Source organism: Salibacterium aidingense DSM 18341 (assembly GCF_000429685.1).
GTDB classification, from domain to species: Bacteria; Bacillota; Bacilli; order Bacillales; family Marinococcaceae; genus Salibacterium; species Salibacterium aidingense.
The window spans coordinates 171796-229169 of record NZ_AUCI01000003.1 but is presented as its reverse complement, the minus strand read 5'-3'; the positions used below and the strand labels follow the sequence as shown (position 1 = coordinate 229169).

The window sequence follows — 57374 nt, the reverse complement described above, 5'->3', positions numbered from 1 at the left end:
ATAGAATGAAAAATCAAAATGGCCGTTTGATTTATATTGGAGCAGGCACAAGCGGAAGAATTGGGGTGCTGGATGCTTCTGAGTGCCCCCCTACATTCCGGGTTTCTCACGAACAGGTTACTGGTGTAATGGCCGGCGGAGAAGAAGCTATGTTTAATGCCGTTGAAATTTCAGAAGATGAAGAAGAACTGGGGAAAACAGACTTGGAAAAAATAACGCTGACAAAAGCAGATGCTGTGATAGGGATTACGGCAAGCGGCAGAACTCCATATCCGATAGGAGGCTTAAATTATGCAAACACGATTGGTGCTTATACCATATCCCTTTCCAGCAATCCTGATTCACAGATTGGACGCGTTGCCGGCCTGGCTCTGGAGGTTATTACCGGGGAAGAAGTATTAACCGGATCGACCCGGTTAAAAGCGGGCACAGCGCATAAAATGGTTTTAAATATGATCTCTACCATGGTCATGGTACGAATGGGAAAAGTTTACGAGAATTTGATGGTCGATGTGCAGGCGTCTAATCATAAATTGAAGGACAGAGCAAAACGTATTGTTATAGAGGCGACTGGAGCAAAAAACGAGGAGGTGGAAACTGCTCTGAACGCATGTAATTTTGAAGTGAAGCCTGCTATCGTGATGCTCCTCAGCCAGTGTTCAACCAGGACAGCAGTAGAGAAGTTAAACAATAGTGGAGGTGATATAAGAAAAGCAATGCAGAATCGAAAATAGCTGGTCAAGGGGATTATGTCAATCAAAAAATAAGGGGGAAGTTTTCATGCAACGTACGTTTCGCTTATGGTGGAAAACTGCTGTGATTTTATCGGCTTTTACTGTTATTGCTGCTTGTTCATCGGGGGAAGAAGAAAATGGAGACTCCAATACGTCCGATGAAACAGAAGACTCCAGTGATAACGAAGGTTCGGAAGGTGAAGGAGCAGAGGGGTTATCCGGAGATTTTGAGATTCAGTATTTTGTCGGAGGCTACGGGGATGAATGGTGGAAAGAAGTAATTGGAGATTTTCAGGAAGAGCATCCCGATCTTAATATTATTGAACACGCCGGCCCGAATATTAATGAAGAAATGAGGACCCGCTGGGTATCGGATGACCCGCCTGATGTTGTTTATATTGACGGGGCCGGGTCAAGTGAAACACAGATGGTGGAAGATAATCAATTAATGAATTTAACGGACTGGGCAGAGGATATTGAACTCGAAGACGGATCAGCATTGATGGATAGTTTTATAGTGGAACCTAATACGTATGACGGTGAATTGTACAGTCTTCCGCTCGTGTTTGATACATGGGGAACCTGGTATGACAAAGCCTGGTTTGAAGAAAATGACTGGGAGGTTCCCACAGATTTTGATCATTTTATGGAAGTAATGGGAACGATCCAGGAGGAAGAGGGAATTGAACCGTTCGTTACAACCGGACAGTATCCGTATTACTTCCTTCGCGGCGTATTGAATCCTGCTTTTGGTTCAGCCGGAGGGGATGAGCTGCTTGCTGATTTGGTCGCCGGAGAAGAAGGGGCATGGACCAGTGATGAGACGTTAAACGTTATGAAAAAGGTAGAGGAAATGGCAAGTGCCGGCTTAATTGATTCAGGTTATGCTGCTTTGAATCATACGCAGTCACAGATGAACTTTCTTCTGCATGAAAACGCGTTTATCCCGGTTGGATTCTGGCTCCCGAATGAAATGGAAAACGACACGCCGGAAGATTTTCAATATGGCTTCACCCCCTCTCCATTTCAGGATGAAGGAGAACCGTATGTGGTCGTTCCGGATTTGAGACCCCTGGCTATCGCAGAAAATGCGGAAAATCCAGAAGCTGCCAAAGCTTTCGTGGAATTTGTTTTTAACCGCGAATATGCGCAGTTATTCTCTGAATATACCGGAGCGATTATGAATATTTCTGATGTGGATCTCACAGAAAATCCGAATGTGCCAGAGTACCTGCAGACCGCCAATGAAATGATTAATGATCCAGATCAGGTTGAGATTCACAGCCTTCCGTATCCAATGAGTGCGGACCTGGAAGAACCGATTAGTGATGCGCTGGTTGCTTTAATGTCAGGGGATATCACAGCGGAAGAATTTACAGAACGAGCCGAAGAAGCGGCTGCGGATTATAGAGAATAGCTGGAGAAGGTGGAAGAAGCGAAGAGGTTTCTCTTCGCTTCTCCCGATTTATTGCATTGTAAGGAAAGAAGGGAGCGGAGAAGATGGTTCAGTCTAAGAAAGAGAGATATGGCTTTCTGGCGTTCTGCCTGCTGCCTACATTTATCTTGTTTTTAATTTTTACGATATATCCGCTTTTCAGCGGCATGTATTATTCTTTTTTTGAGATGTCGGGGTCGTCTTCTAATAAGGAATTTGTCGGTTTGGCCAATTACGTAAAACTTCTTAATGATGAAATATTCCCTCACACGATCTGGCATGATTATTTTTTGGTAATTACGAAAGTAATCGGTATTATGATTCTGGCTACATTTTTTGCCGTTGCGTTAACACAGCTTCGTATTAAGGAAGCACCCTTTTACCGGATTGTTTTTTTCTTTCCAAATATTATGAGTATCGTAGTCATTGGAATTCTCTGGATGTTTATTTTCAACCCGGATCTTGGGCTTATCAATTCGGGACTGGAGGCTTTAGGTCTTGAGGATTGGACCAAAGCCTGGCTTGGCGACCCTGACACCGCGTTATCTGCTTTAGTCCTGCCCTCTGTCTGGGCGGGCATCGGACTGTTTATGCTGATGCTGATGGGAGGTATTTTAACGATACCGAAAAGTTTTTATGAAGCGGCTACCGTGGATGGAGCCAATGGCTGGCAGCAGTTTTGGAAAGTAACGGTACCGCTCGTATGGCCGCAGATTAAGAATTCGATTCTTTATATTGTGATCACCACCTTAAACGGATCATTTATTATCGTGCAGGTGATGACAGAAGGAGGACCGGATAATTCTACGCAGGTGATGGGATCGTATTTATATCAGCAGGCGTTTCAACGCAATAATTTTGGATATGGCGCAACAATTGGTGTGGCTATTTTAATATTGTCGCTGATTACAGTGCTTCTTCTGCAAAAATTTATGAAACGGGAAAAAATACAATATTAGAAGGGGGATAAGCATGGAAACAAGAAGGGTGAAAGATGCAGCAAAACAAGCTGGAATACGCATACCGCTGATCCTGTGGTCCATTGCCGTTTTATTCCCCATTGTCTGGATGTTTTTAGGTTCCTTTAAGTCCAACGCGGAAATATATGCGTCCCCGTGGGGGCTGCCGGAAACATGGAACTTTTCGAACTATGCTGTGGCCTGGTTTGATTACGGCCTGGGGACAAGTGCTTTTAACAGTATTGTTGTAACTGTCGGCGGAACACTGCTCACGGTCGTGCTTGCTGTTCCTACTTCTTACGCTTTGGAGAGGATACGTTTTAAAGGCAGTACGATCATGTATAATTTGTATTTGTCCGCCATGATGATTCCGCTCGTCCTTGGCTGGATTCCATTATTTTTCCTGCTGTTAAATATCAATTTACTGGACAATTTATTCGGATTAATATTAGTCTATGCGATGAGTCAGATTCCTTTCAGCGTATTTATTCTAACTGGATTTATGAGTACAATACCGGCGGATCTGGAAGAAGCAGCAGCGATTGACGGAATGTCCCAGTACCGAATGCTCTTTACTGTCATTACTCCGCTTTCGATGACAGGTATTATCACGATTTCCATCATGAATGCGATCAATTTTTGGAACGAATATTTTATGGCGTTAATTTTCCTGCAGTCCTCTGAGAAATACACTCTCGCCCTGGCTGTGGATTTCATGAAGAATGAAGCCCAGTATACCAATGCCTGGGGTACTTTGTTTGCAGGATTGGTGATTGCGATTGTGCCGGTTATTATCGCTTATGCCATTTTCCAGCGCCGGATTACAAAAGGCATGACAGAGGGGGCCGTCAAAGGATAACAGCATAAGCAAAGGATGTTGATAATGGAAAAACAAGACTATTCTGCTTCGTTAAAAGGCGGATTGACCTTATTAAAGGAAATGATGAACCGCCTTCCGAAATCGGAAAAAAAGATAGCCGCTTTTATTGTGGATTATCCCCGGGATTCTGTGCAGTGTACGGCCCAGGAACTTGGTGAACGAAGCGGTACAAGCAGTGCTGCTGTGATGCGGTTGTGCAAATCGCTCGGCCTGCAGGGGCTTCCGGATTTAAAACTGCGTATTAACGGTGATCTGCAAATGGAACGGACGAAAGGATACCGGGAAATAGAGCCGGGCGAATCATATGAACAGGTGGTTCAAAAAATGCTGGCCAACAGCCAGCAGGCGATGATGGAAACGACAGATACAATGAACTACCAGCAGTTGAAAAGAGCGATACATTTCATTAGAACAAGCAGCCGTCTCTATTTTTTTGGGGTAGGCGCTTCCAATTTAATTGCTCAGGATGCAGAACAGAAATTCATCCGGATCAACCGTAATGTGACCGCATTTACAGATGCTCATATGGCTGCTACTCAGCTTGCCGGTGCGGGAGGAGATGATCTATTTTTTGCCATCTCTTTCTCCGGGGAAACAAAGGAAGTTACCAGAGTGATGGAACTGGCAAAGCAGCAGGGGGTCAGGACGGTATCCCTGACAAGGCTCGGTCAGTCTACCTTATCTGCTTCTGCGGACTGCACCCTGTTCACTTCTGCTTCCATGGAGCCGACAGTAAGAAGCGGGGCAACCTCTTCCAGGCTTGCTCAATTGTATATGATTGACATTCTTTTTATGTGTGTCGTAACAGAATCGTATGAAGACTCGATTCATTATATTGAGCAGACGAGAAAAGCAATAAATTTTCTTCAGCAGGAATAAAAAAAATTAGCGTTTTTTCTTTCATAAAGGAATGACTGTTGTCTCATCCTAAGAAGGAAAGGGTGGGATCGCAGATGGAGTCAAAAAAAGAATGGCGGTGGATAAAGCGGCTTGTGTTTACGGCCGTCTTTTTCATCATATTATACCTGCTTTATCTGCTGAGCCCAGTATGGTCTCCCGTGCTGCAGGTATCCGGTAAGGTGCTGCTTCCTTTTCTTCTGGCCGGAATCATCGCCTATTTGCTGCATCCTATTATCGATTTTTTTCAGAAACTTCACGTTCCCCGTTCGTTATCCATTCTGTTTGTCTATATCGTCTTTTTTGGGGGCGGAAGCTGGCTGGTATGGTACTACAGTCCGGTTCTCTATGAACAATTGAATAATTTCATCAACAGTTTACCCCAATATTTTGACCAGATGTATAAGTGGTTTACTAATCTGCACCACCACGTCGATCGTCTTCCTCCAGTTGTTCATGATAATATTGAGCTGGCGTTCCATAATGCCGAAAAAAGAGTGAGCCAAACGCTGCATCAATTGTTAGGTAAGTGGAGAGACGTATTTGATTTTGCTGTTATTTTAATTTTACTTCCATTCTTAGTGTTTTATTTATTAAAAGACTATAAAGCCCTGGAAAAAATGGTGAAGCGCCTTACTCCCGAAAAGTGGAGGGAAGAAGGACACCTGCTTGCCGTCTCCATCGACGAATCCTTGGGCAGTTACATCCGAGGGCAGTTTATTGTTGCCGGGGCAGTTGGAATTCTTTCCACCCTTGTCCTGGTTTGGCTTGATATTCCGAACGCTGTAATGCTTGGTTTGTTTATAGGTATTACCGATATTATCCCGTATTTCGGCCCTATTCTTGGAGCAGTTCCCGCTCTCATCGCTGCAGGTTCCGTCTCTACGAAAATGACTGTGCTGACCGCTGTGGCATTATTTGTAATTCAGCAGGTGGAAGGGAATTTTTTATCCCCTTACATTGTAGGAAGAAACGTCCATCTGCATCCGCTTGTTATTGTTTTTGCGCTGCTGCTTGGGTTTGAAGCAGCGGGGGTCATTGGGCTGCTTATCGCTGTGCCGATATTTGTTGTCATTAATAATATCACACATACTTTTCAAACTTATAAAGAGGGCAGTAATGGTGATTGACATATGTTGTGATATCTTATATAAATAAAGAAGACAACTGAAACGAAAAACATGAAGATGGGAAAAGTAAACTGAACCCCCTGAACCAGAGACCGTTTTACCCGGCTGGAATAAAACGGCAGGAAAGCTCAGTTGAAAGCTGGCCCGGAATGCAGACAAACTCTGCCGTGAAGCTGCGTTAAGGCATGAAAGTTGACAGGCTGAAAAGGGTGCCTGTAAACAGGGTGGTAACGCGAGTCATCTCGTCCCTGCGCAGAGGGGGCGGGATTTTTTTCGTGCAGGAATAATAGTGCTACAGGAGGAATGATTGAATGAAAACTCATACTTCTGCGGAAGTCAGACAACAATTTTTGGATTATTTTAAAGAAAAAGGCCATGCCATTGAGCCAAGTGCCTCGCTTGTTCCTCATGAAGATCCCACGCTTCTCTGGATCAACAGCGGTGTGGCTACATTAAAAAAGTATTTTGACGGACGGGTTATTCCGGAGAATCCGCGGATTGTTAATGTTCAGAAGTCCATTCGAACGAATGATATTGAAAATGTAGGAAAGACGGCAAGGCATCATACGTTCTTTGAAATGCTTGGGAACTTTTCGATTGGTGACTATTTTAAAAAAGAAGCAATTGAGTTCGCCTGGGAATTTTTAACGAGCTCCAGTTGGATTGGGTTTGAGCAGGAACGTCTTTCTGTCACAGTGCACCCGGAAGATGAAGAGGCCTATAATTATTGGAAAAATGATATTGGGATTCCGAAAGAAAGGATTATCCGCCTCGAAGAAAATTTCTGGGATATCGGGGAAGGACCAAGCGGGCCCAATACGGAAATTTTTTATGACCGGGGCCCCTCTTATGGCGATGATCCTGCCGATCCGGAACTGTATCCGGGCGGAGAAAATGAAAGGTATCTGGAAATCTGGAATCTTGTATTTTCTCAATTTAATCATAACCCTGATGGTACGTATACCCCGCTTCCGAAGAAAAATATTGATACAGGGATGGGGCTGGAGCGGATTGTCTCCGTCATTCAGGAAGCGGCAACTAACTATGATACAGATCTATTTCTCCCCATCATACGGGAGACAGAAAAAATAGCTGGTGTCACTTACGGAGTCTCGGAGGAAACGGACATTTCTTTGAAAGTCATTGCCGATCATATCCGTACGGTCAGCTTCGCGATCGGGGACGGCGCTCTCCCATCGAACGAAGGCCGGGGATATGTACTACGGCGTTTATTACGGAGGGCTGTGCGTTACGCCAAGCTTATCGGGATAGAACGCGCGTTTATGTATGAACTGGTACCTGTTGTTGGTGGGATTATGGAAGACCACTATCCAGAAGTGAAGGATAAGGAGGCGTTCGTACAAAAAGTTATAAAAAATGAAGAAGAACGTTTTCATGAAAGACTGAGCGAAGGACTTTCCATCTTAGCAGATATTATGAAAAAAGAACGCGGCAAAGGAAACAGTGTGATATCCGGCAAAGAAGTGTTCCGATTATATGATACGTATGGCTTCCCGGCTGACCTAACAGAGGAATACGTGACAGAACAGGGCTTTTCGATAAATGAAGAAGAATTTGAGCAGGAAATGCAAGCACAAAGAGAGCGGGCAAGGGCCGCCAGAAAAGAAAGTGGATCCATGCAGACTCAGGATACCATATTGTCTGATGTTACAGCGGAAAGCACATTTGTGGGATATGACACCCTTCGGACAGATGCTGTCGTACAGGTGATGCTTTATAATAATGAAATCACAGACACGGTTTCGGAAGGAATGACAGCAAGGATTATACTGGATCAAACGCCTTTCTATGCGGAAAGCGGCGGACAGGTGGCTGATAAAGGGGTCCTCTATCACGAGCAGGCGGAAGCGAACGTGATCGACGTGCAGAAGGCACCGAACGGTCAGAATCTGCATACGATCGAAGTGACCAAGGGATCCTTTCGAACCGGTTCAAACGTACAGGCTCTCGTAGAGGAACGCGGCCGAGGAGATATTGTCAAAAACCATACCGCCACCCACCTTTTACACCAAGCGTTAAAAGATGTACTCGGGGATCATGTAAACCAGGCAGGTTCTTTGGTTCATGAGGATTACCTGCGTTTTGATTTCTCACACTTCGGGCAGGTGAGTCAAGAAGAACTGGAGCAAATTGAAGGAAAAGTAAATGAAAAGGCCGCCGCGGCCATCCCGGTGGTTATCGAAGAGATGAAGCTGGAAGAAGCTAAGTCGATGGGAGCAATGGCCCTGTTTGGAGAAAAATACGGGGCAGACGTCCGTGTAGTCCAGATCGGCGATTATAGTGTCGAGCTGTGTGGCGGCTGCCATGTTAATAATACTGCTGAAATCGGTATCTTCAAAATTGTTTCTGAAGCTGGAATTGGAGCCGGAGTGCGCCGGATCGAAGCAGTAACCGGTAAAAAAGCGTATGACTACATTGCGGACCAATTAACCTTGCTGAGGAAGACAGGCGAGCAGTTAAAGGCGAAAACACTAAACGATACCCCACAACGGGCAGAAGCCCTTCAGCAGCAGATTCGTGAACTGCAGCGGGAAAACGATTCCCTGAGCTCCAAACTCGGCAATATGGAGGCAGGCAGCCTATTAGATGAAGGAACAGACGTCAACGGGATACAGGTGATTGCCAAAGAGGTTACAGCTCCTGATATGGACGGTCTCCGCAATACTGTCGACGAGTTAAAACAAAAACTGGATTCCGGCATTATCGTGCTGGGTTCGGTAAACAACGATAAAGTAAATATTGTTGCAGGAGTCACAAAGGATTTAACAGAAAAAGGCTATAAAGCAGGAGATATTGTGAAGCAGACAGCTTCTATCTGCGGCGGGGGCGGCGGAGGCCGTCCGGATATGGCTCAGGCTGGAGGCAAGAATCCTGAAAAACTCCAAGAAGCTTTGTCAGCAGTAGAAGATATCGTTAAATCCATTTCCTAAATAAGAATATTTGGTGTACAATAAGGGCAAGATGTGAACAGTTTGCGTAAGGAATCCATTTATATACATGTGGAAGTATGTAGGAAAAAGGAGGTGTACGGGGTGGATTATAACGACAGCACAATGAAGTTCAACGTACAAGACGATACCACCGATAAAGAAGCGGGAGAAGTATTATTTACCGTTTATCAAGCTCTGGAAGAGAAGGGATATAATCCAATTAACCAAATTGTAGGCTATTTGTTGTCTGGTGATCCTGCATACATTCCAAGATTTAAAGATGCCCGGACGCTGATTCGGAAAATTGAAAGAGACGAGATTATCGAAGAACTGGTCCGTTCTTATTTAACAGAGCACGGGAAGGAGAATGAATGAAGGTACTAGGGTTGGATGTCGGAAACAAAAGAATAGGTGTGGCGGTGTCGGATGAACTGCGTTGGACGGCACAAGGACTGGAAACGATCCACATCAAAGGGGAGGATCCTCTTGAATCGTTTGCCCGTATTTCTGAATTAATGAAAGAACACGGGGCGTATCAGGTCGTCGTCGGTCTTCCTAAAAATATGAACGGGACGATTGGTCCACGCGGGGAACAATGCCGGGATTTCGCAGATAAGCTGAGAGACGAATTTGATATTCCGGTGGACATGTATGACGAACGCTTAACGACCCAGGCAGCTGAGAGAACGTTGATTGAAGCCGATATGAGCCGGAAGAAACGGAAAAAAGTGGTCGATAAAATGGCCGCCGTTATGATTTTACAAGGATATTTAGATCAGGAACAATCGGGTTCCTTATAATGGAGGTTTTAGAATGGCCGAAGAAGAAAACGAAAGAATTGTCATCCCGGATGAAGACGGGAATGAACATTTATTTGATCTGCTTTTCACATTTGATGTAGATGAAACCGGGTATTCCTACATGGTATTAACCGCAGCGGGTGAGCAGGAAAGCGAAGACGAAGAAGTTGAGGTTTTTGCTTTTCGGTACGAGGAAGGAGAAGGGGAAGATGCTGAATTATCCCTGTATCCGATTGAATCAGACGAAGAGTGGGATATCGTTGAAGAAATGGTAGAAACATTCAGCGCAGGAGAAGAAGAACAATAAATAACCGGCCCGGCTGTAAATGGCACCATCCTTTATAAAAAGGTCCCGAATCGCAGGAAAGATTCGGGATCTTTTTTCTGTTGTACAAAACATAGCAGCACTGTCCATTATTAATTCTTCCCTTATAAAAAAGCACAGGTGTCTGTCATCAGGGCGCGGCGGTTGAGCAGGCAGCATAACCGCTTTGTTCGCGTAAAAGGGCATAATGGGGGACATAGGTCTGAATCCGCCTAGGAATATTGACGAATGCTGTATAATAGAATCGTTGGGAGGGGAAAAATGACTATGTTCGGCAGAACAAAACAGGGACCTATGACTGAAAAAGAAAAACAGGCGAAAATTGTTAGGAGAATTGTCCTCATTACCTTGGCAGTAATTGTTACGGCGGTTGCCATTATTGGTATTGGCGGTTATTTATACATATCATCTGCTTTAGAACCGGTAGATGAAGATAGTGATGAAACAGTCACGGTGGAAATACCAATTGGTTCTAATGCCGAGGACATTGGAAGGGTATTAGAAGAAAATGGTATTATAAAAAACGGCACGGTCTTTCATTACTATGTCCGTTATAACAATGAAAGAGGGTTTCAGGCGGGAGAATATGATTTGTCTCCTTCCATGAATATAGAAGAGATCATTCAGGAATTAAAAGAAGGAATGGTTGTAGAAGAACCGGAGTTTTCCTTTACGATACCTGAAGGGACATGGTATGAAGATATTGTGCATACTATTGCAGAAGAAACTCCTCATGAATTGGAAGAAATCGAAGCAAAGCTGGAAGACGAATCATATCTGAATCAATTAATAGAGGATTATGATGTTATCACTGAGGACATCTTAAATGAAGAGATCCGCTATCCACTGGAAGGGTATTTGTTTGCTTCCACTTATGAATTCCATGAGGAGGATGTGACAATAGAAGAGATTATTGAGCGGATGATTGAACGGACACAGGAACATATGGTAGAATTTTCGGAACAAGTGCAGGAAAGCCAGTACACTTTCCATCAGCTCCTTACCCTTGCTTCCATTGTTGAAAGAGAAGCCCGTGCCCAGGAAGACCGTCCAAAAATTGCAGGTGTGCTGTTTAACCGGCTCGAGGAAGATATGCGTCTGGAAGTTGATCCGACCGTTTCCTACGCCGTAGGAGAGCACAAATATATGACATCAATGGAGGATCTTGATTATGATTCTCCGTACAATACCTATCGGTACGGCGGGTTTCCTCCGGGTCCCATCGCAAGTCCCGGCACGCCCTCTATAGAAGCTGTTATGGAGCCGGCATCAAGCGGTCATCTGTTTTTCTATGCGAGGCGTAATGGGGAAGTTATATACAACGAAACGTATGAACAACATCGGGAAATTCAAGAGAAGTACCGGAGTGAGTGGATCGAAGCCGAAGAAGAATAGGAAAAGAAACTACGGTACCGCAATAAAATAAGAAGCAAGGCGGCTTCCCGTTGCTGCATAGGGGAGGCCGCATTTTGTAACCGCACGATACAAAAGATAGAGGGACAAATAAATGCAAGACAAAAAATTATTGCTCGAATACATGGAATCGTTTCAACCAAAAAATCATACACTTTTCCGGGACATGGAATCATTTGCAGAACAGGACAAAGTGCCAATTATGGAAAAAGATGCGTTGGAAGTGATGCTTCAACTACTGCAGCTTCATAACAGCCGCCGTATTCTTGAAATCGGTACCGCTATCGGTTATTCCGCCCTGCGGATGGCACAGGCTCTTCCGCAGGCTCATATTGTGTCCCTGGAGAAAGACGAAATCAGGCATAAACAGGCACTTAACTACAGGGAGCTGAGCGGTCTTCAAACACATACCACATTTTATTTGACGGATGCCCTGGAGGAGTCATTTTCCCTTGAAAGTCCAGAAGCATTTGATGTATTATTTATTGATGCAGCAAAGGGCAAGTATCTGGAGTTTTTTGAGAAATACACCCCGTATGTAAAAAGAAACGGGCTGGTGATAACAGATAATGTTTTTTTCAAAGGATTAACAGCTACCCCGGAAAAAGCATCTAAAAGGCTTCTTCCAATGGTACAGAAAATCCGTACCTTTAATCAAATGCTGGCGGAAACTCCTTCGTATCAGACACGTTTCCTCCCGGTGGGGGACGGTCTCGCAGTCAGTATGAAAGTAGAAAATGACACCAGATAAAGGAAAAATTATTGTATTTTGATTGATCCATGCGTATGATAATGGCAGAATATAAACATTACATGAACAACCCCCTTATTTTGAAGTCAGGAGTTAAAAAAGATCATTGATTGGAAAGAGGAGTGACATTCACAATGGCAGAAGAAAAACAGCATTATATGACGGAAGAAGGAAAACAAAAATTAGAGGAAGAATATGAGCATTTAAAAACAGAACGGCGTCAGGAAGTCGTCGAACGTATAAAAATAGCTCGCAGTTTTGGAGATCTTTCCGAGAACTCGGAATATGATGCGGCAAAAGATGAACAGGCTTTTGTAGAAGGCCGGATCAGCCAAATTGAAAAAATGCTTAAAAACGCAGTGATAATTGAGGAAGATACTTCCAATAATTCCGAAGTAGCGTTAGGGAAGTCGGTTACATTTAAAGAAATTCCCGACGGGGAAGAAGAAGTATATACCATTGTGGGAAGTGCAGAAGCTGACCCGATCGAAGGCAAAATATCAAATGATTCCCCTATGGCTCAAAGTCTGCTTGGGCGGAAAGTCGGTGATTCTGTCACAGTAAATACGCCGGGCGGCGAGTTTGATGTGGAAATACTGGAAGTGAACTAAGGACCATTGGTTTACTTTTCAGCCGCAGTGTTCTAATGGAACGCTGCTTTTCTTTTTCTCCCACCTTTATCACAGGCCAAATCTATATCTTTGTGTAAAAAACAGAAAATTTTCCGTTACCCTCTCGCTTCTGCCGGAAAAATTTTATATCATATGAGTATCCATGCTTGTACTATATCTTGAAGTAATTTGGCAGGTGAAAAAAATGAATGGAAACCACCAAGGATTTAACGATGAGAATCGATATGAGATGAGAAAGCGTAAACGGATGAACCGGATCCTCAATGCTTCCATTCTTGTCGTAGGAGCACTAATTGTTTTTTTCGCTGTTCAGTTATTCCTCCCGGGCAGTGAAGAAGCGTCAGAGGAAGAGAATCAGGATAATATAGAAAATGAAGAATCAGAACAAACCGAGGAGGAAACAGCTCCGGAAGATAATCCGCAGACAGATAACCAACAGGAAACGGAGCAGGAGGATTCCCCTGAGACAAATACTGAAAATGAACAAAATCAGGACAATGATGCAAACGAGCAAAATAATCAAGAGAACGATAATTCAGTCTCCACCCCGGATCCGGAAGAGGGGGAAGGAAATTGGGAGCCCATCGGCACAGAACAGTCCGGCTCCTTCACTCATGACTTTAACCGGGACAGTCAGAACTGGGCGGAAATGGAGGCCGCTCTTCGGTATGCGACCGGCTTAAGTGAAGAGGAAATGGAAACATGGCAGATTGAAAACGGCGGGGGTCCTAATAAAGTAACCGGGACAGTAAGCACCTCTGAAAACGCCGATACTCCCTTTCAGGTAACAATGGAGTTTATTGAGAACGAAGGATGGAAACCACTGAAGGTAGAGCGGCTGGATTCCAATCCATATAGCAGTTGAGAAATATTTAACCAGCAGGGAAAGGAACGAGACGATGCGGATAGCAGTCATTGGAGCAATGGATGAAGAAGTTGAATTGTTAAAATCAAAACTGGAAAATCTGCAGGAGGAAAAAAAGGGCGGCACCTTTTTTTTCTCCGGGCAGTTGTTTGGTACAGATGTTGTGCTGATTAAATCGGGAATTGGAAAAGTCAATGCAGCCATCGCGACAACGATCGTGCTCAAAACATATCAACCGGATATGGTTATTAACACTGGTTCTGCCGGGGGGTTTAATCCAGAGCTTGAAGTAGGAGATTTAGTCGTTTCTACAGAGGTCCGGTATAACGATGTCGATGCGACGGTGTTTGGTTATGAATACGGCCAGGTGCCGCAAATGCCGGCCGCTTATGCAGCAGACGGCGGTTTGATCACCGCATCGCTCGAAGCCGCAGAACAGGAGGATATCCCGCTTCAGAAAGGGCTTATTTTATCCGGGGATTCGTTTATGAGCTCGGATGAACAAATTGCTTTTCTAAAACAAACCTTTGATCTCCCTCAGTGTGCAGAAATGGAAGCCGGAGCGATCGCCCAAGTCTGTTATCGATTTAATACCCCCTTTGTCGTTATCCGTGCTCTAAGTGATATAGCAGGCAGGGAGGCCAAACAATCCTATGATCAGTTTTTGAAGAAAGCGTCAGAAAACTCGGCTGCTCTGGTGCTGGCGATGATCAACAGAGGATACAAATAGGAAATACTCCCTGGTTCTCCAACACTTTCCTCCCTCTCCTTCTATATTTCTATGATACGATGAAAAAAGGATAAGAGAGGAGGAAAAGCCGGGATGTCTATAATGACCACAAATCATCAAAATAAAGCCAAAGATCTTCATACGTTCAGCAGAATCCTGATAACACTGGCTTGTTTTCTGCTTATCGGGGCTTTTCTCCCTGACAATATACCGGCAGAGAAGGAGCCGGCCGCGTTTGCCATGATTGGCGGGCTTTCTTTTATTTCCCTTTGGTTCCACTTCTGGGCTCAGCGGGAAAAACGACAGGCGGAACAGGAAGAGTACTAACACAGCTATTGGACTAATTCTTCCAAAAAATGTTTTGTTATTTTCGCCGTCAGGCCCCAAATAACATGATCGTCATAGTAATAAAAATATTCCGGATGTGTTCCGGCATTCCACGTATATCGTTTTCCGTTTGGAATGTCCTCAAATGGAAACGAGGCGGGAGGTTCGATTTTCAGCTGCACATCATAGCAGAAGGGCTCCTGCTTAAGAAAATGAGATAAAGGAACTGTGAAAATCCCTCCCACCTCTTCTTCATTGGGAGAATAAGAAGCGTCTTGATCGATAAATCCCACATAAGGATAAATAATTTGGTTAAAAGGAGAGATCACTTTATCCAGACTTCCAGCCAACACGGCCTGCTCTTCCTGAATGCCGATTTCCTCACAGAGTTCACGAACTGCGGCTGCAGCTGGTGTTTTATCTGTGTTATCCACCATTCCCCCTGGAAAACACACTTCCCCAGGCTGGCGTTTCATATGCTTGGCTCTCACTTCGTACAATAAATGAATGTCATTATCTTTTTCGAGCAGCGGCAGAAAAATGGCATATCGGCGCATCCGTTGTTCATGAATAATCCCCTGTTTTCTGCCTGACATTCGTCGGAATACGGTGTCTTTATTTATATCCACGATGATTCATTCTCCTTTTTCTATTCATCTGTTTTCATCATAGCAAAGAATATGTTAGAACTCCTCCGTTTTGATCTTATGTTTTTTTCTGGAGATATTGTGGTATAAACATGGATAAATGGGAAAAGGAGGTTTTTTGATGTCTGAAAAAGAACCCCGCCGGAAAAATAAATCCATTCGTACAGATTTAGACCCGCCGCCTACCATGCATGAAGATCTCGTACCCTTAGAGGATTTAAAAATAGAAGAAAAAGAAATGAAGAAAAAAAGTAAATCCAAAAATTCATCCTCGTCCAAGAAAAGAGAATCAAAATAACAAAAAGGGATGCTTGTAACAGGGTGTAGAGGCTGGGACAAAATCATACAGGTCAGATAAAAATCCGAACGATTATCTTACATTCTCCATTAGAATTTGGTGTCGTTCGGATTTTTTCATGCTATCTGCCCTCTTAACACGGAGTATACCGCTGTACGATCAATGCAGCCGGCCCCTGTGCATTCCTTGGGGACGACTTCATAAAGAATCGCTATACTAAGTCGATCTTCAGCTCATCTTCGTCTGGTCTCCGCTATGATAAGGAACTGCAGCGTTCAGGAGACATAGCCGTTTGCATGTCTTGCGTTACTATCAATAATTCGTCTTTCAGGAGAAGTTATTTCGTTTTGTCCTAGACTCTTTGTTATCTCCTCGGACGGAAAAGGCATTGAGAAAGTCTTATAGATATTTCTGAAACCAATTGATCATATAATGCAGGCGTTCTATACGTAAGGAAGGCGCACCGCTTCGGCTTAATTCATGGTTGGCCCCGGGGAACCGTAAAAATGTCACCGGTTTCTCCAGATGTTTAAGGGCAGTGAAAAGCTGTTCACTTTGTTCAATAGGACAGCGGTAATCGTTTTCCCCATGCATAATGAGCAGTGGGGTGTGTATATCATTCACATATTTCAGAGGAGAATGATGCCAGAGTTTTTCCGGATCATCAAAGAGCCGGGCTCCAAGCTCCCAATCGGTAAAGAAGAAACCAATATCACTGACTCCGTAAAAACTTGTCCAGTTGGAGATGGACCGCTGGGTTACTGCTGCTTTAAAACGGTCGGTATGACCAATGATCCAGTTGGTCATAAAGCCGCCGTAACTCCCGCCGGTGACACCCAGCCGTGTTTCATCGATGAAATCATAGGTATGCAGGACATGATCAACGGCCCTCATTAAGTCGCTGAAATCTTTCCCGCCGTAATCTTCCCGGCAGGCATCCACAAAGGTCTGTCCGTATCCGTGACTTCCGCGGGGATTGGTATAAAGAACGGCGTATCCCTCTGCGGCCAGTACTTGTAATTCATGAAAAAAGGTGTTGGCATACATAGCATGAGGACCGCCGTGTATTTCCAAAATCAACGGATAACGCTGTCCTTCTTCATAATCTGCAGGTCTCATCAGCCATCCTTGGAGTTCCCAGCCGTCTTCTCCTTTTGCTGTAATGGGTTCCGGAAGAGAAAGATGCACGTCTTTGATGAAATCAGCGTTTACATCGGTTAAACGGACCTTCCCTTTTTCGTTGATATCGATTTTATAAAAATCACCTGGGTTGGAAGGATCACTAATTCCCGCTACAAACAAATTCAGCTGTGGATGATAGGAAAAACCAAATACATGGTTTTCTTCTTCATGAACGGGGGTGATTTCCCCGGCCATATCCATTTGATAAATCCCCGTATTGCCATGATCACTTGCCAAAAAGTAAAGATGCTTTTGATCAGCGGACCAGACTGGACCCGGGTTCGGGTGTCCGGAGCGGATATCACCAATGGCTGCATCGCCGATTTGCACATCCCACTTTAGAGTCATACATGTTCGTTCTTTAGATAAGGGGTCCATAATCCAAACCTGATTAAGAGTAGCCCCCTTGTATTCCAGTTCGTGGCCGATGCAGGCAATTTTTCTTCCGTCATCAGACCAATTGGCATGGGAGAATACGCCGGTTGAATTGGTTAATTTAATAATATCTTTTGTTTCAATATCGATAATGAACAGGTCCAATGTATTGGATACATCTTCATCGACATCTCGATTGGCACTAAACACAATCTGACGGCTGTCGGGGGACCATTCCGCTGTGTGATGGTCAAATTCACCATCTGTCAGGATTTCTATGTTATTGGTTTTTAATTCAAGGAGCCCAAGGTGTACTCTTTTTCCTTTTCGAAATCCTTTGGCATCAGATTTGTAGCGCAGTTTTTCGATCACAACTGGTTCCGGTCCTGCCGGAGTGTCTCCATTTTCTTCTTCCTCGGCAGTAACAGCTTCCCCTTTTTTCAGAGAAGTCGTAAACAATATATACTTTCCATTCGGGGCCCACGCTGGGGCAGCCGCCCCATTTTTAAGATTGGTTAACTGACGCGGCTCTCCTCCGGTGGAAGACATAACCCAGATCTGGTCCGTCCCGGAGCGGTTGGATACAAAAGCTAATTCTGTTCCATCCGGAGACCAGCGCGGAGTATGGTCCTGTACGCTTCCAAATGTCCATTGAACGGGAATATCGTCTGTCAGATGATGAATAAATAAGTGCGAATCATATTCCTGATTGTTTCTTGCCATTTGCTGAACGAACGCGTATTTTTCCCCATCTCTGGAAAGCTGAGGTTCCTTGACCACACGAATCTTACTTAAGTCCTCAGACGTAATGGCTCGTTTATTTACACCCACAACAAAGCCCCCTTTAAAAATTAACATCTCTAATGTAACGTTTTTCCTGACACTTATGTGGAATCAGTATAGTAAAAAAATGAAGAAAACTCAAATGAGTTTCGCGGCCTCCGGACGTTAATACAAAAAGAAAGGTATATTTTCTCACAAGGTTAATGAAAGGTTGACCACGTTCGCTTACACTAACAATTAAGGAAACTCCTTTTCCTTTGCCGACTTTAACTTTCCTTGTTGGCATCTCTCTCTCCACTTGAAGCTGTCTGGTATTATACGACCAGGCAGCCTTTTTTATGTTTTTTCCGAATAATACTCGTATTCAATCACATCGTGTGTTCTGCTGTATTTCACGTGCAAATCATACCCTTCAAAGTACCACTTGTCTTTCTCTTCTATATAAAAAATAATGCCGTCCTGTTTGTTGGAAGTAAACGTTTCAAATGGTTCACTTTTGGAAACTCCGAGGGAAAATCCAGGATGAATCGGAGAGTGACCTCCGTACCGGGCATAAAAGCGGATATAGTCCCCGGCCTCTGCGTTCATTTCTTCTTCAAACCATTTCACAGCGGGTTCACTTAATGTAATTTGCATAAGGCGGTACCTCCATTGTCCATGATTTATCTTTCCCTACTATTCCCGGAAGACAGAAGAAAAAAACAAGAATCAGACTGGGACAAACAACCAAAGCCCGGTGGGTGCATACAATAAAAAAGAGATGAAGAGAGGAGGACGATAACGTTGTCCAGTATTTTTGCTGCCGCTGTTTATTTGTTTAAAGAGCTGGCTTTGTTCGTCTCTTACGTGAAAAATAACGCCTTTCCCCAGCCTCTTCCCAAAGAAGAAGAAAAACAGCATTTAAAACGCATGCAGCAGGGAGATCAGTATTCCAGAAATCTCTTAATAGAACATAATCTCCGCCTGGTGGCACACATTGTAAAAAAATTTGAAAACACCAGGGAAGACACTGAAGATTTAATTTCTATCGGAACAATCGGGCTGATCAAGGGAATTGAAAGCTACTCTCCGGATAAAGGAACCAAACTGGCTACGTACGCCGCAAGATGTGTCGAAAATGAAATACTTATGCATCTGAGAGCCCTTAAAAAAGTAAAGAAAGATATTTCCCTGCATGACCCCATCGGAAGCGATAAAGAAGGCAATGAAATCTCTCTGATTGATGTTCTGGAAGAAGACGGTCCGGAAGTAGCCGATTTGATTCAATTAAACATGGAGAAAAAACAGGTACGTGCTTTTATGGATATTCTGGATGAGCGGGAAAAAGAAGTGATTGTCTATCGGTTTGGTCTTGAAAAAGAGAAAGAAAAGACCCAGCGTGAAATCGCGAAAGAACTCGGTATTTCCAGAAGTTATGTTTCCAGAATAGAAAAAAGGGCATTGTTAAAGCTGTTTCAGGAATTCTACAAACAGCAGAAGCGCCTGTCGGGGTCGTCAGGCGGAGGAAGCCCTCTAAACCCAATGAAATAACAGTCTGCAGGCAAAAGAAGCCTGCAGGAGGGGACAAGCCCATGCTTACGGACAATACCTACAATATTTTCTTATAAAATAATAAGAAATTCTAGGTAACTTTCTTGGATTAGGTGAATATCATGGGGGATGAAAGGAGAGGAGAAAGATGAATACAGGGAGTAATGATCAGTACAGCCCTTATGGAGAAACAACAGAAATGCAGGATAAGTGCAGAAAATATATGTATCATGATGTCATTTTAACAATGAAAGATGGTACTGCAGTGGATGGCATTATCGAAGAAGTGGGGTCGGATCGGGTAAGAGTACTCGTAGGAGAAAATATTATGGAAGGCGAAGGGGAAAATGATGGAGACGGCCGCCAGTATTATGGTGGATATGGATATGGAGGAGGACGGCCGAGAAGAAGATTCCGCCGTTTCAGACGCCGGGAATTTCCATTAGGAGCGTTGGCAGCTCTTGCTCTTCTGCCCTATATTGCCCCCCAGCCTTACCCGTATTATCCGTATCCTTATTATTAAAGGAGCCCACGAAGAAACCTTTAACGGGAAAACATGAAAGAAGCTTTTCCCTCGAAGGAAGGAAAAGCTTCTTTCAAACGCTTAAAAGGACAGGCTCTCTTGTGTATTTTCGGCTCTTTGAATATGTCCTATTCGATAAAGAGAGCCAAAGATCGTCCCACTAGTTAACAGCGTCTTTAAGCTGCTTTCCTGGACGGAAGGCAGGATTCTTCGTTGCAGGAATCTTGATTTCTTCTCCTGTCTGAGGATTGCGTCCTTTGCGGGCCGCGCGTTCACGAACCTCAAAGCTTCCAAATCCAACCAGTTGAATTTTGTCGCCTTTTTTCAAGGTTTCTGTAATGCTGTCGAAAACAGCGTCTACTGCTTTAGAAGCATCTTTCTTGGAGATGTCTGCCTGCTCGGCAACAGCGTTGATTAAATCTGTCTTGTTCATAGAATAACTCCCTTTCTTTCCAAAAATATAGAGCCTTTACACTACAAATTTACTCATCAATCCTTGATATGTCAAGTATTGACGGGGAATTTACTTAAAAATGCGGTAGATTTATGCCTAGTATTGCCAAAATTAGCGTTTCTATAACCCCTGATGCATCAATAATTTACATTTTCATCCATTATTCGATTCGCGCGCGGAAGAGGAAGGCTGCTTTTGTTTCTTCCCATTTAATTCATCCTGAACACTTGCGTCCCATAACGAAACCCCGGAATGATAGGCCGCTCTTGAAATAAGATGTCCCCCCACAGGAGCAGTAATAAATACAAAGACAATCCCAAGCAGAATACGGGCGCTGTAGAGGCCTTCGACGATGGAAAAGAACAGAAAAGCGCCGGTTAAAATGCACATAACGCTTAACGTAGATGCTTTTGTTGCAGCATGGCTCCGCGTATAAATATCAGGCAGCCGAATAATGCCAAACGCACTGATTAAACTTAACACCGCGCCCAGCAGGACAATAATTCCGATAATCCAGCTGCTAATCTCGTTTGCGCTCAATGACAACACCCTTTTCAATAAATTTGGAAAATGCCACTGTTCCAATGAAGGCCAAAATACCAAGCAGGAGGATGACTTCAAGAAATGCTGTGGTTTCCTGAATAAGCGAAATAACAGCAACAAGGCTGATAAGATTAATTCCGATCATATCCAGGGCAATAACACGATCCGGCATCGATGGCCCTTTTGCCACTCGGAACAGAGAGATCAAAATAGCCAGAGAAAGAAGCACAGCTGAGAGGATCAAAATGATCTGTATCATGTCCGGCTCACCTCCTGGATCGCTTTTTCAAATGATTCCCGGATATCCTTTTTCGCTTTTTCAATATCGGGAAGATGCATGGCGTGAATAAAGAGTGTTTTGTTATCCGGAGAAACATCTACTACCAGAGTGCCAGGCGTAAGAGTGATTAAACAGGACAAAACGGTTACTTCCCATTTTTTCTCCAGATCAATATCCATTGCAAAAATTCCCGGAGTGATCTTAAGGGTAGGCTGAAGAATCTGCCCGACGACTTCTATGGCCGAAAGAATCAGTTCTTTCAGGAAAATCAATATTAACTTTAGAATGGCATAAACCCCGATAAAATAAAATCGGTCGGGGAAAAAGCCGCGTAACAAATAGACAATACCCAATCCAATGACGTAACCGCTGATAAAGGATGAGAATGTCCATGCGTCATTCATAAACATCCAGATTATTGCCATGATGAGATTTATTAATAATTGAAAAGACATGTTCATTACTCCTTTAACACGGCATCAATATAAATTTGCGGTTCGTATAATGTTTCTGCGGCGGTGGCAGCTAATGGATAAACAGCTTCGGCTCCCACACCGATCAAAACCGAAACAGTCAGGAGAAAAGCGCATGGAAGCAATAATCCCTTTGTTGTCCCATATTGATCCGCTTTTTCCAGCTTGATTTTGCCATAAAAGCCTTTTAAGAAGATACGGATCATCGAATAAAGCACCAGAAGGCTGGAGGCCATCATGACAGCAATAATCCAGTATTGTCCGGCTTCTGCTCCCCCCTGGACGAGCATGAGTTTGCCGATAAATCCACTAAGCGGGGGAACCCCGACGAGAGCCATCACAGCTGTGAAAAACATCCAGCCGAGCCGCGGGTGATATTTAATCAGGCCGCCCATTTCCTTTAAATGAGTAGAGCCGGCCACCGTGATCATTGCGCCAATCATCAAAAATAAGGCACCTTTTATGATAATATCATGGAATAGATAAAAAATGGCTCCCATATATCCGGTTTCTGTCATCGTGGATACGCCGAACAGTACGAATCCTACAGCTACAATGACATTATAAACAAGTATTTTTTTTACATCCTGATGAGCGACGGCACCAATGACACCGATGATCATCGTGAGAGCCGCAAGAATGCCGAGCAGCTGGTGGGTAAAGGCCGTATCATGAGTAAAAATCATGGAGTAGGTACGGAAAATAGAATAGATGCCCACCTTTGTAAGCAGCGCCCCGAATATTGCCGCTATCGGAGAAGGAGGAGCTGCATAAGAAGCCGGCAGCCAGAAATATAAAGGAAACAGGGCTCCTTTTAATCCAAAAACAATTAAAAACAGGACTGCGATAACCGAAAGAATAGGAGCTCCGGTGTCGAGACTGCCGATTCTTTCGGATAGTTGAGCCATATTCAACGTGCCGGTCACGGCATATAAATAAGCCACACCGACAACAAAAAACGCAGAAGATATAACATTCACCAGCACATACTTAAAAGACTCCCGAAGCTGTTTTTTTGTGCCGCCGTGAACAATAAGTATGTAGGAAGAAATAAGCATTACTTCAAAAAACACGAAAAGGTTAAAAATGTCCCCTGTTATGAATGCTCCCATGACACCGGCAATTAAAAATTGATAAAACGCATAAAAGTAAAAACGTTCTCGTTCTTTCCCTATCGAATAAATCGAAAATACAAGGATGGGAAGACTGACCACAGCGGCGGCCGTTATCAAAAGGGCAGCAAGCATATCTGTGACAAGCACAATGCCAAAAGGCGGCTGCCATCCTCCCAGCTGCAGGGTTTGAATGCCCTGCTGCTGCACTGTAAATACGATAAATATATTCACCACAAGTAAAACAGCTGCAGAGACTGTACTAAGCCCCCGTTGAAATACCACACGTTTAGGGGCGAACAGCAGCAGGATACCGGTGAGAAGCGGTATTAAAACAGGCCATATTATTAAGTTAGTCATATGAATCAGTTCCTCTCATTTTCTCGGTATTATCCGTTCCGGTTTCCTTATAGGTGCGGTAACCAAGAACAAGAAAAAAGGATGTGACCCCAAAACTGATCACGATGGCAGTGAGAATTAAAGCCTGAGGAAGCGGATCCGTGTATGTGGAGGCTTTAAGCCCCAATAAAGGAGGAGCCCCGCTTTTTAAACCAGCCATTGTTAATAACAGAACATGAGCACCATGACTTATGATGGCTGTTCCGATAATGATCCGTATCATATTTTTTGATAAAACCAAATATGTACCGCCCATGAATAAAACACCGGCTATTATGGACATCACAATTTCCATTACCTATCCTCTCCTATTGTCTGAATAATAGTGAGGGTTATGCCTATCACTACCAAGTAAACACCAATATCAAAAAGCAGAGCTGTTGCAAGTTCAAGTTCTCCGAGCACAGGGAACGTAAAATAATCATAGGTCTGTGATAAAAACGGCTCACCGAACAGGAAGGAGCCCATCCCTGTTGCTACGGCTGTTAACAATCCTGCGGCCGTGACTATTTTGAAATCAAATGGCAGAACCCGTTTGACTGTCTCCAAATCGTAGGCCAGCAGCAGTAAAACGACAGCAGAACTTGTCATTAACCCGCCGATAAATCCACCGCCCGGCTCATGGTGGCCATTGAAGAATATAAACACCGAAAACATAAGGACGATGAACAACACAATATTGGTCGCTGTCTGTAATATCACATCGTTGGATTTCACAGCTGTTCCCTCCCGGCCATACGAAGTTTGATCATAGCAAAAATACCAACAGCAGCTATACCAAGTACAAGAATCTCCAGCATTGTATCAAAACCACGGAAATCTACTAAAATAACGTTCACCATATTTTTACCGCCGGCTTCCTCATAGCTTGCTTCAGGAAAAAATCCGGAGATGGAGTCAAACAATCTGCTGCTGCTCGCTGCTATTCCGATAAGTGTGATGGTGAGACCCACAGCTGCTGAAATAATGAAATTACCAGCCTGGAAACGAACACTTTCCAGGTTTTTAGATATTTGCGGAAGATGATAAAAACAAAGTAAAAACAAAGCAACGGACACCGTTTCAATAATTAACTGGGTTAACGCTAGATCAGGGGCCCGGAAAATAACAAAAAATAATGCAACCGTGTAGCCGGCGACCCCTAAACCGATGATTGCTTTCAGTCTGGATTTCGTAAACATTACAATGCCGACAGAAACAATGAGAACCCCGGCCAGAATTAATTCATAAACACTGATGGGAGCGACATTTTCAGTATTAACAACAAATGCGCCTTTATAAAAGAGAGTAAACAGAAGGGCTGCGGTAAAAAATGAAAAGATGTACAATAAATAATCTTTAATATAACCGGTCATATGCCAACCGATGACTTTTTCCGACATTCTTTCCCCCTGAATAATCGTTTGATCATACAACCGGTTGAATGATAATCCTTCCGGGAACAAACGATAAACACCTATCCATTTTTTCATGCCTAAATATAATAAAACACCTGTTCCAATAACCCCTAAAGTCATGTATAACTCGGGAGTCCATCCGTGCCAGAAATAAATATCGACATAAAATTGTTCCCCTTCCTGCAGCAGGGAAGGAAGAATCGACGCCATCGCCGGTTCTATAATTGTATACGATAAAATGTTTGGAAAGAATCCAAATACAAGGACCAGGCTGACTAAAATAATTGGCGATAACAGCATGCCAAATGGCGCTTCGTGTGGTTTTACGTCGAGTTTTTCAGGCTGCATTTTCCCGGTAAACGTCTTAAATATAAGCATCATGCTGTAAATGAAGGTGAAGACACTGGCAATCCAGGCAAGTACCGGAAAGAGGATGCCAAAAGTATCTACGTTAAACAATTGGAATTCCGTAAACTCCACCATTGCGGTGAAAAACATTTCTTTACTCAAAAAGCCATTAAAAGGAGGAAGGCCGGCCATGGAAAAGCCGCCGATCACCGCAATGGTAAAAGTAATCGGCATGACCGTCATTAAACCTCCGAGCCGGCGGATGTCCCTTGTTCCCGTCTCATGATCGACAATACCCGCCATCATAAACAAACTGCCTTTAAAAGTAGCATGATTGATTAAATGAAAAATGGCAGCTGTTGTTGCTCCTACATAAAGATTTTCGTCTAAATTGTCGAAGTGAAGAGCGGCCGCCCCAACACCAAGCATTGATAATATCATTCCGAGCTGACTGACGGTGGAAAAAGCCAGAATACTCTTGAGATCGGTTTGGCGGACCGCAGAAAAGGATCCCCAGAACAGAGTGGTTATGCCAAAGCCGGCAACGAGCCACAGCCACTCGCCACTGACAGCGAAAACAGGGCTTAACCGCGCGATTAAATAGATCCCTGCTTTGACCATGGTAGCGGAATGCAGATAAGCACTTACAGGAGTGGGCGCTTCCATCGCATCCGGAAGCCATATATGAAATGGGAACTGGGCGGACTTTGTAAAGGCCCCAAGCAAGATGGTCAGCATCGCTGGAAGGAATAACTCATGGGAAACAACCTCCGAGGAAAGCGCTATGGTTTCCTGGATGCTGAAGGTGCCTGTGATCGAGTAGAGCAGGACAAATCCTACGAGCATGGAGAAACCGCCTAATACTGTAATCAGCATGGATTTCAAGGCCCCGTAAAGGGATTTTTCGCGCTCATACCAGTAAGCAATCAATAGAAAGGAAGATAAGCTTGTAATTTCCCAGAACATGTAGAGCACCATCATATTGTCCGATAATACGACGCCGAGCATGGCTCCCATAAACATGAGTAAAAAAGTGTAAAAAGTATGTAGAGCTTCTGTTTTCTTAGATAAGTAATAGATCGAATAAAGTACCACCAAAATGCCAATACCTGTAATCAGAAGGGCAAACAGCAGGCCAAGCCCGTCCACATATGCATTAAAATGAATATCAAGAGAGGGGACCCAGTCCAACACAGCCATTACGGTTTCTTTATTTGATGTGACTGGCAGGTATTGCAGAAAGTAGGCAAACAACACCGCAGGGACAGCTAATACGAACCATCCGGTATGTATATTGGGAAACATTTTATAAAGAATCGGTACAAATACAGCAGCAAGAAATGGTGCGATGATAGCTAAGTGAAGTGCTGTAATCATATAGAACCTCCTTTGTCGATTTCACGGGTGCAAATTCTTTTCACATTATAACTTATATTAGAAAACTGTGCATCTCTAAACACCTGAATTTTCAGGCAATATAGGCGTTATTTATAAATAGGTAGAAACACGAAGTTAAAAATTTTGTGAATAAATTTAGACATTTTTCCGCATAGTAAGTAGAAAAGATGGAAGGAGAAAAACATGGCAGATAAAAATTTATCTAAAGGGATCGGATTTTTCATCATTTTTTTGTTATTGATAACCGGTGCCTGGATGGCTAATGGTTATGTTGAACAAAAAAGAGTTGAAAAATTCTATTCTTACCCTGAAAATACAGAACCCCTTTCCTTTTCTAATGAAAACATTGAAAGAGATACCTTTGCCCCAAGGGAATATGTCAAAATAAAAAGCCTTTCCAGTTAAAAATGGAAAGGCTTTTTATTGCATCCTCACGTTATAACGTAATTGCCGGTTTCATGCACTTCTCCTGAAGGGACCGATGTTTAAGTTCTTCTTCGATTAAGGAAATGAAATCTTCATTTAATTGAAGGCGGAGAGCCTTTTCGTAAGCTTCGATTAATAATTCGTCCGATAGCTGATTCATAAGAGGGCAGCACACCTCCTTGGATTTCCATAGTTATTTCATCAAGTCATGGTAGTACACCGTGTATAGGCGTTATTTCATAAGACATGTATTTCCAACTGATTGTATAGTCAGTGTATCATGCTGGACTGGAGAGAACAACCGTTCGTTTTATCCACATGTGATCGTGGATAAGTTGTTTATAATCATTTACATATTACCGGTAAATATTATTAACGACAAGGTTTTTTTTTGGTGATAAAGTTATCCACATATTCAAAAAATCAAAATTATGTCGAAAACTTTTAGTCATGATTTTGATTCTGGTATCGTTTGAAAAAAACCAATATTAACGATATACTTTCAGTTTAGCGGAACATTGTACGGAATATTAATTCTTTCAAAAGGGTGTCCATTGTGATTAAACAGTTCATACCAAATGAATATATCCCCTCGGTATTTGATTTGAATTTGGAGGAGCTCAATGACCGTCAGATCAAGGGAATTATAACAGATCTGGATAATACCCTGGTGGAGTGGGATAGACCGGAGGCAACACCGGAACTGCTGGATTGGATGTATTTTGTTAAACGACAGGGATTTCAGGTGACTATCGTTTCGAATAACAATAAGGAAAGAGTAAGCTCCTTTTCCGAACCGACAGGTATTCAGTTTATACACTCTGCTAAAAAGCCGATGGGACACGCATTTCGAAAAGCATGTAAACGCATGGGGCTGAAAAAAAATGAAGTAGTGGTTATTGGAGACCAGGTGTTAACGGATGTGTTTGGAGGCAACCGCGCAGGGTTTTATACAGTGCTTGTTGTCCCGGTTGGACAGGGAGACGGTTTTTTTACGAAAATTAATCGAAAAGTAGAACGCAGGGTGCTTCACAGGTTAAAAGATAAAGGTCTTATACAGTGGGAGGAATAGAAGTGGATCAAAGCAGACTTATATGTGCGGGTTGTGGAGCACCGATCCAAACAGAGGATCCCGCAGAAGCAGGTTATACCCCGCCGGCGGCGTTGGAAAGGGATGTGGTCATCTGCCAGCGTTGTTTCCGTCTAAATCATTATAACGAGATCCAGGAAGTGCCGCTGAATCATACGGATTTTACAGACAAGCTGCATGAATTGGGGAAGCAGAAAGCCCTCATTGTAAAAATTATCGATGTGTTTGATATTGAAGGCAGCTGGATTCCGGGTTTACAGCGGTACATCGGAGGAAATGACGTCCTCCTGCTTGTTAATAAAATGGATCTCCTTCCTAAGTCAATAAATGAGAATAAGCTGAAAGACTGGGTACGCCGGGAGGCAAAAGAACAGGGATTACAGGTGGAAGATGTGCTCCTGATCAGTGCGGAGAAAAAGAAAAGCGTGGCGGAGGCTGCTGCTAAGATGGATGAATTACGTAAGGGAAAGGACGTCTATATCACCGGATGTACCAATGTCGGGAAATCCACATTTATTAATGCTTTAATCCAGGAATTCAGCGGGGACGAAGAACAGCTTATCACTACTTCCCGTTTTCCGGGTACTACTCTCGATTTGATAGATATTCCCCTGGATGATGGAAAGCGGCTGTACGATACTCCCGGTATTATAAACGAGAAACAAATAGCCCATTATGTAACCCGGGACGACCTAAAAAAGATAACGCCTGCAAAAGAAATGAAGCCCAGGGTGTATCAATTGGAGCAGAAACAGACTCTTTTTATTGCTGGTTTGGCCCGCTTTGATTTTGTGGAAGGAGAGCGGAATTCGTTCGTGGCATATTTTGACAATCATTTACGAATTCATCGAACGAAACTGGATAAAGCGGACCAACTCTATAAAGAGCATAAAGGCGGAATGCTTTCTCCACCTGAGACAGACTCTCTTGATGCGGTGCCAGAGTTTGTTTCCCATCACTTTCAAATAAAAAATGAGAAAACAGATGTGGTCATTTCCGGTCTTGGATGGATCACGGTAGTGAATCCTGGAGCAAAAATAATAGTACATGCTCCAAAAGGGGCCGGCGTGGCAATAAGAGAGGCGATTATTTAATGGAGAAGAACATGCAGGCAGAAAAACTATTTGGGGTTATAGGAGACCCGGTGGGGCACTCTTTATCTCCTGTCATGCATAATGATCAGTTTGCTTTTCAGGAGCTGCCATATTATTATCATGCATTTCTTGTAAAACCCGGGGAGCTGAAAGAGGCAGTGAACGGGCTGAAAGCATTACATGTATCCGGCTTTAATGTTACAGTACCGCATAAAATTGAAGTCATGAACTATTTAGACAGCATCGACGAGGAAGCCAGAATGATAGGTGCGGTAAATACGGTGGTAAAAGAAGAGAATGGGTGGATTGGATATAATACCGATGGTAAAGGCTATGTAGAATCTCTCCTGACAAAGGCGGGGGAAACCCTGGAGAATTCCAGTATTCTTGTCATCGGTGCCGGCGGCGCAGCCCGGGCCGTAATCAGTGAATTGGCACGACGGGGGGTCCGGCAGTTAACAGTGACTAACCGTACATCCGCCAAAGCGGAAGCGTTAAAAGAACGGGTTTCCGAAAGGGCGGACATACGGGCAGTACCAACCCCTGAAGCGGAAAAAGACACCCCTTCCTTTGATATTATTATTAATACTACGTCTGTAGGGATGTCTCCGCATGTGGATAATATTCCATGGCGGACGGACCATTTGAAACCAGGGTGTATCTGCAGTGATTTAATTTATAATCCACTGAAAACAGCGTGGCTGCAGGAAGCTGAACGAGCAGGGGCACAAGTGTTAAATGGCGTCGGTATGTTCGTGGGACAGGGGGCATTCGCGTTTCAAAAATGGACAGGGATATGGCCAGACGTAGACAGAATGCATGCGGTAGTAATGCATCATCTGGGAGGGAATTAACTTGTTAACAGGAAAACAAAAAAGATTTTTAAGAAAAAAAGCACATTCGTTGAAGCCTGTGTTTCAAATCGGCAAGGCAGGGGTAACAGATAATTTAATCAAACAGACAGCCGATGCCCTCGAAGCAAGAGAGTTAATCAAGATAAATATTCTTCAAAATAGTATGGAAGATAAGCATTCGGCAGCCGAAACACTGGCAGCTGAAGCAGATGCCTCAGTCGTTCAAATTATCGGAAACACTATTATATTGTATAAAGAATCAAGCGAAAATAAAACGATCGAACTGCCTTCGTAAAAGGGGATTCGCTAATGACAAAAAAGATCGGTCTGCTGGGCGGAACGTTTGATCCTCCGCATAACGCTCACTTAATGATGGCACAGGAAACATTGATAACACTAGAACTGGATGAAGTTTGGTTTATTCCGGTTTATTCGCCTCCCCATAAAACCAGGGAGCATATGGCACTTCCAGAAGAGCGGCTGGACATGACAAAACGGGCGATTATAGATAATTCCCAGTTTTATGTTTCTACCGTTGAACTTGACAGAAAAGGCCCGTCTTACACATTAGACACAGTAAAAGGTTTAAAGCACGACTATCCAGATGCTGTTTTTTATTTTATTATTGGCGGCGACATGGCTGCCAGTCTTGAATCATGGAAAAATATTGAGGAACTAAAAGAAGCGGTCATATTTGCTGTTGTGGACCGCCCGGGTTATTCCGTGGATCATTTAAGCAGCCGAAGCATGAAGTATATCGAAATGCCTCAGGTCGATATTTCATCTACTATGATTAGAGAAAGAATCCGGAATAGAAACAATATCAGATACTATATTCCAGATTCCGTATGGAAATACATAGAGGAGCATCAAGTTTATGGATAGAAAAGAAGCATTGGAAAGAGTCAAACCTCATTTGACAGAACATCGATATGTTCATACATTGGGAGTAAGAGATACAGCTTTGAAGCTGGCAGAAAAAGAAGATGTGGAGAAAGATAAAGTGGAAACAGCTGCCATTTTCCATGATTATGCCAAATTTCGTTCCAAAGAGGAAATGCGCCGGATTATTGAAGCGGAAAACTGGAATGAACAGTTTATTACCTATGGTGATGAATTGCTTCATGCCCCGGCCGGTGCTTATTTAGTCGAGAAAGAGGTCGGAATTAAGGATGAAGAAATACTTTCGGCTATTTTTTGGCATACTACAGGCAAAGTGGACATGTCACCGATGGAGAAAATAATCTTTTTGGCAGATTATATCGAACCGAACCGTAAGTTTCCAGGAGTAGAGGAAACAAGAGAAGAAGCGGAAAAAGATATGGATTGTGCCATTAAAATGGCTTTGAGAAATACGATCACGTTTTTGTTAAAGAAAAACCAGCCGGTGTTTCCTGAAACATTATTTGCCTATAATCATTTGACTTTAAATACCAACGGTTAAGGGGGAAGAGGTAACGAATGGAAGGAAAGGAACTATTAGAACTTGCAGCCAGTGCAGCCGATGAAAAAAAAGCAGAACACCTGACAGCTTTGGATATGCGGGGTATTTCGCTTATTGCCGATTATTTTCTCATTGGTCACGGTAATTCACACAAGCAGGTGCAGGCAATCGCACGCGACATCAAAAAGAAGGCGCAGGAGTCGGAACAAGAGGTGAAACGCCTGGAAGGTTTCGAGGAAGCAAAGTGGGTTCTCATTGATTTGGGAGATGTTATCGTTCATATTTTTCATAAAGATGAGCGTCCATATTACAATTTGGAAAAACTTTGGGGAGATGCTTCTCATGTTCCATTAGAAACGGTTTCTTCCTAGAAGGGATAAATCATGCATACGTACAGTGGTTTTGCACAGGTCTATGATCGATTGATGGAAGAGGCGCCTTATCAAGAATGGCTCCAGTGGGTGATGCATCTTTTTAAAAGAGAAGAAAACCAGCCTGCTGTCCTTTTGGATGCAGGCTGCGGGACGGGGACGCTGCTGGAGTTATTGCTGATGGAAGGATACGACGCGCACGGCCTGGATATTTCTGAAGATATGCTTGCTGTAGCACAGCAAAAAGTTAATGAAAAAGGCTTTTATCCGAATTTTTATCTGCAGGATATGACGAACCTTCAGCATACCGGCCAATATGATGCTATTCTTGCTTTCTGTGATTCGTTAAATTATATTACCACGGAAGACGATATACGAGCTGCTTTCCGGTCTTTTTATGAGCACTTATATGAAGGCGGATTGCTTGTTTTTGATGTCCATTCCATATATTACGTGGAACACATTTTACACGATTTTTCATTTGCAGATGCTGCAGACGATGTATCTTATATATGGAATACTTTTCCAGTCCGGAATAAGGGGGAAGTGGAACACGAACTTTCTTTTTTCATAAAAGAGAAAGAAGAGACATACAGGCGGCATGATGAAATCCACAGGCAGAGAACGTTACCTGTTTCTCATTATACCTCTTTTTTAAAAAAAGCCGGTTTTGAAGTCTGCGGAATATTTGCTGATTTTACGTTCGAACGCCCTCAGCATAATAGTGAACGTCTTTTTTTCTATGCAAAAAAACCTGTACAAAGGAAAGAAAAAGAGATAAACTGGTAACAAAGACGGATCACCGTCCTTGTTACCTCTTTTCATGAAACAGCTTTGCCATCTCTTTTTTATCCTCTGCGTACTTATGATGGGTTTGCTGGATGAGTTCCTCGAACATCCCTTCACTGTATTGACGCAGTACTTTAAGTCCTTCCCCGGTAACACCTCCAGGCACATTGACTTTTTCCCTTAATCCCCGGAGATCATAATGACCTTCCTTTAAAAGATGCCCATAGGCAATCATCATTTTTTCAGCGAGCTTTTCCGCGTCCTCCAGAGTCACGGCCGTTTCTTCGACTGCCGCCAGAATAAACTGTTCCAGAAGATAACTAATAAAAGCCGGTCCGCAGCTGATGATGTCACTGGATATCCGCAGTGTTTGGTCTGTAATTTGTATTGGTTCGGAAAACGTAGCGAGCCATTGCTGGAATAGGTTTTTTTCTTTTTCCGACCAGTGGCTGCCAAATGTGAGAAGCAGCGGTCCTTTCCCGGTTTTATTTACGATAGTTGGAACTGTCCTGACGACACGGCGGGCCGGCAGGGTTTCCAGATCTTCCAGCAGAAGTGGACTTGTTATCGTTGCCACCACATGCTCTAACGTCAAATGTTTTTTTAAGTCGTTTAATAACGGACCATATTGATTCGGCCGGACACAAATAAAAACAGTATCCGTTTTCGCGAGTAACTCTTTCATACTGTCTGTGATGTTTACTGTGGGATAAGCAGCCTGAAAATCAGTACTTCTTTCGTTACTGCGATTATAAATGAACATTTGAGAAGGAGATACGCTGTACTGATTGAGCATAACTTCCGCCAGCATTCCCCCCATATTGCCGGTTCCTATAAAGCCGATGTTATTCAATGATTTCCCCTCCTTAGTCATCCCGTTCCTAACGTTTTCTCTCCACATCCTATGTGACAAATCGCCCATATATACTACAAATTTTGAAGGAGTGCCGCTATGCAGCGAAATACTATGATTTTTTGGATTGCAGGGAGTGCAGCCGTAATTCTTTTAGTATGGTTAGGTATCATTTATTTCTTCCAGGCAGAAAAAAATATGGAGCCCGCAGGCGGACAGGAAGCTTTTATTCAGGATTTGGAAGTGGAGGGAACCGAGAGAAAAGAAGAAAAGGGCGAAGATGCAAAAGACACCACGGAAGGAAAGGATGAAAAGCTTTTGGTTGATGTGAAAGGAGCGGTTCAAAATCCGGGAGTGTATGAACTGGAAGAAGGAGAAAGGATTATTGATGCCCTGGATGCTGCGGGCGGGATTCTAGAAAAAGGAGAGCCGCTTGGAGTTAATTTTGCTGAAAAGTTAGAGGATGAAATGGTCGTTTATGTGCCGGAAGAAGGAGAGGAAACTACTATTGCAGTGAAAGACGAAAAAGAAGACGACCTTGTGCGGATTAATTATGCAGAGGCATCCAGCCTGGAAACCCTGCCTGGAATTGGACCCGCAAAAGCAGGCGCTATCATATCGTATAGAGAAGAGAACGGTTTGTTTGAGCAGGTAGATGAGCTGCTTCAAGTTTCCGGTATTGGAGAAGCCTCCCTGGAACAAATGAAGGAGAGAATCACACTGGAGTGAATGAAAACAGTTTCAGGAATGTGAATTTTTTGATAATATTAAATGCGAACCGTTTATTACGAAAGGGGATATATTCGTGAGCGAAGAACAATGGAAGTTAGAAACTGTCGCTGTACATGGCGGACAGGAAGTTGACCCTGCAACGCAGGCACGTGCGGTACCGATTTACCAGACGACTTCGTATGGATTTAAAGATACGGATCACGCCGCCAATTTGTTTTCACTTTCTGAATTTGGAAATATTTATACAAGGATTATGAATCCTACGCAGGATGTGTTTGAAAAAAGGATGGCGGAGCTTGATGGCGGAGTGGGAGCCCTGGCTGTAGCCAGCGGAAGTTCCGCAATTCACATTGCCATTTTAAATATATGTGAAAGCGGGGATGAGATCGTAGCTTCCAGCGGCTTGTACGGCGGTACATATAATATGTTTGTTCATACATTTCCTAAGCTTGGGATAAAAGTTCATCTCGTGGATGGAACGAATCCGGAGGCCTTCGCTGAAAAAATCAATGAAAAAACGAAGGTTGTGTTTGGAGAGATGATCGGCAACCCGAACGGGGACGTCTTCGATATTAAACAGGTTGCCAAAGTAGCCCACGACCATGATCTGCCATTAATCGTGGATGCTACGGTCGTAACTCCTGCTTTATGCCGTCCGATTGATCACGGCGCGGATATTGTAGTCCATTCCGCAACCAAATTTATAGGAGGTCACGGTACGACCATTGGCGGTGTGATTGTAGACGCAGGGAAATTCAATTGGAAAAACGGCAAATTTCCCGGTCTGACCGAACCTGATCCGAGTTACCACGGCGTAGTCTATACCGAAGCTGTCGGGGAGCTTGCCTATATTATAAAGGCACGGGTGCAGCTGCTTCGGGATCTGGGGCCGGCTATTGCCCCGATGAATTCCTTTTTACTGCTGCAGGGTCTGGAAACCCTTCATCTGCGGATGGAACGTCATTGTGAAAACGCGGAAAAGGTTGTGAAATACCTGGAAGAAAGTCCGCTTGTAGACTGGGTGAACTATCCGGGCCAGTCCTCCCATCCTACCTTTGATCTAGCGGAAAAGTACCTTCCTCACGGGAAAGGAGCTATTTTAACATTCGGAATTAAAGGCGGAGCAGAAGAAGGAAAGAAATTCATCAATGCCTGCCGCCTTCATTCTCATGTAGCCAATGTCGGTGACGCGAAATCTCTTGTTATTCATCCTGCAAGTACCACTCATCAGCAGCTTAGTCTGGAGGACCAGGAAGCTGCAGGCGTAACCCCTGACCTTATTCGAATTTCGGCAGGCATTGAGCATGCGGATGATATTATCGCAGACATAGAACAGGCCCTGGAAAAAAGTCAGTAGGTAACCGATTGAATAAAAAGGGCATATGGTTTGTGATTGGAGCAGCTGCCGCAATAAGTTGGTCTTTTTCCACTGTGTCATGGACCACCTTCCTTATTGCGGCATCCTTTTTTACTTTCGCAGCTCTAAAAAAAGACAGAAAAACTTTCTTCTGTCTGCTGGGGCTGTCCGCTGTGTTTTTTATCCGCACCGAATGGGTCGAACTTACAAATATTTCTTCATTATCTGGAGAAGAACGGGAAATAAAAGGAGTTTTGCATGAAGGCCCCATCAGAGATGGAGATAAGCTCCGCTTTGATTTGAAAAAAGAGAATGGCGAAAAGATTATGGTCTCCGTAAAACTTCATGATTTTAATGAAATTATTCCGGCCTCTCGTTTATCCCCGGGAATCTCGTGTTCCGTCACTGGCAGCTTATCCCTTCCTTCTGCCGCTTCCAATTTTCACGCTTTTGATTACCGTCATTACTTAAAACAACATTATACCCACTGGGAAATGGATGTTTTCTCGGTAAATGATTTACAGTGCCGGAAAAACAGTTTCAGCCTGTATTATATGCTTAAAGAATGGAGACATGCAGGCATACAGTGGATCGATCACTCCTTCCCGGAAGAATTGAAAGGAGTGGCCGCCGCTCTTTTATTTGGAGAAAGAGCTCTCTTGGACCCAGACACAGAAAACCATTATCAGAGTCTTGGATTAATCCATTTATTGGCTGTCTCCGGACTGCACGCCGGGCTGCTTTCCGGAATGATTTATTATATGCTGCTGCGGATCGGCCTGACACGAGAAAAAGCAGAATGGGTTCTGCTTCTTCTTCTGCCTGCTTATATTGTGCTGGCTGGAGCAGCTCCTTCTGTCATCAGGGCTGTATCTGTTACGATGATTTTTATTATATGGAGAAAGACTGGGAGAAAAACCGTGGATCCTTTTTTTGTGTTGTGTCTGTTTGCTGTACTTTTATTGTTCCTGCAGCCCTATTATCTCCTCCATATTGGGTTTCAGCTTTCCTTTCTCATCAGTGCTTCCCTGCTTTTATCGAGGAATATGTTAAAAACTAACGCTTATTGGAAGGCTGCTTTTTATGTCAGTAGTATTGCCCAGCTCGCTGGTCTGCCTGTGGTCCTTTTTCATTTTTATGAGTTCTCTTTATTAAGCATCCTGCTTAACCTTTTATTTATTCCCTTTGTTTCCATTCTCGTGCTGCCTGGGGTAATCCTTTTGTTTTTTCTCTCCTTTCTTCCCCCTTTTCTATTTTCTTTTCCAGCTGCTGTATTAAGCCAAATAACAGCTCAGGCGCATAACCTTCTTCAAATAGCTGCCGGCTGGAAGATTTTTACCCTGGCGTTTGGAAAACCATCCTGGCAGATAACCGTCATGCTTTCTCTGACCATTTATTATGGGTTGTACCGTTGGGATAAATATGGATGTCACGTTAAACTTCTTCTGCCCCTTTTGTTGACAATGACCGTGATATACGCCCAGCTGCAGTACCCATACTGGGATAATAAAGGCTATGTCACCGTTCTTGATGTGGGGCAGGGAGAAAGTATTGTGATGGAACTTCCACATCGTAAAGCTGTTTATTTGATCGACGGCGGAGGGGTTTTACCATTTCCTAAAGAGGAATGGGAAAAGAGAAGGGACCCGTATGATCCGGGAGAAAAAATGGTAATGCCATTTCTAAAGGCACGGGGAATCAAAGCATTGGATAAAGTAATTGTAACTCACGGAGATATTGATCATTACGGCGGTTTATTTGCCGTGCTTGAACAAACGAACGTACAGGCTGTCTTGTATGGAAAAGGAAGCATTTTTACAGAAGAAGAGAAAAGGTTTCTCCAATTCGTAGACCATCAAAATATTCCTATTGTCTGGAGTGGAAAGGGAAATCGTTGGCAGGAAGGACAAAGCAAGTTTCAGGTTCTTCTGCCGGCGGGCGGAGAGGATCCCGGAAACGACCGTTCCATCGTTTTTAAAGCAGTGCTTGGAGGGACCGGCTGGTTGTTCACCGGAGATTTAGAAGAAGCGGGAGAGAAAAAACTTCTTGATCTTTACCCCGACGTTAAAGCTGACTTTTTAAAAGTGGGTCACCACGGCAGCCGCACTTCCTCGACCTCTGCTTTTATTCAACAGCTGCAGCCAACAGCTGCTTTCCTTTCCGCGGGTGTATGCAATCGGTTTGGGCATCCGCATCAGGAAACTCTCCAAACGTTAGAAAAAGCGGGAACGCAAGTATTTCGCACCGATGCAGGCGGCGCTGTTCAAATCGTTTTTACTGAGCAGGCCGTACAGGATATTTATCAGGCCGGGGAAAGGACGGAGCCCAACTGTGGATCCCACTAAAAAAACCTTGTCTTTTCCTGACAAGGTTTCTCCACTTTCGTTATTAAAATCCACCTGCTACATCAATGACAGTAGCAATAACCATAATAAGCGTGAAAAAAACAAAAGGCACCACGAATCCAACAACTGAATCGTTGAAATCGTTCCGTTTGCTCTGCACGTCCTTTTCAAAATGACTCACAGCCATCTCCTCCTTGCAAAAGCTCTCTCCCCATATTATAGGACAAGCAGCGATAAAAATCCATATTATTGAATAAAAACGAACAATCAAATACAAAGGATGTCATTACCGCAGCTGTAAACAGTTGTCACCCATAACCCCTTCGATCATAGGATAAAATAAAAGAGAAACCCCGAATATCGTTGATAAAAAGATGTCCTAGGCCTTTTTATCAACGTTTATTATAAATGGAAAGTGCTTCTTGGCACTTTCCTTTTCCTTCAATATATTGCGTGAATACCGAAAGGAGGCTAGGATAGAAAAAGAAACCACGGTATTGGAGTGCAGATCATGGAATACATCCAGTTGATGAAGGATATAGAACAGAATAAAATTTCTCCTTTGTATTTATTATATGGAAAAGAAGAGTATCTCATTAAAAATACCATAGAAAAAATTGTATCTGTAACGCTCGCAGAGCAGGAAAAGGATTTCAATTATTCTGTGTATGATATGAAAGATACGCCGGTTGATATTGCACTGGAAGAAGGAGAGACCCTTCCATTTTTTGGAGAGAAACGGGTGATTTTACTTAAAAACTGTTATTTTTTAACAGGGGTGAAAGAAAAAGAAAAGATAGAGCATAATCTTTCTTACCTGGAACAGTATATAGAAGATGCGCCACGGGACACTGTCATGATTATGACAGTGTCTCATGAAAAACTGGACGAGCGGAAAAAAATCGTAAAGAAGTTAAAAAAACACGGCGTTTATATGGAAGCTGGCGCGTTTGATGAGAAAAATATGGAAGCATGGCTCCAGGACTATACGGAAGCGATGTCTGTCACCATGACCGACAAGGCCAAAACAAAAGTGATGCAGCTGGCTGGAAAAGATATGATGATGCTTTCCTCAGAAATGGACAAACTGGCCATGTACACGGGCAGAGGGGGTCAAATTACGGAAGACACGGTAGAAAGATTAGTACCCCGTACGCTGGAAGACAATGTATTTGAGCTGGTGGATCATGTAGTGAACGCCCGTGCAGAAAAGGCCTTTCGGATCTATTACGACTTGATGAAACAAAATGAAGAGCCCATTAAAATTTTGGCCCTGCTGGCGAGACAGTTCCGTATTATTCTGCATGTCAGCCAGCTGAAAAAAACAGGATACTCGCGGCAGAAGATCGCGTCCCGGTTAAAAATCCACCCATATGCGGTGAAAATAGCGGAAGATCAATCTAAAACATATTCAGTAGCGACATTAACAGATGTACTGCAGGAATTAGCAGAGGCCGATTATCATGTGAAAACAGGCCGGGTCGATAAATCGCTTCAGTTGGAGTTAAGCATTGCCGCTCTCGTTCAAGCTTCTTAAACTGTAAGGGCCTGTATCTTAACCACAGCGTTTGAAAGAGATAGCAGTCTGCGTCTTAGAAGAATGGAGGAATCTGATTGAAAGTAAAAAAACGACTCTGGAAAGGAGTCGTTTTGATTACTTACTGCGCGATTTCGTTGAAACGCTGATTCATTTTTGATTTTGTTCGAGCTGCTTTATTTTTATGAATCATATTTTTATCGGCAGCTTTATCCACCTTCTTAACAGCCAGGGGCAGGAGTTCTTTTGCTCCCTCTACATCCTTGTTATCAACTTTTTTGTTAAATTCTTTAATGACGGAACGCATGGCTGATTTAAAGGCGTGCTGTTTTACCCGCTTTGATTCATTGACGATAACGCGTTTTTTCGCTTGTTTAATATTAGGCATGTGTGTCACCTCCCTTGTTTTGTTCTCTCCCTTTCTAACGATGAGAACACAAGAGGATTCTATCAAAAAACAAAATCTCGTGCAAGACGAATAAACAGCCGCCTGCGTATCATACTAAGCGGTATAATGATCCAGCCGGGAAAAATAGAAAAAATCACGGCGGAAAGCAGGTGGCAATGTGGAATTAGATCTTTCCAACTATAATGTCCGTACAGATCTGGCGATTGAAGAGAAAGAGCTGCTTGAAGAACAAGAGGTTCGTCAAACTCCCCAAAAAGATGTAAACAAAGGCATACGTGTGCATGAAAGAGAAGAAAAGGGAGTTAAAATTACGAAGGTCACGATCGATGAGACCGGGGCCGACCAGACGGGGAAAAAACCGGGTGAATATTTAACCTTTGAGGCCCAGGGCGTGCGCAAGCAGGACACCAAACTTCAACAAGCGATGGAAGAAGTACTGGCTGAAGAATTTGCTCTCTTTTTGAAAGGTCTTGGCATTCCAAAAGACGCTTCCTGTCTTGTAACTGGACTCGGGAATTGGAATGTGACCCCGGATGCTTTGGGACCAATGGTAGTAGATAAAATGGTCATTACCAGACATCTATTTAAGGAAGCCCCGGAACAGGTGGAGGAGGGATTCCGCTCTGTCAGTGCTTTTTCACCGGGTGTGATGGGACTTACAGGGGTGGAAACAAGTGAGCTTATCTCAGCAGCTATCGAGAGGACCAAACCTGATTTTGTGATTGCTGTAGACGCTCTGGCTTCAAGATCGGTAGAACGTGTGAATACAACCATTCAAATGTCCGATACCGGGATCCATCCTGGTTCGGGTGTCGGGAATAAACGCAAGGAATTAAGCAGGGATACGCTCGGTATTCCCGTGATAGCAATTGGGATCCCGACGGTAGTTGACGCTGTTTCTATTACCAGTGACACCATTGACTTCATTTTAAAACACCTCGGGAAAGAAATGAAGACGAAAGATTCAGCCGGGAAAGCATTAGCGCCCGCCGGCATGGTTTTTGGAGAAAAGAAAGAACTGAAGGAAGAAGATCTTCCCAATGAGGAAGAACGGAAAGCCATGCTTGGAATGGTGGGCGGACTGAATGATTCGGAAAAAAGACAGTTGATTCAGGAAGTGCTTGCTCCGATGGGGCATAACCTTATGGTCACACCAAAAGAAGTGGACGTGTTTATGGAAAATATGGCCAATGTTATCGCAGAAGGATTAAATGCAGCGCTCCATAAAAGCATTTCCCAAGAAAGCACCGGCACCTATACCAAATAACTCTAATACAAAAGTTGCTGAAAAAGTCCGAACGTTTCCTTTAGGTGAGAACGGAGCAGGCGAGACTCCTGCGGGAATGAGTCGAAGATACCCCGGCGGGGGACATTTATTCCTTTATTTCTACGATTTCACCTATTTTGAAGGAGGGTTCGGACATTTTTTCCGTTACTTCGCTTTTTTATCGTAAAAGAAGCGTTCTGGAGCCCGGATAACGGAACAAATGTCTGAAAAAGCTGTCACAGGCCACGTATTCGGGCATTCAGCGGAATAAATGTCCGAAGGTGCCCTGTAGAACCGTTTGTAACCTGGCGCTATGGAATATAAACAAAACGCTGAGCGGGACCCCCAACCAGCGTTTTTCTTAGTTGGTTCCATTCTCTCGTTCTATTCTATTAACTTTCCTTCATAGAGTAGAGCAGGGAGGGAATAAAATGTATAAAGACAAGACAAAAAAAACCACCATACGTACAAGCCTCCGCAGACTTATTACAGCAGGAGCCTGCGGCTATTTATTGATCATGTTCCTCATTACACTGCTGACTTCCGCAGAGGAAGGAAATGTATTTTCTTCCCGGCAGTTACATACCTGGAGTTCTCAAGTTCAAAAAGAACTTCTCGTTTCTGTGTTTCAATATGAAAATCATTATTTCGGACATTCCAGCGGGACAGACATAGAGGTGGAATCAGTCCCTGGTATGCTGTTTGAACTAGTAACCCGTTTAAATTTCCATGAACCCCGGACGCTTCTGGGAAAAGAGATCCCAGGGCTGGCATTGTTTGATGGAAATATTATTGTGGCCGGAGAGGGAACGGATTTCACAAACATGCCGATAGAATCAGCCCCTCCTATGGAAGTTTTAATGGAAGAAAGGCAAGCATCTGCTGATAGATTGGAAATAATGGAAACCCCGGAGGAAACGAAGGATACTAATGCTGATAGAGAGGTAGTAGCTCATATTGTTCATTCCCACAGCCGTGAATCATTTTATCCAGAATTGGAAGAAGGGGCGGAGAGTGCTTTCCACCCGGATGTGAATATTACCATGGTTGGGCAGAAACTCGGCGAAGAACTGGAAGAACGAGGGATTGGAACGATCGTAAATAAAACAGACGTTGAAAAACAACTTGATGAAAAGGGCTGGGATTTTACCGATTCCTATAAAGTGTCGCGGACCGTGCTTCAGGAAGCGATGGAGAATAATAACCAGCTTGAACTCTTTTTTGATCTTCACCGTGATTCACAGCCGCGGGATGTTACTACTGTCACGACAAATGGTGAAACGATGGCGCGCACGATTTTTGTGATCGGGGAAAACAATCCTCACTATGAAAAGAACCTGGAAATGGCAACAGCGCTGAATGATAAGCTCGATGAAAAATACCCGGGGTTAAGCCGCGGGGTTATAACGAAAGGCGGCGGTGGAGTTAACGGCCGCTATAATCAGGATTTATCAGAACAATCGGTCCTTATTGAAATAGGCGGTATGGAAAATAACCTGGATGAAGCATATCAAACGGCAGAAGCGCTGGCGGAAGTTATTAATGAATGGTACAACGAATCCACAGAATAGAGAAGGAGTGAAAGAATGAGAGCTATAACTACGATCAGCATGGCAGCTGTCCTGTTTTTAAGCGGAATGATGACAGGTTTTCATTATTCGCATGAACAGTGGAAGGACATGCAGACGTCTTCTTATTCCGTCGTAGAGAATGATCAAGAGGAGTCGGGTGATGATTCCGGCGGATCACAAAACGGGTTGACCGAAGATCTGATGAAGCGGCAGGATCAGATCAAAGAAAAAGGAGAAATGAACGTGTTTTCTAATATTGGAAATAGTCTTGATTTTTTTGATCCTTCCTCTTGAGCGGGTAAAAGCTGGTTATTGAAGTGAAGGCCTCCCATTGATATAATGAAAAACAGTGTTATAGTACGGTGAAATCGTTGCTTTTATGCAGCGATTTATTTTTAGCAGGAGTGATCAAAGAATGAACCAGGAAGAACGAGGTAAGAGACAGAAGAACATTCGAAACTTTTCCATCATTGCTCATATAGACCATGGGAAATCTACGCTTGCGGATCGGATTTTGGAAACCACCCATTCTCTGCCGGAAAGAGAAATGAAAGATCAGATGCTTGATGCGATGGACCTTGAGCGCGAGCGCGGTATTACCATAAAGCTGAACTCTGTCCATTTAAAGTATACCCATTCAGACGGCGAAGAGTATACCTTTCATCTTATTGACACTCCGGGCCACGTTGATTTTTCGTATGAAGTGTCCCGAAGTCTGGCAGCATGTGAAGGGGCGCTTTTGGTCGTGGACGCATCGCAGGGCATTGAAGCCCAGACTCTGGCCAACGTTTATCTTGCGGTTGATAACGATTTAGAAATTATTCCTGTTATAAATAAAGTCGATCTGCCGAGTGCAGAGCCGGAACGGATAAAACAGGAGATCGAAGATGTGATCGGCATAGATGCGTCTGATGCGGTATACGCTTCGGCCAAAAGCGGTCTTGGAACAGAAGAGATATTGGGACAAATCGTGGAAAAAATACCGGCTCCTGCCGGGAACCCAGAAAATCCACTGCAGGCTCTCATCTTTGATTCCCTTTATGATACATATAGAGGAGTAATTGCCTACATTAGGATAGTGGAAGGTACGATACGGCCGGGAGAAAAGATTAGAATGATGCAGACCGGCAAAGAATTTGAGGTCTCGGAAGTCGGGGTGTTCACTCCAAAACCGCTCGCCTGTGATGAGCTCACCGTTGGCGACGTAGGCTTTTTAATCGCTTCTATTAAAAATGTCAGCGATTCGAAAGTAGGGGATACGATCACGCACGCCGCCAGACCGGCTGAACAGCCCCTGCCTGGTTATAAGACGATGAACCCGATGGTTTTCTGCGGGATGCATCCGGTAGATTCCAATGATTACAACGCACTTCGCGATGCATTGGAGAGACTGGAACTAAACGACAGTTCCCTGCAATATGAGGCGGAAAGTTCACAGGCGCTTGGTTTTGGTTTTCGCTGCGGCTTTCTCGGTCTTCTTCATATGGAGATTATCCAGGAACGGATTGAACGGGAATACGGGATCAGTCTCATTACGACAGCTCCGAGTGTTATTTATAATGTGTATATGACGGATGGAGAAGTGATGGAGATTGATAATCCGTCGAACATGCCGGATCAGCAGAAAGTCGAATTGGTCGAAGAACCGTTCGTCCAGGCAACGATTATGGTTCCGAATGATTTTGTCGGCGCTGTCATGGAAATCTGCCAGAAAAAACGCGGTGAATTTTCAGATATGCGGTATTTGGATGAAAACCGGGTCAATATCGTTTATTACCTTCCTCTGACAGAAATCGTGTATGACTTTTTTGACCAGCTGAAATCTAATACGAAAGGGTATGCTTCGTTTGACTATGAGTTCGCAGGGTACCGGGAGTCGAACCTTGTAAAAATGGATATTTTGTTAAACGGGGAAGTTGTCGACGCGCTTTCTGTCATCGTTCATCGGGACATGGCGTATGAACGGGGCAAGTCGATTGTCGAAAAACTGAAAGATTTAATTCCGCGCCAGCAGTTTGAAGTCCCGGTGCAGGCAGCAATCGGCAACAGCATAATCGCCCGTTCTACGATTAAAGCGATGCGCAAAAATGTGCTTTCGAAATGTTACGGCGGGGATGTTTCCAGAAAACGAAAACTTCTTGAAAAACAAAAAGAAGGAAAGCGGCGGATGAAAAGTGTTGGTAAGGTAGACGTTCCTCAGGAAGCGTTTATGTCTGTGCTGCGTATGGATGATGATCAATGAGGAGGAGACAGAAAGAAGGGATGACATGACAGCTTCCTCTATTTATGTTCACATTCCTTTTTGTGAACAGATATGTTTTTATTGTGATTTCAACAAATTTTTCATTAAAAATCAGCCGGTGGATGAATACATCGAAGCATTGGGCCAAGAGATGAAATGGGCGGTGCCGCATACTATACCACTGAAAACAATTTATATAGGCGGGGGAACGCCCACTGCTTTGACTACAAAACAGCTGAAACAGGTGATAGAAGATGTAAAAGCCTGTGCCGCGGACCCATCTGCCGTAACTGAATTTACGGTGGAAGTAAATCCTGGAGAAGTGGATAGGGAAAAACTGGATATGATGAAGGCATGCGGCGTCAACCGTCTAAGTATCGGAGTACAGACCTTTCATGAAAAGCTGCTGAAACGAATAGGAAGAGCCCACTCCTCCCAGGAAGCTAAAGATACGGTCGAGCAGGCGAAGTCCGCCGGGTTTGATAATATTTCTATTGACTTGATGTTCGGTCTTCCGGAACAAACCATGGAAGATTGGCAGCATTCAATAACCGAAGCGCTGGGATTAGGAATTCAGCATATTTCTGCCTATTCCCTGAAAATTGAAGAAAAAACGATGTTTCATAATTGGTACCGCCAGGGTAAAATACATCCGCTTCCGGAGGATACAGAAGCTGCCATGTACGAAGAGCTGGAGGCAAAAGTAACAGAAGCTGGTTTTAATCCCTATGAAATTAGTAATTTTGCGGTGGACGGAAGAGAAAGTGAACATAATAAAACCTATTGGAGAAATGAAGAGTATTTTGGATTTGGAGCAGGAGCCCACGGTTATATAGATGGAATAAGATATGCCAATCTTGGGCCGCTTCCCCACTATATAAAAGCTATAGACAGCGGATCTTTCCCGTTAAGAGAAACGCACCAGGTTACCGCCAAAGAAAAGATGGAAGAAGAAATGTTTATGGGGCTGCGGATGAAAGAAGGAGTTAGCTCTAAAAGGTTTACGGGAAAATTTCAGCAATCCTATTATGATATTTTTTCAGAAGTGATTTATGAGCTTACGGAAAAGGAATTATTACATGATTCCGGCACCTCCCTCCACCTGACGGAAAAAGGCAGGCTTCTCGGCAACGAAGTGTTTGAAAAGTTCCTGCTTGTGTACGAATAATCCCCGTCATGCAAGGTCTAAACCAACAACGGTAAAAAATTCTTGTTTATTGACAAATATCATCCCTTTTGATAACTTTACAATAGATTTAGCACTCGAACATATTGAGTGCTAACAGAGGTGATGTTTTCATGCTTACAGACCGTCAATTATTTATTTTACAAGCGATAGTAGATGATTACATTCACTCAGCTGAGCCCGTCGGATCCCGCAGTCTTTCCAAACAGGACGGCATCAGCTATAGTCCGGCGACGCTACGTAATGAAATGGCGGATTTAGAGGATATGGGCTATCTGGAAAAACCGCACAGCTCTTCGGGGCGTATTCCTTCTGAACAGGGATACCGCCATTATGTGGATCATTTGCTGCTTCCTCATACACTTTCCAGGAAAGAAATCCAGAATATGAGATCGTTATTTGCCAAGAAAATGATGGAGGCAGAACAGGTAGTGAAGCAGTCTGCTACAATACTATCTGATTTAACGAGTTATGCTTCCATTGTTTTAGGACCGGAAGTGTTTGAGTCCAAACTTAAACAGGTGCAGATTATTCCATTAAATGAAAACGCGGCAGTAGCCATCCTTGTAACAGACACGGGTCACGTGGAGAATCATACCGTTTCGCTTCCGGAGTTGCTGAACAGCAGTGACCTGGAAAAAATCGCGAACATCCTGAATGACCGTCTGGAAGGGGTGCCTCTTTATCAACTGCAGAAAAAAATAATGACGGAAGTTTCCGGTTTGCTGAAGCAGCACGTAAACAGTTACCAGGATGCTCTTGCCTTTGCGGAAGAGACTCTTCAAAAAAGCAAGCAGGAAAAAGTATTTTACGGAGGCAAAACCAACTTATTATCACAGCCTGAATTTAAGGATGTTGACAAAATCCGGATGATATTTGAACTGCTCGAAGAAGATCACACCATGCATGAACTCCTGAAGCCGGACCAAAATGGTTTAATGATACGTATTGGCCAGGAGAATGCAAACGAGGCGTTCGAAGACTGCAGTATTATTTCGGCGACCTATTCGTTCAATGGAAATCCAGTAGGAACGATAGGAATTGTCGGTCCGACCAGAATGGAATACCCAAGAGTCATAGGGTTAATTGAACATTTATCCAAAGATTTATCCATTGCCTTGACAAACTTGTATACGAATCGGGGTTAGTGGTATCATCGTAAGCTGGGTATAAAACAACCCAGGAAGAGCGGGAGGTGAAGGTTATGAAGGAAAATCATACTTCCATGGAGCAGGAGGAGACCCTGGAAGAAGAAAACGAACAATCAGCCGGGACAGAAGAAAATGCGGAAGCGGACGGAGAGAATGCGGCCGAAGAAGACACTTCCATGTCCCAGGAAGAAGAAACAGAGGAAAAAACAGCAGAAGAAGCAGAAATAGAAAGATTAAAGCATGAAGCAGAGGAATGGCAGAATAAAGCTTTGCGTGCTCAGGCTGACCTTGATAATGTGCGGCGCCGGGCGAAGGAAGAAAGAGAAAAAGAGGCAAAGTACAGATCTCAGGCTGTCATTGAATCTCTGCTTCCCGTTCTGGACAATTTTGAGAGAGCCATCCACGCGGCCCCTGATAATGAAGACGCCGATTCCCTGCTGCAGGGTGTTAACATGGTTTACAGCCAGCTTTTTGAAGCACTGGAAAAGGAAGGGCTGGAAGTTGTTCAGACGGAAGGAAAAGAATTTGACCCTCATCAGCATCAAGCAGTGATGCAGGTGGAAGAAGAAGGGTTTGAATCCAATCAGATTGTGGAAGAATTACAAAAGGGATATAAGCTGAAAGATAAAGTAATCCGACCTGCAATGGTTAAAGTTAATGCATAATTATTTGACAATGTTAATGTGTATAGGAGGCTGACGAGACAATGAGCAGAATAATTGGAATTGATTTAGGTACGACAAACTCTTGTGTAGCGGTAATGGAAGGTGGAGAAGCAGAAGTTATTCCAAATCCGGAAGGTAATCGTACTACCCCATCTGTTGTCGCGTTTAAGGATGGAGAACGTCAAGTCGGGGAAGTAGCCAAACGCCAGGCTATTACGAATGAAAACACCATTCAGTCTATCAAACGGCACATGGGAACAGACCATACGGTTGAAATTGAAGGAAAAAAATACACTCCGCAGGAAATCTCAGCAATCATTCTTCAGAAGCTCAAGGACGACGCGGAAAGTTATCTTGGGGAAAAAGTAACCAACGCCGTTATTACGGTCCCTGCCTACTTTAACGATTCCCAGCGCCAGGCTACAAAAGATGCCGGTAAAATTGCCGGACTGGAAGTAGACCGTATCGTTAACGAGCCGACGGCAGCTTCTCTGGCCTATGGACTCGATAAAGAGGACGACCAGACCATTCTTGTGTATGACCTCGGCGGAGGCACCTTTGACGTATCGATCCTTGAACTTGGCGAAGGGTTCTTTGAAGTAAAATCAACTTCCGGTGATAATAAACTCGGCGGCGACGATTTTGATCAGGTAATCATAGACTATCTTGTCTCCGAATTCAAAAAAGAGAATGGTATAGATCTATCTCAGGACAATATGGCGCTTCAGCGTTTGAAAGACGCTGCCGAAAAAGCGAAAAAAGATCTTTCCGGAGTGGCTCAGACCCAAATTTCTCTGCCATTTATCACTGCAGACTCCAACGGTCCAAAACATCTGGAAATCAACCTTACCCGCGCGAAATTCGATGAACTTTCTTCTAATTTGGTTGAAAAAACAATGGGGCCGACACGCCAGGCATTAAAGGATGCGGGGATGAATGCCTCCGACGTGGATAAAGTTATTCTGGTCGGCGGTTCTACACGAATTCCTGCTGTTCAGGATGCTATTAAAAAACTAACTGGAAAAGATCCGCATAAAGGTGTCAACCCTGATGAAGTAGTAGCACTTGGTGCAGCTATCCAGGCCGGAGTTCTGGCCGGAGATGTCAAAGATGTCGTCCTGCTGGATGTTACGCCGCTGTCTCTTGGAATTGAAACAATGGGCGGTGTTACCACGAAACTAATCGAGAGAAATACGACTATTCCAACCAGCCAGTCGCAGGTTTTCTCGACAGCGGCTGATAACCAGCAGTCCGTGGATATTCATGTGCTGCAGGGTGAACGCGAAATGGCAGCGGACAATAAAACGCTCGGCCGTTTTCAGCTCACTGATATTCCACCGGCCCCGCGCGGAGTGCCTCAAATAGAAGTAACTTTTGATATTGATGCAAACGGTATTGTTAATGTTCGTGCTAAGGATCTTGGCACCAATAAAGAACAGTCGATTACGATCACCTCTTCCTCTGGTCTCTCTGAAGAAGAAATTGAACAGATGGTAAAAGACGCAGAGGAAAATGCGGAAGAGGACAAAAAACGTAAGGAAGCAGTAGAAATACGCAACGAAGCAGATCAGCTTGTGTTTACAACAGAAAAGACACTGGAAGATCTCGGAGATAATGTAGATCAATCCGAGAAGGATAAAGCAGAAGAGGCTAAGAATAAAGTGAAAGAAGCTCTCGAAGGCGATGACGTGGACGCGATTAAAACCGCAAAAGATGAATTGCAGGAAATCGTTCAGCAGCTTTCCACAAAGCTCTATGAGCAGGCGGCCCAGCAGGCGCAGCAGGCTCAGGATGAAGGAGCGGGAGCTGAAGGCAATGCAGAAGACGTAGTGGATGCGGACTACGAAGAAGTAGACGATGAAGAGAAAAATAATAAGTAAAAACCACTGCTTTTTGAAGGGGCTGTCTCCTTTTCCCGGAAGAGACGTTGTCTGATCAGGAGAGAGTCTCTTTCCCGGAAAGGGGCTGCATGGAAAAGGGAAGTAAATAAAAATCTGTCTGCATGAGGAGTTGTCCCGAAAGAAAGGTTAAGCTGAGCTTTGCTGCGGGTCAGCTCCTTTCTTTTTTTTGCACGGATAAAAGTCTGGAAGAAAAAGACCGGCACTCGCCAGGCTTGAAGAACGCAAGAAAGTAATGATAAGATAACCCTTATGGATTAGTGAACGGGAGTGGATATAACAATGAGTAAACGCGATTACTATGAAGTGCTGGGCTTAGATAAAGACGCTTCAGTCGATGATATAAAGAAAGCTTACCGGAAGCTTGCCAGAAAATATCATCCCGACGTGAACAGTGAAGAAGGCGCCGAAGAAAAATTTAAAGAAGTAAAAGAAGCATACGATACATTAAGTGATCCGCAGAAAAAATCAAACTATGACCGCTTTGGGCATGCGGATCCTAATCAAGGCTTTGGCGGTGCCGGTGGCGGTGCTGGAGATTTTGGCGGCTTCGGCGATATTTTTGACATGTTTTTCGGCGGCGGCCGCAGGGATCCTAATGCTCCGCGGCAGGGAGCCGACCTGCAGTATACAATGACATTAACTTTTAAAGAAGCGGCCTTTGGAAAAGAAACAGAAATTGAAATTCCAAGAGAAGAAGAATGCCAGACCTGTGATGGAAGCGGCGCAAAACCTGGTACCAATCCGGAAACTTGTACAAAATGCGGCGGAACAGGACAGCTTAATATCGAACAGAATACACCGTTCGGGCGTGTTGTGAACCGAAGGGCATGCGACCGCTGTCAAGGCAGCGGCCAAATGATTAAAGAAAAATGTACGACATGCGGCGGCCGCGGTACGATTAAAAGAAATAAGAAAATTAATATTACCGTTCCGGCCGGAGTCGATTACGGCCAGCAGGTCCGTGTAGCCGGAGAAGGGGAAGCCGGAGTGAATGGCGGTCCGCCGGGAGATCTGTTTGTGGTATTCAATGTGCAGTCCCATGAATTCTTTGAAAGGGACGGTGACGACGTTTACTGCGAAATGCCGTTAACCTTTGCGCAGGCTGCGCTCGGAGATGAAATTGAAGTTCCGACCCTGCGCGGAAAAGTGAAGTTGAAAATACCTGCAGGGACGCAGACCGGGACAAATTTCCGCTTAAGAGGAAAAGGTATTGCAAACGTGCACGGCCGCGGCCAGGGAGATCAGCATGTTAAAGTCCAGGTTATCACCCCGAAAAAACTGGATGAACGGCAGAAAGAACTTATCCGTGAATTCTCTGAACTCAGTGGAGATGATCAGGTGGAAGAACAGCACCAGAATTTTTTTGAAAAAGTGAAACGCGCCTTTAAGGGAGACTAAGAACCGGCCCAGGTCAAAAAAATGGAGATGGTAAGCAGTGAAATGGATGGAATTTAGTATCCATACAACCCAGGAAGCCGTAGAACCGATTTCAAACCTTCTGCATGAATCCGGAGCAAGTGGTGTTGTTATAGAGGACTCGGCAGATGTTTATCAAACATGGGATGGGGCGGAGGATGAAATCATTGAATTAAACGACAGGGATTACCCGGAAGAGGGTGTCATCCTTAAATCGTATTTTCCAGCCAGCAGTTTTGTGGCAGAAACGGTGGAGGAGATGAAACAATCCATTAATGATCTGCTTCTCCATAATATTGATCTTGGCAGAAATGAAGTCAGTCTTACGGAAATAGAGGAAGAAGATTGGGCTCATGCCTGGAAGCAGTATTATAAGCCGGTAAACATTACGGAAACTTTGACGATCGTTCCTACATGGGAACACTATACCCCTGGCTCAAAAGACGAAAAGGTCATCGAATTGGATCCTGGCATGGCCTTTGGCACAGGAACCCACCCTACAACGGTGTTATGCCTGCAGGTGCTTGAACAAGAGCTCACAGGGGGCGAACATGTCATAGATGTGGGAACCGGCTCCGGAGTTCTCGCGATTGGTGCTGCAAAATTCAACGCGTCCAAGGTACTTGCCCTGGATCTGGATCAAACTGCCGTTGACGTAGCAAGGGAAAATGCAGCGTATAATCACACCGGCGATTGTATAACGGTGAAACAAAATAATTTACTGGACCATGAAAACGGACAGGCTGATGTCGTCGTTGCTAATATTTTAGCCGATATCATTATTAGACTTGCCCCAGACGCATGGAAATCATTGAAGCCGGAAGGGATTTTTATCGCCTCCGGAATTATCTCGGGCAAGAAAAAGGAAGTTATAGAAGTGCTGCAGGAAGAAGGCTTTGAGATAAAAGAAACAAAAGACATGGAAGACTGGGCGGCAGTGACCGCAGTAAAAAAAGACAGATAAGTCTGGACGGGGTGTAGCAAAGCGATGCAGAGATATTTTGTACCTCCGGAGCAGATGTCAGAGCAGGACGTTCGGATTACTGGAGAAGATGTCAAACATATTGCTAAAGTGATGCGCTTGAAGAGCGGGGATAAGATTATATGTTTAAATAATCAGGGGCGGCAGACTCTTTGTGAAATTACGTCGATGGAAACAAACGTCGTCACGGCCGTTGTATTAAAGGAACTGCATGAGCAGGCAGAACTCCCTGTCTCTATTACAATTGCCCAGTCTTTAGTAAAAGGAGATAAACTGGAGTTTGTTATTCAAAAGGGAACAGAACTGGGGGCATCTTCTTTCTATCTGTATTCAGGAGAAAGATCTGTGGTAAAATGGGAAAGCAGTAAAGTCAAAAAAAAGCTGGAACGTCTTCGTAAAATTGCCAAAGAAGCAGCGGAACAGGCAGAAAGACTATTTGTTCCAGATGTATTATATTACCATTCAACAGAAATGATGCTGGAGAAGTCCTTTTCTTTTGACGCCGCTGTATATTTATATGAAGAACAGGCGAGACACGGACAGCATCATGATTTGGCAGACGTGCTCCACCCTATGCCTTCCTCTATTCTGGCTGTTATCGGGCCGGAAGGGGGCATCAGTGAAAAAGAAGCGGATGCATGGAAGAGCAGCGGCTGCCGTGCGGTCAGTTTGGGTCCGAGAATTTTGAGGAGTGAAACGGCGCCCCTCTATCTTTTATCGGCCTTGTCATATCATTACGAAATATTGAGGTGAACATTCATGCCTTCGGTAGCATTCCATACACTTGGCTGCAAAGTGAACCATTATGAAACAGAAGCTATTTGGCAGCTTTTTAAGCAGGCAGGATATGAAAAAGAGGAATTTGACAAACAGGCAGATGTATATGTAATTAATACGTGTACGGTTACAAATACCGGTGATAAAAAAAGCAGACAGGTTATCCGCAGAGCGGTGCGGAAAAACCCGGAAGCAGTAGTTTGTGTAACCGGGTGCTATGCCCAGACCTCCCCGGCCGAGATTATGGAAATACCGGGAGTCGATGTAGTAGTAGGCACGCAGGATCGCTCCAAGATGATCGGGTATATCGAACAATTCAAAAAGGAACGACAACCGATCAATGGAGTGGGAAACATTATGAAAACCCGGGTATATGAAGAGCTTGATGTTCCGGATTTCACGGACCGTACAAGAGCCTCTTTAAAAATTCAGGAAGGCTGCAATAATTTCTGTACGTTCTGTATCATACCGTGGGCGCGTGGTCTTCTGCGTTCCAGAAAACCGGAAGACGTAATCCAACAGGCAAACCAACTGGTAGAGGCCGGCTATAAAGAAATTGTACTGACCGGCATTCATACCGCCGGCTATGGGGAAGACATGAAAGATTACAGCTTCGCAGATTTGCTCCAAGAGCTTGAAAAAGTGGACGGGTTGAAAAGGCTGAGAATTTCCTCTATCGAAGCAAGCCAGATCACAGATGAAGTGATCCATGTTATCGATCAATCGAATAAAATTGTCAATCATCTGCACGTCCCACTGCAATCCGGTTCTAATACGGTTTTAAAAAGAATGAGAAGAAAATACACAACGGAATATTATGCGGCAAAAATTGAGAAACTGAAAAAAGCACTGCCGGGCCTTGCGGTGACCACCGATGTCATTGTCGGATTCCCGGGAGAAACGGAAGAAGAATTTAAGGAAACCTATCAATTTATTGCGGAGAATAAATTTTCGGAACTGCATGTTTTTCCTTACTCGAAACGAACCGGAACTCCTGCTTCAAAAATGGATAACCAGGTAGACAGCGAGATAAAACAGCAGCGTGTTCATCATTTAATAGAACTTTCCAACCAGCTTACCAAAGAATATGCCGCCGGCTATGAAGGAATGGAATTGGATGTGATACCGGAGGAAAAGGATGAAGAAACAGGGCTGTATGTTGGTTACACGTCGAATTATCTGCGGGTGAAATTTGAAGGAACCGATGATTTGGTCGGAAAAATAGTAAAGGTCAAACTAAAAGAAGCCGGTTACCCCTATAATATGGGGGAATTTGTAAGGTTGGCAAAGGAAAGTGAAGACAGAGTGCTTGCCTAAACAGGCTGGAAAGGACGGATAAAATGAGTTCATTGGCTTCCATGATAGATCATACCCTTTTGAAACCTGAGTCTACCCAGGAACAGGTGCTGCAGCTTTGTGAAGAAGCAGAAACACACCAGTTTGCTTCCGTCTGCATTAACCCTTCCATGGTTCCGGCCGCGTATGAGGTATTAAAGGACACAAAAGTGAAAGTATGTACCGTCATAGGGTTTCCACTGGGGGCAACGTTGACTTCTGTAAAAGCTTTCGAAGCGGAGAAGGCGATTGCAGAAGGTGCTTCGGAAATAGACATGGTTATAAATATCGGTGCTTTAAAAAGCGGGAAAGAAAAAGACGTCCGTTCGGATATGGAAGCCGTTGTGCAGGCTGCATCTGATAAAGCTCTCGTCAAAGTAATTATTGAAACAGTACTGTTAACCGAAAAAGAAAAAGAAAAGGCCTGTTCCCTGGCTGTGCAGGCCGGAGCAGATTTTGTGAAAACCTCCACGGGTTTTGCCGGGGGAGGAGCCACGCTCGAAGATGTTAAATTGATGAAGCGGGTTGTCGGCGGTCAGGTCAAGGTAAAAGCCAGCGGGGGCGTAAAAGATGAACAGACTGCCCTTGCCATGATCGAAGCGGGGGCTGATCGTCTAGGCACTAGTTCCGGCACAGCGATTGTCTCTGGACAGACCGGATCCTCCTCTTATTAATTCGTAAGCCCGTTATTGAAGGAAAGTATTGATTTTTGACCTGCATTGTTTTATAATTTGTGGAAATAGCCATTGTTTTTCAAAACGGAAACACCCAAGATAAACGATTTTTACGTTGTACATGCAAGGAACTCCGTTATTGTTTAATTAGTGGCTGTACTGGTTGTTCGGAGGGAGGGATTCATATGGCTGAGACCCGGGTTCGTAAGAACGAAAATATTGATGCCGCTCTTCGCCGTTTTAAACGCGATCTTTCTAAAGAAGGAACAATGGCTGAAGTTCGTAAGCGAAAGCACCACGAAAAGCCAAGCGTAAAACGCAAGAGAAAATCTGAAGCGGCTCGAAAGCGAAAGTTTTAAATGAAAGAAGGTGCTTCACGCTGAAGCTCATGGATCGTTTGAATGAAGATTTAAAGAGCTCCCTGAAAGCCAGGGACAAAACAAAACTTTCTGTCATTCGGGGGGTAAAATCGTCCCTTCAAAATGAAGCGATTAAAGAAGGCAGGGAACTAGAAGAGAGTGAAGTTCTTACCGTCCTGAACCGTGAATGGAAACAACGGAAAGAATCCCTCCATGAGTTTGAAAAAGCGGGAAGAGATGATTTAAAACAGGAGATCGAACAGGAAATGGCTGTTCTATCTGAATATATGCCCAAACCGTTTTCCGAAGAAGAACTGGACGAGATCGTTAAAGAAACGATAACAGAAACCGGAGCGTCTTCGAAAAGTGATATGGGAAAGGTGATGTCAGCTGTCATGCCGAAAGTACAGGGCAGGGCAGACGGCGGTCAAGTAAACAAACTTGTTCAGCGCTATTTAACCTGATAAAAAGCATTCCTCTACAACGGGGAATGCTTTTTATTTTATGCCGTCCTGGAGCAAGGACGGATCCTGGGTGGTTTTCCCAAGATCCGTTTTTCTTATTGAATGAAAACAGACGAATCTCTTTTAATGTAGGAGAAATTCAGAGAAAAATGGTATAATAAGGGGCATCAAGAGAAAAAATTGAAACGTTTTCCGATCGTTTACGTAAATAGGGAGGCCCCCCATCGTTTCGGTCTGAAACGTAGGACACCAAGACAGGGAATTGCCAGGAAACGAGGGAGTGAAATGAATCGTTTGCAAAGACCAATCATTGGCATATTTTCCATCATTATCTTTCTTTTTAGTTTGCACGTCGAAAAAATGGCAGCGGCACCGGAGGAAAAAGTGTATGTGATTCCGGTGGAACAGACAGTGGAAAGAGGCCTGGAATCTTTTCTGGAACGGGCGATGGAAGAAGCGCAAGAGGCCGGAGCCGATCATATTATCCTTGAGGTTGATACTCCTGGAGGGGCAGTGGATGCTGCCGGCAACATTGCTTCCATCATTGAAGATGCCCCTGCTCCGACGACCGCGTATGTAGTCGAAGAAGCCATGTCTGCGGGGGCCTTTCTGGCGCTGAGCGCGGATGAAATAGCAATGGCTCCAGGCACAGAAATGGGAGCGGCTCAGGTGATTGACGGTGCGGGAAATGCGGCCGGGGATAAAGCCCAATCACGATGGGAAAAAAATATGCAGAACGCAGCTGAGTTAAATGGCCGTGATCCCCAATATGCACTGGCCATGGCAGATCCGAACGTTGACATACCTGAATATAGGGCGGGAGAAGGTGATTTGTTAACGCTGACGGCGGCAGAAGCGGAAGAAGTCGGCTATGCCGAATACATTGCGGAAGACAGGGAGGTGCTGCTTGAGGCTTTAAATCTGGAAGAGGCGGAAGTAGAAGAGGCGCAAATCAGTGCAGCGGAAAAAATCGCACGGTTTGTGACCAATCCAGTACTGATACCTATCTTGTTAAGTGTAGGAAGCATCGGTTTAATTGTAGAGCTGTATTCCCCTGGATTTGGTATCCCGGGAATTCTTGGCCTGCTCTCTTTGTTTCTATTTTTCTTCGGCCATGCAATTGCCGGATTTGCAGGGTTTGAATCGTTGATACTTTTTGTGGTAGGGGCCTTACTGCTGCTTGTTGAAATATTCATGCCGGGATTTGGTATTTTCGGCATTTTCGGAATTGGCGCTGTGATCGGGAGTCTTTTCTTTGCTTCCTATTCCACTGTAAATATAGCTGTTTCCATTCTCATAGCAGCAGTATTGTCTATCATTGCAATCATTGTCCTGTTCACCGTATTTGGAAAACGAGGACCGATGAGACGCTTTGTACTTCAGGACTCCGTGACTACCGAAGAAGGGTTTATTTCTAATGAAAGCCGGGACGAACTGATTGGCCGGACCGGCACCTCATTGACTCCGCTCCGGCCCTCTGGATCTGTTATATTAGGGGAGGAGCGCCTTGAC

The 57374-nt window shown here is 44.0% G+C and carries 63 protein-coding genes (2 of these 63 only partly in view); 48 read left to right on the top strand and 15 right to left on the bottom strand.

Annotated features, from left to right (window positions below; genetic code table 11):
* The 16 genes from murQ to G475_RS0105250 form a co-directional block, all read left to right on the top strand.
* On the top strand, nt 1-734 hold the 3' portion of the coding sequence (gene murQ, locus G475_RS0105325) for an N-acetylmuramic acid 6-phosphate etherase (RefSeq protein ID WP_026700402.1). The gene continues 178 nt to the left of window position 1, outside the view; the window shows 734 of its 912 coding nt (coding positions 179-912); its start codon lies off the left edge, out of view; it ends in the stop codon at nt 732-734.
* 46 nt (nt 735-780) lie between these two features.
* Nucleotides 781-2151, top strand: a complete 1371-nt coding sequence (locus tag G475_RS0105320; protein WP_026700401.1) for an ABC transporter substrate-binding protein — start codon at nt 781-783, stop codon at nt 2149-2151.
* 83 nt (nt 2152-2234) lie between these two features.
* Entirely contained in the window at nt 2235-3128 is an 894-nt protein-coding gene (locus tag G475_RS0105315; RefSeq protein WP_026700400.1) for a carbohydrate ABC transporter permease, read from the top strand.
* Between the two features lie 13 nt (nt 3129-3141).
* On the top strand, nt 3142-3987 hold the full coding sequence (locus tag G475_RS0105310; RefSeq protein WP_035710283.1) for a carbohydrate ABC transporter permease: 846 nt from the start codon (nt 3142-3144) through the stop codon (nt 3985-3987).
* A gap of 24 nt (nt 3988-4011) precedes the next feature.
* Nucleotides 4012-4887 (top strand): MurR/RpiR family transcriptional regulator, encoded by an 876-nt coding sequence (locus G475_RS0105305; RefSeq protein WP_035710281.1) that lies wholly within the window; start codon nt 4012-4014, stop codon nt 4885-4887.
* A 74-nt stretch (nt 4888-4961) separates the two neighbouring features.
* Entirely contained in the window at nt 4962-6035 is a 1074-nt protein-coding gene (locus tag G475_RS0105300; RefSeq protein ID WP_026700397.1) for an AI-2E family transporter, read from the top strand.
* A 311-nt stretch (nt 6036-6346) separates the two neighbouring features.
* Complete coding sequence (gene alaS, locus G475_RS0105295; RefSeq protein ID WP_026700396.1) at nt 6347-8986, top strand: alanine--tRNA ligase; 2640 nt, start codon at nt 6347-6349, stop codon at nt 8984-8986.
* Nucleotides 8987-9088: 102 nt separating this feature from the next.
* Nucleotides 9089-9361, top strand: a complete 273-nt coding sequence (locus G475_RS0105290; RefSeq protein ID WP_026700395.1) for an IreB family regulatory phosphoprotein — start codon at nt 9089-9091, stop codon at nt 9359-9361.
* Entirely contained in the window at nt 9358-9786 is a 429-nt protein-coding gene (gene ruvX, locus G475_RS0105285) for a Holliday junction resolvase RuvX (protein WP_026700394.1), read from the top strand. The genes G475_RS0105290 and ruvX overlap by 4 nt, the downstream gene beginning before the upstream one ends.
* A gap of 13 nt (nt 9787-9799) precedes the next feature.
* The gene (locus G475_RS0105280; protein WP_026700393.1) at nt 9800-10093 is read left to right on the top strand and encodes a DUF1292 domain-containing protein; all 294 of its coding nucleotides are present in this window, start codon (nt 9800-9802) and stop codon (nt 10091-10093) included.
* Nucleotides 10094-10372: 279 nt separating this feature from the next.
* Nucleotides 10373-11506 (top strand): endolytic transglycosylase MltG, encoded by a 1134-nt coding sequence (gene mltG, locus G475_RS0105275; RefSeq protein WP_051302198.1) that lies wholly within the window; start codon nt 10373-10375, stop codon nt 11504-11506.
* Between the two features lie 112 nt (nt 11507-11618).
* Complete coding sequence (locus tag G475_RS0105270; protein WP_026700391.1) at nt 11619-12275, top strand: O-methyltransferase; 657 nt, start codon at nt 11619-11621, stop codon at nt 12273-12275.
* A 134-nt stretch (nt 12276-12409) separates the two neighbouring features.
* Nucleotides 12410-12886, top strand: coding sequence for a transcription elongation factor GreA (gene greA / locus G475_RS0105265; RefSeq protein ID WP_026700390.1), 477 nt, complete (start codon nt 12410-12412; stop codon nt 12884-12886).
* 205 nt (nt 12887-13091) lie between these two features.
* Nucleotides 13092-13772, top strand: coding sequence for a YrrS family protein (locus G475_RS0105260; RefSeq protein WP_051302196.1), 681 nt, complete (start codon nt 13092-13094; stop codon nt 13770-13772).
* A 34-nt stretch (nt 13773-13806) separates the two neighbouring features.
* Nucleotides 13807-14502 (top strand): 5'-methylthioadenosine/S-adenosylhomocysteine nucleosidase, encoded by a 696-nt coding sequence (gene mtnN / locus G475_RS0105255; protein WP_026700388.1) that lies wholly within the window; start codon nt 13807-13809, stop codon nt 14500-14502.
* A gap of 93 nt (nt 14503-14595) precedes the next feature.
* Nucleotides 14596-14829: a YrhC family protein gene (locus G475_RS0105250; RefSeq protein WP_026700387.1), complete on the top strand. Its 234-nt coding sequence runs from the start codon at nt 14596-14598 to the stop codon at nt 14827-14829.
* 5 nt (nt 14830-14834) lie between these two features.
* On the opposite strand, the gene G475_RS0105245 is transcribed toward G475_RS0105250, so the two are convergent.
* On the bottom strand, nt 14835-15458 hold the full coding sequence (locus G475_RS0105245) for an NUDIX hydrolase (protein ID WP_051302194.1): 624 nt from the start codon (nt 15456-15458) through the stop codon (nt 14835-14837).
* Nucleotides 15459-15597: 139 nt separating this feature from the next.
* Here G475_RS0105245 and G475_RS27105 point away from each other — a divergent pair, with 139 nt between their 5' ends.
* The gene (locus tag G475_RS27105) at nt 15598-15774 is read left to right on the top strand and encodes a hypothetical protein (RefSeq protein ID WP_156911629.1); all 177 of its coding nucleotides are present in this window, start codon (nt 15598-15600) and stop codon (nt 15772-15774) included.
* A 399-nt stretch (nt 15775-16173) separates the two neighbouring features.
* Here G475_RS27105 and G475_RS0105235 read toward each other — a convergent pair whose 3' ends face one another.
* Nucleotides 16174-18162 (bottom strand): S9 family peptidase, encoded by a 1989-nt coding sequence (locus G475_RS0105235; protein ID WP_026700384.1) that lies wholly within the window; start codon nt 18160-18162, stop codon nt 16174-16176.
* A gap of 288 nt (nt 18163-18450) precedes the next feature.
* Nucleotides 18451-18750 (bottom strand): HesB/YadR/YfhF family protein, encoded by a 300-nt coding sequence (locus G475_RS0105225; RefSeq protein WP_026700382.1) that lies wholly within the window; start codon nt 18748-18750, stop codon nt 18451-18453.
* A 147-nt stretch (nt 18751-18897) separates the two neighbouring features.
* Between G475_RS0105225 and sigK the strand changes: the two genes are divergently transcribed.
* Complete coding sequence (gene sigK, locus G475_RS0105220; RefSeq protein WP_026700381.1) at nt 18898-19644, top strand: RNA polymerase sporulation sigma factor SigK; 747 nt, start codon at nt 18898-18900, stop codon at nt 19642-19644.
* Nucleotides 19645-19792: 148 nt separating this feature from the next.
* A complete protein-coding gene (locus tag G475_RS0105215; protein WP_026700380.1) occupies nt 19793-20167 on the top strand; it encodes a hypothetical protein in 375 nt (124 codons plus the stop codon).
* Nucleotides 20168-20327: 160 nt separating this feature from the next.
* On the opposite strand, the gene G475_RS0105210 is transcribed toward G475_RS0105215, so the two are convergent.
* The 8 genes from G475_RS0105210 to G475_RS0105175 form a co-directional block, all read right to left on the bottom strand.
* Nucleotides 20328-20600: an HU family DNA-binding protein gene (locus tag G475_RS0105210; RefSeq protein ID WP_035710276.1), complete on the bottom strand. Its 273-nt coding sequence runs from the start codon at nt 20598-20600 to the stop codon at nt 20328-20330.
* Between the two features lie 174 nt (nt 20601-20774).
* Nucleotides 20775-21170 (bottom strand): monovalent cation/H(+) antiporter subunit G, encoded by a 396-nt coding sequence (gene mnhG, locus G475_RS24285; RefSeq protein WP_407636190.1) that lies wholly within the window; start codon nt 21168-21170, stop codon nt 20775-20777.
* Nucleotides 21142-21423: a Na(+)/H(+) antiporter subunit F1 gene (locus G475_RS0105200; RefSeq protein ID WP_026700378.1), complete on the bottom strand. Its 282-nt coding sequence runs from the start codon at nt 21421-21423 to the stop codon at nt 21142-21144. Before G475_RS0105200 ends, mnhG begins: the two co-directional genes overlap by 29 nt.
* Nucleotides 21420-21899: a Na+/H+ antiporter subunit E gene (locus G475_RS0105195; protein ID WP_026700377.1), complete on the bottom strand. Its 480-nt coding sequence runs from the start codon at nt 21897-21899 to the stop codon at nt 21420-21422. The genes G475_RS0105200 and G475_RS0105195 overlap by 4 nt, the downstream gene beginning before the upstream one ends.
* A 5-nt stretch (nt 21900-21904) precedes the next feature.
* Entirely contained in the window at nt 21905-23389 is a 1485-nt protein-coding gene (locus G475_RS0105190; protein WP_026700376.1) for a Na+/H+ antiporter subunit D, read from the bottom strand.
* Nucleotides 23382-23723 carry a Na(+)/H(+) antiporter subunit C gene (locus tag G475_RS0105185; protein WP_026700375.1) on the bottom strand — a complete coding sequence of 114 codons (342 nt, stop codon included), beginning with the start codon at nt 23721-23723 and terminating at the stop codon, nt 23382-23384. Before G475_RS0105185 ends, G475_RS0105190 begins: the two co-directional genes overlap by 8 nt.
* Nucleotides 23723-24085 (bottom strand): Na(+)/H(+) antiporter subunit B, encoded by a 363-nt coding sequence (locus G475_RS0105180; protein ID WP_233275733.1) that lies wholly within the window; start codon nt 24083-24085, stop codon nt 23723-23725. The genes G475_RS0105185 and G475_RS0105180 overlap by 1 nt, the downstream gene beginning before the upstream one ends.
* A gap of 56 nt (nt 24086-24141) precedes the next feature.
* Nucleotides 24142-26547 (bottom strand): Na+/H+ antiporter subunit A, encoded by a 2406-nt coding sequence (locus tag G475_RS0105175; RefSeq protein WP_026700373.1) that lies wholly within the window; start codon nt 26545-26547, stop codon nt 24142-24144.
* A 207-nt stretch (nt 26548-26754) separates the two neighbouring features.
* Here G475_RS0105175 and G475_RS0105170 point away from each other — a divergent pair, with 207 nt between their 5' ends.
* Nucleotides 26755-26976 carry a hypothetical protein gene (locus G475_RS0105170; RefSeq protein WP_026700372.1) on the top strand — a complete coding sequence of 74 codons (222 nt, stop codon included), beginning with the start codon at nt 26755-26757 and terminating at the stop codon, nt 26974-26976.
* Between the two features lie 31 nt (nt 26977-27007).
* Here the strand turns inward: G475_RS0105170 and sda are convergent, their stop codons facing one another.
* Nucleotides 27008-27157, bottom strand: a complete 150-nt coding sequence (gene sda / locus G475_RS26680) for a sporulation histidine kinase inhibitor Sda (RefSeq protein WP_026700371.1) — start codon at nt 27155-27157, stop codon at nt 27008-27010.
* Nucleotides 27158-27544: 387 nt separating this feature from the next.
* Between sda and G475_RS0105160 the strand changes: the two genes are divergently transcribed.
* The 8 genes from G475_RS0105160 to G475_RS24280 are packed head-to-tail and all read left to right on the top strand — an operon-like array spanning nt 27545 to nt 32639.
* Nucleotides 27545-28069 carry a YqeG family HAD IIIA-type phosphatase gene (locus tag G475_RS0105160; protein ID WP_211233914.1) on the top strand — a complete coding sequence of 175 codons (525 nt, stop codon included), beginning with the start codon at nt 27545-27547 and terminating at the stop codon, nt 28067-28069.
* Nucleotides 28070-28071: 2 nt separating this feature from the next.
* Nucleotides 28072-29181: a ribosome biogenesis GTPase YqeH gene (gene yqeH, locus G475_RS0105155; protein WP_026700369.1), complete on the top strand. Its 1110-nt coding sequence runs from the start codon at nt 28072-28074 to the stop codon at nt 29179-29181.
* Nucleotides 29181-30035: a shikimate dehydrogenase gene (aroE, locus tag G475_RS0105150; protein WP_026700368.1), complete on the top strand. Its 855-nt coding sequence runs from the start codon at nt 29181-29183 to the stop codon at nt 30033-30035. The genes yqeH and aroE overlap by 1 nt, the downstream gene beginning before the upstream one ends.
* A 1-nt stretch (nt 30036) precedes the next feature.
* Nucleotides 30037-30330 carry a ribosome assembly RNA-binding protein YhbY gene (gene yhbY / locus G475_RS0105145; RefSeq protein WP_026700367.1) on the top strand — a complete coding sequence of 98 codons (294 nt, stop codon included), beginning with the start codon at nt 30037-30039 and terminating at the stop codon, nt 30328-30330.
* Between the two features lie 14 nt (nt 30331-30344).
* On the top strand, nt 30345-30920 hold the full coding sequence (locus G475_RS0105140) for a nicotinate-nucleotide adenylyltransferase (protein WP_026700366.1): 576 nt from the start codon (nt 30345-30347) through the stop codon (nt 30918-30920).
* Nucleotides 30913-31479 (top strand): bis(5'-nucleosyl)-tetraphosphatase (symmetrical) YqeK, encoded by a 567-nt coding sequence (gene yqeK / locus G475_RS0105135; RefSeq protein ID WP_026700365.1) that lies wholly within the window; start codon nt 30913-30915, stop codon nt 31477-31479. The genes G475_RS0105140 and yqeK overlap by 8 nt, the downstream gene beginning before the upstream one ends.
* Before the next feature lie 17 nt (nt 31480-31496).
* Entirely contained in the window at nt 31497-31850 is a 354-nt protein-coding gene (gene rsfS, locus G475_RS0105130; protein WP_026700364.1) for a ribosome silencing factor, read from the top strand.
* Nucleotides 31851-31862: 12 nt separating this feature from the next.
* A complete protein-coding gene (locus G475_RS24280; protein WP_051302190.1) occupies nt 31863-32639 on the top strand; it encodes a class I SAM-dependent DNA methyltransferase in 777 nt (258 codons plus the stop codon).
* A 22-nt stretch (nt 32640-32661) separates the two neighbouring features.
* Here G475_RS24280 and comER read toward each other — a convergent pair whose 3' ends face one another.
* Nucleotides 32662-33492 carry a late competence protein ComER gene (gene comER, locus G475_RS0105120; protein ID WP_051302188.1) on the bottom strand — a complete coding sequence of 277 codons (831 nt, stop codon included), beginning with the start codon at nt 33490-33492 and terminating at the stop codon, nt 32662-32664.
* A 99-nt stretch (nt 33493-33591) separates the two neighbouring features.
* On the opposite strand from comER, the gene G475_RS0105115 reads away from it, so the two are divergent.
* The 3 genes from G475_RS0105115 (at nt 33592) to G475_RS24275 (ending at nt 37926) form a co-directional block, all read left to right on the top strand.
* On the top strand, nt 33592-34221 hold the full coding sequence (locus G475_RS0105115) for a helix-hairpin-helix domain-containing protein (RefSeq protein ID WP_026700362.1): 630 nt from the start codon (nt 33592-33594) through the stop codon (nt 34219-34221).
* A 76-nt stretch (nt 34222-34297) separates the two neighbouring features.
* Entirely contained in the window at nt 34298-35581 is a 1284-nt protein-coding gene (locus tag G475_RS0105110) for a homocysteine synthase (protein ID WP_026700361.1), read from the top strand.
* 8 nt (nt 35582-35589) lie between these two features.
* The gene (locus tag G475_RS24275; RefSeq protein ID WP_051302186.1) at nt 35590-37926 is read left to right on the top strand and encodes a DNA internalization-related competence protein ComEC/Rec2; all 2337 of its coding nucleotides are present in this window, start codon (nt 35590-35592) and stop codon (nt 37924-37926) included.
* Between the two features lie 43 nt (nt 37927-37969).
* On the opposite strand, the gene G475_RS26675 is transcribed toward G475_RS24275, so the two are convergent.
* Nucleotides 37970-38113 (bottom strand): YqzM family protein, encoded by a 144-nt coding sequence (locus tag G475_RS26675; protein ID WP_084414000.1) that lies wholly within the window; start codon nt 38111-38113, stop codon nt 37970-37972.
* Nucleotides 38114-38437: 324 nt separating this feature from the next.
* Between G475_RS26675 and holA the strand changes: the two genes are divergently transcribed.
* The gene (gene holA / locus G475_RS0105095) at nt 38438-39463 is read left to right on the top strand and encodes a DNA polymerase III subunit delta (RefSeq protein ID WP_026700359.1); all 1026 of its coding nucleotides are present in this window, start codon (nt 38438-38440) and stop codon (nt 39461-39463) included.
* Between the two features lie 121 nt (nt 39464-39584).
* On the opposite strand, the gene rpsT is transcribed toward holA, so the two are convergent.
* The gene (gene rpsT / locus G475_RS0105090) at nt 39585-39851 is read right to left on the bottom strand and encodes a 30S ribosomal protein S20 (protein ID WP_026700358.1); all 267 of its coding nucleotides are present in this window, start codon (nt 39849-39851) and stop codon (nt 39585-39587) included.
* A gap of 178 nt (nt 39852-40029) precedes the next feature.
* Between rpsT and gpr the strand changes: the two genes are divergently transcribed.
* From gpr to G475_RS0105010, 16 genes are all read left to right on the top strand, one after another.
* Nucleotides 40030-41139 (top strand): GPR endopeptidase, encoded by a 1110-nt coding sequence (gpr, locus tag G475_RS0105085; RefSeq protein WP_026700357.1) that lies wholly within the window; start codon nt 40030-40032, stop codon nt 41137-41139.
* 431 nt (nt 41140-41570) lie between these two features.
* On the top strand, nt 41571-42710 hold the full coding sequence (gene spoIIP, locus G475_RS0105080) for a stage II sporulation protein P (protein WP_026700356.1): 1140 nt from the start codon (nt 41571-41573) through the stop codon (nt 42708-42710).
* A 15-nt stretch (nt 42711-42725) separates the two neighbouring features.
* Entirely contained in the window at nt 42726-43004 is a 279-nt protein-coding gene (locus G475_RS0105075; RefSeq protein WP_026700355.1) for a hypothetical protein, read from the top strand.
* A gap of 121 nt (nt 43005-43125) precedes the next feature.
* Nucleotides 43126-44952, top strand: coding sequence for a translation elongation factor 4 (gene lepA, locus G475_RS0105070; protein ID WP_026700354.1), 1827 nt, complete (start codon nt 43126-43128; stop codon nt 44950-44952).
* Nucleotides 44953-44977: 25 nt separating this feature from the next.
* Nucleotides 44978-46120 (top strand): radical SAM family heme chaperone HemW, encoded by a 1143-nt coding sequence (hemW, locus tag G475_RS0105065; RefSeq protein ID WP_026700353.1) that lies wholly within the window; start codon nt 44978-44980, stop codon nt 46118-46120.
* Nucleotides 46121-46251: 131 nt separating this feature from the next.
* Nucleotides 46252-47286 (top strand): heat-inducible transcriptional repressor HrcA, encoded by a 1035-nt coding sequence (gene hrcA / locus G475_RS0105060; RefSeq protein ID WP_026700352.1) that lies wholly within the window; start codon nt 46252-46254, stop codon nt 47284-47286.
* A gap of 77 nt (nt 47287-47363) precedes the next feature.
* The gene (gene grpE / locus G475_RS0105055; RefSeq protein ID WP_026700351.1) at nt 47364-47954 is read left to right on the top strand and encodes a nucleotide exchange factor GrpE; all 591 of its coding nucleotides are present in this window, start codon (nt 47364-47366) and stop codon (nt 47952-47954) included.
* 41 nt (nt 47955-47995) lie between these two features.
* Nucleotides 47996-49834: a molecular chaperone DnaK gene (gene dnaK / locus G475_RS0105050; RefSeq protein WP_026700350.1), complete on the top strand. Its 1839-nt coding sequence runs from the start codon at nt 47996-47998 to the stop codon at nt 49832-49834.
* Nucleotides 49835-50134: 300 nt separating this feature from the next.
* Nucleotides 50135-51253: a molecular chaperone DnaJ gene (dnaJ, locus tag G475_RS0105045; protein ID WP_026700349.1), complete on the top strand. Its 1119-nt coding sequence runs from the start codon at nt 50135-50137 to the stop codon at nt 51251-51253.
* A gap of 37 nt (nt 51254-51290) precedes the next feature.
* A complete protein-coding gene (prmA, locus tag G475_RS0105040) occupies nt 51291-52235 on the top strand; it encodes a 50S ribosomal protein L11 methyltransferase (protein WP_026700348.1) in 945 nt (314 codons plus the stop codon).
* A gap of 24 nt (nt 52236-52259) precedes the next feature.
* Nucleotides 52260-53006, top strand: a complete 747-nt coding sequence (locus tag G475_RS0105035) for a 16S rRNA (uracil(1498)-N(3))-methyltransferase (RefSeq protein ID WP_026700347.1) — start codon at nt 52260-52262, stop codon at nt 53004-53006.
* Nucleotides 53007-53012: 6 nt separating this feature from the next.
* Nucleotides 53013-54347, top strand: coding sequence for a tRNA (N(6)-L-threonylcarbamoyladenosine(37)-C(2))-methylthiotransferase MtaB (mtaB, locus tag G475_RS0105030; RefSeq protein ID WP_026700346.1), 1335 nt, complete (start codon nt 53013-53015; stop codon nt 54345-54347).
* A gap of 23 nt (nt 54348-54370) precedes the next feature.
* Complete coding sequence (gene deoC, locus G475_RS0105025; protein WP_026700345.1) at nt 54371-55039, top strand: deoxyribose-phosphate aldolase; 669 nt, start codon at nt 54371-54373, stop codon at nt 55037-55039.
* A 185-nt stretch (nt 55040-55224) separates the two neighbouring features.
* Complete coding sequence (gene rpsU, locus G475_RS0105020; protein WP_026700344.1) at nt 55225-55398, top strand: 30S ribosomal protein S21; 174 nt, start codon at nt 55225-55227, stop codon at nt 55396-55398.
* A 20-nt stretch (nt 55399-55418) separates the two neighbouring features.
* A complete protein-coding gene (locus tag G475_RS0105015) occupies nt 55419-55862 on the top strand; it encodes a GatB/YqeY domain-containing protein (protein ID WP_026700343.1) in 444 nt (147 codons plus the stop codon).
* Between the two features lie 285 nt (nt 55863-56147).
* Nucleotides 56148-57374, top strand: partial view of an NfeD family protein gene (locus tag G475_RS0105010; RefSeq protein WP_026700342.1) — the 5' portion only. It continues 96 nt past the right edge of the window; only the first 1227 of its 1323 coding nucleotides appear in the window; the start codon lies at nt 56148-56150; its stop codon lies beyond the right edge, outside the window.

What these genes read in the sequence shown, in the direction of transcription:
- G475_RS0105320 (WP_026700401.1), top strand. Translation starts at nt 781, where the DNA reads ATGCAACGTACGTTTCGCTTATGGTGGAAAACTGCTGTGATTTTATCG.
- G475_RS0105315 (WP_026700400.1), top strand. Translation starts at nt 2,235, where the DNA reads ATGGTTCAGTCTAAGAAAGAGAGATATGGCTTTCTGGCGTTCTGCCTG.
- G475_RS0105310 (WP_035710283.1), top strand. Translation starts at nt 3,142, where the DNA reads ATGGAAACAAGAAGGGTGAAAGATGCAGCAAAACAAGCTGGAATACGC.
- G475_RS0105305 (WP_035710281.1), top strand. Translation starts at nt 4,012, where the DNA reads ATGGAAAAACAAGACTATTCTGCTTCGTTAAAAGGCGGATTGACCTTA.
- G475_RS0105300 (WP_026700397.1), top strand. Translation starts at nt 4,962, where the DNA reads ATGGAGTCAAAAAAAGAATGGCGGTGGATAAAGCGGCTTGTGTTTACG.
- alaS (WP_026700396.1), top strand. Translation starts at nt 6,347, where the DNA reads ATGAAAACTCATACTTCTGCGGAAGTCAGACAACAATTTTTGGATTAT.
- ruvX (WP_026700394.1), top strand. Translation starts at nt 9,358, where the DNA reads ATGAAGGTACTAGGGTTGGATGTCGGAAACAAAAGAATAGGTGTGGCG.
- G475_RS0105280 (WP_026700393.1), top strand. Translation starts at nt 9,800, where the DNA reads ATGGCCGAAGAAGAAAACGAAAGAATTGTCATCCCGGATGAAGACGGG.
- mltG (WP_051302198.1), top strand. Translation starts at nt 10,373, where the DNA reads ATGACTATGTTCGGCAGAACAAAACAGGGACCTATGACTGAAAAAGAA.
- G475_RS0105270 (WP_026700391.1), top strand. Translation starts at nt 11,619, where the DNA reads ATGCAAGACAAAAAATTATTGCTCGAATACATGGAATCGTTTCAACCA.
- greA (WP_026700390.1), top strand. Translation starts at nt 12,410, where the DNA reads ATGGCAGAAGAAAAACAGCATTATATGACGGAAGAAGGAAAACAAAAA.
- G475_RS0105260 (WP_051302196.1), top strand. Translation starts at nt 13,092, where the DNA reads ATGAATGGAAACCACCAAGGATTTAACGATGAGAATCGATATGAGATG.
- mtnN (WP_026700388.1), top strand. Translation starts at nt 13,807, where the DNA reads ATGCGGATAGCAGTCATTGGAGCAATGGATGAAGAAGTTGAATTGTTA.
- G475_RS0105250 (WP_026700387.1), top strand. Translation starts at nt 14,596, where the DNA reads ATGTCTATAATGACCACAAATCATCAAAATAAAGCCAAAGATCTTCAT.
- G475_RS27105 (WP_156911629.1), top strand. Translation starts at nt 15,598, where the DNA reads ATGTCTGAAAAAGAACCCCGCCGGAAAAATAAATCCATTCGTACAGAT.
- G475_RS0105225 (WP_026700382.1), bottom strand. Translation starts at nt 18,750, where the DNA reads ATGCAAATTACATTAAGTGAACCCGCTGTGAAATGGTTTGAAGAAGAA.
- G475_RS0105215 (WP_026700380.1), top strand. Translation starts at nt 19,793, where the DNA reads ATGAATACAGGGAGTAATGATCAGTACAGCCCTTATGGAGAAACAACA.
- G475_RS0105210 (WP_035710276.1), bottom strand. Translation starts at nt 20,600, where the DNA reads ATGAACAAGACAGATTTAATCAACGCTGTTGCCGAGCAGGCAGACATC.
- G475_RS0105200 (WP_026700378.1), bottom strand. Translation starts at nt 21,423, where the DNA reads ATGATACAGATCATTTTGATCCTCTCAGCTGTGCTTCTTTCTCTGGCT.
- G475_RS0105195 (WP_026700377.1), bottom strand. Translation starts at nt 21,899, where the DNA reads ATGTCTTTTCAATTATTAATAAATCTCATCATGGCAATAATCTGGATG.
- G475_RS0105190 (WP_026700376.1), bottom strand. Translation starts at nt 23,389, where the DNA reads ATGACTAACTTAATAATATGGCCTGTTTTAATACCGCTTCTCACCGGT.
- G475_RS0105185 (WP_026700375.1), bottom strand. Translation starts at nt 23,723, where the DNA reads ATGGAAATTGTGATGTCCATAATAGCCGGTGTTTTATTCATGGGCGGT.
- G475_RS0105180 (WP_233275733.1), bottom strand. Translation starts at nt 24,085, where the DNA reads ATGTTTTCGGTGTTTATATTCTTCAATGGCCACCATGAGCCGGGCGGT.
- G475_RS0105170 (WP_026700372.1), top strand. Translation starts at nt 26,755, where the DNA reads ATGGCAGATAAAAATTTATCTAAAGGGATCGGATTTTTCATCATTTTT.
- sda (WP_026700371.1), bottom strand. Translation starts at nt 27,157, where the DNA reads ATGAATCAGCTATCGGACGAATTATTAATCGAAGCTTACGAAAAGGCT.
- aroE (WP_026700368.1), top strand. Translation starts at nt 29,181, where the DNA reads ATGGAGAAGAACATGCAGGCAGAAAAACTATTTGGGGTTATAGGAGAC.
- G475_RS0105140 (WP_026700366.1), top strand. Translation starts at nt 30,345, where the DNA reads ATGACAAAAAAGATCGGTCTGCTGGGCGGAACGTTTGATCCTCCGCAT.
- yqeK (WP_026700365.1), top strand. Translation starts at nt 30,913, where the DNA reads ATGGATAGAAAAGAAGCATTGGAAAGAGTCAAACCTCATTTGACAGAA.
- rsfS (WP_026700364.1), top strand. Translation starts at nt 31,497, where the DNA reads ATGGAAGGAAAGGAACTATTAGAACTTGCAGCCAGTGCAGCCGATGAA.
- G475_RS24280 (WP_051302190.1), top strand. Translation starts at nt 31,863, where the DNA reads ATGCATACGTACAGTGGTTTTGCACAGGTCTATGATCGATTGATGGAA.
- G475_RS0105115 (WP_026700362.1), top strand. Translation starts at nt 33,592, where the DNA reads ATGCAGCGAAATACTATGATTTTTTGGATTGCAGGGAGTGCAGCCGTA.
- G475_RS26675 (WP_084414000.1), bottom strand. Translation starts at nt 38,113, where the DNA reads ATGGCTGTGAGTCATTTTGAAAAGGACGTGCAGAGCAAACGGAACGAT.
- holA (WP_026700359.1), top strand. Translation starts at nt 38,438, where the DNA reads ATGGAATACATCCAGTTGATGAAGGATATAGAACAGAATAAAATTTCT.
- rpsT (WP_026700358.1), bottom strand. Translation starts at nt 39,851, where the DNA reads ATGCCTAATATTAAACAAGCGAAAAAACGCGTTATCGTCAATGAATCA.
- spoIIP (WP_026700356.1), top strand. Translation starts at nt 41,571, where the DNA reads ATGTATAAAGACAAGACAAAAAAAACCACCATACGTACAAGCCTCCGC.
- G475_RS0105075 (WP_026700355.1), top strand. Translation starts at nt 42,726, where the DNA reads ATGAGAGCTATAACTACGATCAGCATGGCAGCTGTCCTGTTTTTAAGC.
- lepA (WP_026700354.1), top strand. Translation starts at nt 43,126, where the DNA reads ATGAACCAGGAAGAACGAGGTAAGAGACAGAAGAACATTCGAAACTTT.
- hemW (WP_026700353.1), top strand. Translation starts at nt 44,978, where the DNA reads ATGACAGCTTCCTCTATTTATGTTCACATTCCTTTTTGTGAACAGATA.
- hrcA (WP_026700352.1), top strand. Translation starts at nt 46,252, where the DNA reads ATGCTTACAGACCGTCAATTATTTATTTTACAAGCGATAGTAGATGAT.
- grpE (WP_026700351.1), top strand. Translation starts at nt 47,364, where the DNA reads ATGGAGCAGGAGGAGACCCTGGAAGAAGAAAACGAACAATCAGCCGGG.
- dnaK (WP_026700350.1), top strand. Translation starts at nt 47,996, where the DNA reads ATGAGCAGAATAATTGGAATTGATTTAGGTACGACAAACTCTTGTGTA.
- dnaJ (WP_026700349.1), top strand. Translation starts at nt 50,135, where the DNA reads ATGAGTAAACGCGATTACTATGAAGTGCTGGGCTTAGATAAAGACGCT.
- G475_RS0105035 (WP_026700347.1), top strand. Translation starts at nt 52,260, where the DNA reads ATGCAGAGATATTTTGTACCTCCGGAGCAGATGTCAGAGCAGGACGTT.
- mtaB (WP_026700346.1), top strand. Translation starts at nt 53,013, where the DNA reads ATGCCTTCGGTAGCATTCCATACACTTGGCTGCAAAGTGAACCATTAT.
- deoC (WP_026700345.1), top strand. Translation starts at nt 54,371, where the DNA reads ATGAGTTCATTGGCTTCCATGATAGATCATACCCTTTTGAAACCTGAG.
- rpsU (WP_026700344.1), top strand. Translation starts at nt 55,225, where the DNA reads ATGGCTGAGACCCGGGTTCGTAAGAACGAAAATATTGATGCCGCTCTT.